Genomic DNA, 57,671 nt, shown 5'->3' on the forward strand with positions numbered 1-57,671 from the left:
AAAAGCGTCCTGAGTTACCCCCAGCCTCTTGTACGGCGGAACTTTGGAATGCCGCTCTGGATGATTTTCAGTGATAAGTGTCTCATAGAGATCGAATATAACAGCACGATTCATTAGATTTTTGGCCTCCTATATCAATTCCCTAAATTTCCAATTTTCTGCTCTATTCAGGCAATTTTTCCATCTGGAAGTATATGGAATCCTCATCAACGATTGTGAATCCCAACCGCTGATAGAGGGATATACCACGGGTATTGACCTTTAGGACTTGAAGCACCACAGATCTCTGCTCAAGGTTGGCATTATCAATAATACGGGTCATGCACGCGGAACCGAGGCCTCTCCCCTGATATTCAGGAAGAATAAAGATCTGATTGACCTCGAGCGTGCCGGAAGTAGAAGATGTTATGAAGAAACCGACATCGGTTCCGCGAAACTGGATAATGTGAAAATCGTGCGAAGCGAATTCTCTATTGTGTCGTTCCCGTTGATAACCATCGTCCCAACCCCATACCTGTTCTACATATTCTCGGTATGCTGCCTCCTTTACAGCAAAAACGAATTCGCCGTCGCTTGCGCGTGCCTTGCGAATACTCAACCCCTCCACAGTAAACCTCCACCTTCCCTACATCTCTTTCTTCGCAACAACGGCAAAACTCACGTTGTAAGCCATTTCGTGCGTCCAACTTCCGGGTGTAGCGTCAATATCTGGCTGTGTCCAAGAACGTTCCTCAACTCGCTCAATCTGAAAACCGTTGTCCAAGAGTCCGTTGAATATATCGCTCAAGTAGTGCCGGAAATCGAAGGCACCGTCTGGGTACCTCGAAACACGCTCAGCATACGGCTCAGTGACGCGATAATATTCACCGTCCCATTCCCAAAAATGATTGGCGGGATTACCAAAATCCACGCGATACCGTCCGCCGGGTCGGATGATCCTTGAGACACCTCTATAGATTTCATGAACGGATGGCACCCAACTCATAGCAGGCCCTTGATAGATGAGATCATACGCAGCACCTTCGATTTCGGACAGATCGCGAATATTGGCACAAATTGTCTCGACTGAATAGCCGTAATGTGCTGCAGCAGTAATATCTCCGTCAAGCTGACCCTGTGTAAAATCAATCACAGTTACACGGGCACCAAGCAGACCGAATACCGCTGACTGCTGTCCTCCACCTGCCGCGAGACACAACACATCTTTGTTGACAACATCTCTGAGTAGATACGCAGGGTAAATTTGGTAGAGATGATACGGCACCGGATCAAGGCGATCCTCAGCATATTTCAGAATATCGTCTCTATCCAGGTCGAGCCACGGCACGGTAAAGCCGTTCTTTCTTAATACTTCGGCTTCCCAATGTGCTCGATTGGCAATAGTGATTTCATCATTCATTTCGATTTATACCATCACACTTTCTATCCACGCCTCGTCAATTTCGAGACCGAAACCGGGGGCATCCGACGGCACAACATAACCGTCTTTGATGACCGAGGTGCCGGGTAACTTGACCATCTCTTCGAGAGGTACACCGGGAGCAGAGACACCTTCAGAGCGTTCCCCCCACGTGATAGCAGGCATCGCAAATGCAAGATGTTGACCGTAGGGATAATTCATGCCGCCGTGTGTAATTACGTTAATCCCATTCGCCTCTGCGATGTGACAAATTTTTGCCGCCGATGTAATACCGCCACACCATAAAACATCAGGCTGGAAGATGTCAACCAATCGTCGTCCTGCAGCCGCCGCAAAGACAGTTGGTAGATACCAATGTTCTCCCGTCGCCAGCGTTTGCCAAGGGATGCGTTGACGCACCGTTTCATAGCCAACAAAATCGTCGGCGGGAATGTAATCTTCCATCCACTTCAACCCGTAAGGCTTCATGGTTTCACAGACGCGCACGGTATGCTCTAAGTCAAATCCGGTCCAGGCATCTAACATTAAATCAACCTTATCGCCAATCGCTTCCCGTGTCGTTGCCACCAATTCTTCAAGCTTGCCTAAGCCCTCTTTTCCTTGCTCTGGCCCCCACGGTGTGAAGAGTTTTGTGGCTTTGAATCCGAGTTCCATGTACCATTCCTGATCGAAACCGGAGGCGTAGCAGAAAATCTTTTCTTTTTGGGGACCACCGAGCAGTTCGTAAACCGGTCGCCCCAAAATTTTACCTTTGAGGTCCCACAAAGCACAATCAACGGCACTGATGGCATAACTCGTCAAGCCGGTCGCGCCAAAGGCGGCTGACAATCGCACCATCATATCCCACAATTTCTCGGTTGCCATGCAATTTTCGCCAACAAGAAACGGGGCAAAGTGATCTGAGATGATTCGGGTTACGGGACCCCCGTAAAGCGAGATACCGAAGCCCCAAGTCCCATCTTCTGCCGTTATAATGCATGCTGGACGTTTCCATTCCGAATAGGAAACATGCCCCTCTTTTCTGTTGAATGACGGATAACGCGTAATGGGCCGATTCAATTGATATGTTCTGGATCGACTCGGTGTGCGCGGCGTTGTTGTCGGTTTTGGGTTTAGTTCGATTTCTACAACGCGAATCTCTTTTATCTTCATAGAAGTCCCTTTTTGTAACCGATGTGATGTTTATGGTGAATTACTAAAATAAATAGACCTTTTAATGCGCAATAGACACTAAATTCCTGGGCTATCGTCCCAATATAGCGAGTTCATCACGAAAACGTTTATCACTGGCAGCGAGCAAACCGTCAATAACTTCCTCCGTGCTTCCACACTCCGCAACAAGGGTTTCCATCTGCTCTACTGCGAAAGTTTGCACATGGCTGAAACAATTTTTAGTAGACTTGTCAAGATGATTCCCAATGTTTAAACTCAACACTAATAAGAGTGCTCTCTCCAATTTTTCAATGCGCTCGTCACGTGCTTTTAGTTCTTCTAATATATCCATTTGGTCTTCTTGCTCCAGTCCTTTTATCCCCCTGTCATACGGTGGGAGGGTGGCAGAAGACAATGTAGGGTTTCATGGTGGTACCACCCAAAACTGGGTTTATAGAGTATATCACGAGCGGGGAAAAGATACAATATTTTCTCATAGATTTTGATGCGGAGGGGAACCACCAAAACCTGCTAAGTATGCCTACTGCTATGTCAACTTTATTTTCAGTGTAGGTTCGCGGCGTGTGATTAACTGTAGTGCCCCCTGTCAGGTTGCGCATCCTTATGCCCAGGAAACCAACCGCATAATGCTACAAGGTCCGTTTACCACAATTTGAACTTAACAGAACACGGGGCTAATCAGGTCAATAGGATTGATTCATCAAGTTCTTTATCCATTGGTAGGCGCGCCAAATTTGAAAAATGAGAAGTCCAAATTCGATCTTCTCTGTAATCGCATCATCATCTGTCTGATAGTACTTCAGAACCACATCAATAACTCTTTTGGCAACAATACCATCAGGCGGTAAATCCGAGTACATCTCTATAGCGAATTCAGATAGATCTATCGCTGGATCATGCAGCACGGTATCAGCCCAATCAATAATCGCGAGTTGTTCAAGATTTTCCTGTAGAAAAAACAGGTGGTTTATTTGCAGATCTGTGTGAACGACAGCCCATCTCTGGTTTAAACGCTCCTGTAGGTTTTCCAGCTTTTCACTCCATCGGCTTGTATAGATTTCCGTGGTATTTTCCGCAATAAACGCGAGTTGTTGTCTTGTGTCACGAATTGCCACTGCAAAAGGATCGGCAGCGCGTGGGATGTGGTCTAAAACCTCATCTGGAAATTTGTGCCTGTGCAGAAAAGTGAGAGAGGTACCGAGAGATTTGCCAAAGGCTTCTAACTCCTTGGGGGTAAATCCCTCAAGTGCTTCTATCGGTAGTGAAGTACCATCAATCCTTGAGAACATTGCGTAGAATCCCTTGTCGTGTACCATGATTGGTTTTGCTACAGTGAAAGGCATCGATAATGCGTGCAGGTATTCTGTGAGTTTAACTTCTTTTAGAAGCCTGGCTCGGTAGGCGTTGCGCGCAACCTTGAGGATAGCATCGTCGCGGTAGTAGAAGGTAAAGTTATCACCACCGCGGTGGCGTTTGGATACAGGTTTTAACTCTTCAATAGATATATCTGTAGCGAATTTTTTAAGAAAATCACACACATTTTCTGCTGTAATCTCAGTTGTTTGATTCATTACGGCGGCACTCCCGGTAAGTGACAGATTTCCTCAAAAAATTCAGGAATTGTCAACAAGCCAGCAGTCCATAGAAACGCCCTATCCCGTTCTGTGAGTTCGTTTAGACATATCCACGCAATGTCCACAAGAATCTGATTCCCTTTTAGTTCAGGATCGTTTCCCAAGGACACTTCCTGCGCACCTATTTCCATCAAGTAGGTATAATACAAGTCATCAGGAGCAAAGGTAACGACAGATGTCGGACGGATTATAGTGCCTTCAACACGACACTCCTCCCAAAGTTCTCTCAGCGCAGCTTGTTCCGGTGTTTCACCCGCTTCAATACGACCACCGGGAAGACACCACCACTCTTCTCCTTCGTGCCGGTGCTTGACCATTAGAATTCTTTTCTGCCTATGAACAAGGCACTGCGCACGTGACATTCACAACCCCTTAATCAGATCAAAATTTCAGAACTTGACTATACATGACTGCATTGCTATCTGCCCAGAAATCTTTCAGAAGAGTTTCTAAACGAAATCCTCGTGATTCATAAAATCTTCGACCTTCTTCGTTCTTTTCCTCACAGAAAAGATATACCTTCCATAAAGGATGGTTAATTTTCACAAAATATTGACGCATATCTTCAAGTGCAGCCTCTAATAACCGAGTCCCCCAACCTTTTCGTTTATTCTCTTCCTCAAAGATACCGAATTCAGTAATCTCAATATTATATCCTGATGCGACACGCCAAACGAGTTCACCAAGGGTTGTCCCATCTTCTTCCAGCAAACGGACAGCACGATAGCCTTGAAGGTAACCGCTGTAATGGTCAGGCATATGGTTTTGCGCTTGAACAATATCAATGTACAAAGTCTAACCTCTTTTGGTACCTACTGTAACCGTAGGTCATTACTGGTCACAGGTCTTTCAATTTTAAATCTCAAAGCGGTTGCATAAAAGTGCAGCATTAGGGTCTATCATCGTTTCAATTAAGTACTGCTTGTCTATATTGATGTCCGATGACATATAACTTCCTTTCAGTAAAAGCCAATGTTGCGTATAGCGTTTTCGTACTTCTGGAACCATAAAGAGATTGGGCGAATGTGCCGCAGCAAGAACCGTTGTGTTATCGGACGTAAGGGATAACGGCTTAACGATCTACTACTTCGGACTGTCGTCTAAAACCTTGAAAATCAGCACAATCGATGGCTCGATAGAAGTCATCCGCCTCACCCATTGACAACAAGTCAAGTCTTGTCGTTGGCACAAGACCCTGACAGACATCAACAAGTAACTTACCCAATCCAAGTCGCCGGAATTCGCGACCGACCAGAAGTTCGCACAAGTAAGTCGTGATCCGTGTGTCCGTGATTGCTCGTAGAAAACCTCCCAGTTTCCCGTCAGTATCGACAGCAACAAGCGTGGGCCACGAATTCTCCCAAGCAGCCAGCGTCTCCTTGGGTCTCAATTCAGGGGTTGTCCATCCTTCAGTACTCGAAAGGGCACACATAGCGTCAAAATAGTTCGGTGACCACGCTCGAATCGAAAAGGGCACAGGAATATCAAAACGAGCCAAGACCGAGTCGAGATCGGGCATGCCATCCAATGCGTTGCGTACCAAGTGACAGCAGACTTCATAACGGTTCCCCGACGGATCGTTGAAGAAAACAGCGAAATACCCTTCACTGTACTCTGGGCATTCCATGGGTCCTTGGATGCTTTCCGCTCCCGCCTTCGCTAAGACCTTAGTGATTTTTTCAACACAGTTCCTCGAAGATAGATGGAAAGCAACACGATTTAGATTTGGTTGATGAAGACGCTCCTCCGTTAAGCCAACATACTGAGACGGTGGTCTTCCTGATGATAGTTGGAAAAGTTCCCAAGTAGGACCGTCTGTTTCGACGAGACGGCGTGGACCAGAGAACGACAGCGCACGTAGAAAAGACGTGTAGAATGGAAGTGCTGCTCCCATATCGTTTACACGAACGTCGATATGATTGAATGGATTCAGCATCTCGACTCCTTTGGTATTTTTGAGACACCACTCTGCTCTATGCAGAAGCTGCGCTGTAGGTATTCACTGGTGTTCAAGTTTGCGATAGGCTTTCAGTAATGCCTCTTGAATGTTTAAAAACTCAAGGTATCCGGGTGGTAGTGGATATTTTGAAACGTCAAACGGTTCTAACGGATTTTCAATCTTTTGCCTTGTAAAGGTATAGAGTGCTTTCTGCACTGCTGTTGCCTCAGGCACTTGATCAAAAGAGATGCCACAATTGTTTCGCCATAACTGAGGTTCAACGACATCAACCATCGTCTGAATTGATGAGCCTTGATTTCCAAACTTTGAATTCAGAAAACAAGTCAACCTCTCGGCTTGTGCGCGTGGCTGATGCACAATATCTTCGTAACCGAGAAAGAGTTTGTGCTGTGCATCTTCTGTGTGTCGCAAGATGAGCATCATTATATGCTGCCAACGGAGCAAATTCATCGCGACAAAGGAGATACGGACTGGTACATTCGCTGGCATAATAAATTTCTGCCACGATACTGCTGTGTCGAGAGGATTGCGAACCGTGATTATGTAGATCGCATCGGTCCATATCCGTTTCCAAAACGGCAAAAAATGGCTGAGTGCTGGATCTTTCCAGAACCAGGGACCTCCCGTGTCCATTTCAGCCATCAGTTTAGTGGCTTTCTTTCTATATGCAGGGTCAGCGGCTTTTTGCTCCATTCGCTGTTGGAAATCGTGGTCCCACCAAGTCGCTCCAGTATCAAAATCTCCTAATTCAGCAAGTAAATCCCATAAGGGCAGAAATTCCCAATACCCTCTTGGGGCATGTACATCTGCTTTATGTAACTGTTCGGAAGGTCCCGCATACGCGCCCCATCTATGCACCATCTCAGCAACGACAGATGTCCCGCTACGCTCAGCACCGAGCACGATAATCGGATGATTTTCGGGGTCCATCATTCAAATGCCCTCAAGTGTTCGTCAATGATACCTCATACCAACGTGAGTTGACGATTTTTCTTGCATGAAACCGTTTTTTACTATATGATGAGGATTTGTGAAGGTGATGTTATCTTTTCGGATTGTGCGTGTTTTAAAGTATAGCATCTTTGAGTGTTTTTCTCTATCAAAAACAGCGTTCTAATTCCTGCCGCTGAAAGAGCAGGATGTAACATCATAAGGAGGCAAGAAGTGAAATACAGACTGAGCGTTATTATAGTTTTAACTATCGCCATTAGCCTCTGGACTATAGGCGCGTTTGCGGCGGATCTCACGGAAGGACTTGTTGGCTATTGGCCCCTGGATGGCAATGGAAACGACGAATCCGGCAATGGAAACGATGCCAACTTGGAAAAAGGCGCGAAATGGTCTGACGACGGTTGGGTGAACGGTGCCGTTGATTTTGATGGTGGCGGCGGACACGTCGTTGTCGATGATACGTTTGAATTGACAACAACCGCAATCACGGTGATCGCCCGAATCAACGGCTGGAAAACGATAGATTGGTCGGGAATTGTCGTCGGTCGAAGTGATCCAGCATCGTGGTGGATGGGTGTTGCTGCGAACAATACTCTAACCTACGTATGGAACAATAATTCCGCACAGACCTGGAACTGGCAAGGCGCGCCAGAAATCCCAGAAAATAAATGGGCGTTGGTCGCAATAGCAATTGAACCTACTAAAGCAACGAGTTACATTTATCACAGAGACAGTGACAAACTTGATGCTGAGGTAAACGACATCGATCATATTGAACAGACGGTCGTCAATTTAAAGTTCGGATGGGATGAATGCTGCGGTGCCAGATATTTTAAAGGACTGATCGACGAAGTGATGATCTATGATCGGACGTTGAACGCAGATGACCTCAAAAGGCTGGCAACTGTTGGGCTGCCTGTCGAGAGTAAAGGGAAACTCGCAATCACTTGGGCAGCACTCAAGAGAGATTAAGCGAAATATTGGAAATCAGACTGTCCTGTGTGGCTCAACTGATTTTTGATAAGAGACCTCTCATCATCCAGAGACGATTGGAATTAATCGAGAATCACCGTGAAGCGAAGTGGAACGGTGACCAGATTTGATAATTTAAAAATTGGAAAAAGTACCTTTTAGGCAATATGCCGCCCTCCTTTCACAGTATCTTAAACCACAGTGGATACGGGTGACCCTTCTCGCCATCTTCATGTTCACTGGAATAGGTTTGACGCTACTCAACCCACAGATACTTCGTTATTTTATCGACACAGCAAAAGTGGGCGGCGAAACGCGAAACCTGATTATTGCTGGTGCCGCGTTTTTTGGCATCGGGTTCCTTGGTCAAATGTTGATGTTAGTCAACACCTATTTAGGGCAAGACATTGGGTGGCGCGCAACGAACTGGATGCGCGGCGACCTCGCACACCACTGCCTACAACTCGACATGTTCTTCCACCATGAACATACCCCGGGTGAGATGGTCGAGCGCGTTGACGGCGATACGGCAGCACTGTCAAGCTTTTTTTCTCAGTTCATCGTTCAGGTGTTAGGTAGCTTGTTGCTGCTCGGAGGCATCCTGATTGTGATTACGCTCGAAGACTGGCGCATCGGTATTGCGTTGGCCGGTTTCGTGGCGGTTTCTATCTATGTTTATAATCTCACCCGGAACATTGCTGTTCCCGTCTATACGGCTGAACGAGAGGGTTATTCCAGACTCTTCGGGTTTCTCGAAGAACGGTTAACAGGTATCGAAGACCTTCGCACAAACGGCGGTATCGGCTATACCATGGATCGGTTCTACGATGTGAATCGGGATGTATACGGCCGAGCCGTAAAAGCACACGTGATGGGAGAAGTACTCCAAACAATCAGCGGTGTGCTTTTTGCACTGGGGGTTGCGCTGACGATGGGGATGGCCATCTATCTGTTTCAGATAGGGGTGTTCACAATCGGGACGGTTTATCTCGTCATTCATTACACGGCAATGCTCCGAGGTCCGTTGATCACGATCAGTCGGCAGATTAACGATCTCCAACGGGCAACAGCAGGATTCAAACGGATTGAAGAACTCTATCGCATCACCCCAAGTATCGCGGATGGAAGAGAGGCACTTTCAGCATCAGACGCACTCGGTATTGAATTCGACCATGTCACATTTGGTTACACCGAGGACGAATCGGTGCTGAAAGATGTTTCATTTCAATTGCAGCCGGGGAAATCGCTCGGATTATTGGGAAGAACAGGCAGCGGTAAGACAACGATCACACGCCTCCTATTTCGGTTTTATGCAATTAACCAAGGCCAAATTCGCGTCGGCGGCAAGCAAATTGAGCAGATTCGGTTAGACGATTTACGGAACCGGATCGGCATGGTTACACAGGATGTCCAACTCTTCAATGCAACAGTCCGCGAGAATTTAACGCTCTTTGATGCCGAAATCACCGATAATCGGATCCTGTCGGTTATTGAAGAACTCGGTTTATCCGAATGGCATCAATCGCTGCCGAACGGGCTTGACACGCTGCTTGACGGTGCTGGTCTGTCTGCAGGAGAGGCTCAGCTGCTGGCATTTGCGAGGGTTTTCCTCAAAGATCCGAAGATTGTTATCCTTGATGAACCGTCTTCAAGACTTGATCCAGCGACGGAGCAATGTATTGACAACGCAGTGCAGCGATTACTCAAAGGACGTACCAGTATCATTATTGCGCATCGACTTGGCACGGTTCAACAGGTAGATGAAATTATGGTTCTCGCCGACGGTGAAATTCGGGAACACGGCGAGCGAAATCGGCTTGTTCAAGACCCTGATTCCGTCTTCTCACAATTGCTAAGAACCGGGTTAGAGGAGATGACGCAATGACAACAGGCCGAGCGTCTATCCGCCTTATTCGTTACCGTCCACTCCTTTTTCTCGGCACTATCTTTTTTCGAGGATTAGACGACCTAATGCCGTTCTTCGACGGACTGATTAGGAAGGCATTTTTTGATACACTTGATCCGGTCATTAGCGGCAGTATTCTTTTCCCAGGGTTAGACAACCTAATGCCGTTCCTTGACAGACTGATTGGGAAGGTGCTTTTTGGGACGCTTGATCCTGCCACTGGTGGATCGGGTATAGGACTCAACCCGTGGATATTCGTCGCGCTTTTCGTTGTTGCCCACCTGAGTGATCGAGGTGTACTCATATCGTCTGCCTTCGTATGGGCGCGTTGGCGTTACGCTGTTTCAACGCTGCTCCGAAAAAATCTGATGACAGCCATCATGAACATGTCGGCACCGCAGCGTGTGTCAACTGCCTCCGGTGAAGCAACGAATCGGTTACGTGACGACGTTCAAGCGATTCTGAGTTATCTGGAGCAGTACATCCATCTGTGGGGGAATCTCATTTTCGCGATCTTGGCAATCATTTGGATGGCTCGGATTAATGCGACAGTGACAGTGATCACGGTTATCCCGGCTATCCTGATTATCACAATTGTCAACGTCTCAAGGCGATTTATTCAGAGGTATCGCACAGCGCAACGTATCACTACAGAACAGTCAACAAATTTCGTTAACGAACTGTTCCAATCCATCTTAGCGGTGAAGGTTGCACGGACGGAGTCGAACGTGATTGCGCATTTTCAGAAACTCAACGATGCGCGCCGCAAGGCGACTGTGATGGATAACGTGTTTAATCAAGTCTTGCAATCCATAAGTTCCAATATCAATACACTTGCCACCGGTGTGATCCTGATTCTGATTGCTGAACAGATGAAAGCAGGCGTATTCACAGTCGGCGACCTCGCGCTGTTCACTACATATATCGGTGAAGTTGCGAGAAGTGGATCACTTGTCGGCAGTATAATGGCACAGCACACACGCGCAGCGGTCTCATTCTCCCGCATGGAACAGACGGTTGAAGAGATGCCGAGAGAAAACTTAGTAGAACACACACCGGTATATCTCCGAAAGGAACAACCGCCACTCGTCACCCCACAACGGACGGAGGATGACCAGTTAGACGAACTCACTGTTACTGGACTTACTTACCGCTATGACGACAACACATCTGGAATCGCCGATGTTGATTTAAAAATCCCAGCGGGATCGTTCACCGTTGTTACCGGACAGATCGGTTCAGGCAAAACGACGCTGGTTCAAGCACTCTTGGGTGTCCTACCGAAACAGGCGGGAGAAATTCGCTGGAATGGTGAAACCGTTGAGGATCCGAAATCGTTTTTTATTCCCCCCCGTTGTGCATATACGCCGCAAACACCGAAACTCTTCAGCGAAAAACTGAGTGCTAACATCCTTATGGGTTTGCCGTGGAATTGGGACGACCTTAATCGGGCAATTCGACTCGGTGTCATGGAGACAGATCTACCAACGCTCGAAGACGGTCTTGAAACGGTTGTTGGACCGCGGGGCGTCAAGTTATCAGGTGGACAGATGCAGCGCACCGCAGCGGCACGCATGTTTGTCCGAGACTCGGAATTACTCGTATTTGATGATCTCTCGTCTGGACTTGATGTTGAGACGGAACAGACTTTGTGGGAACGCCTCTTTGAAACGAGACGCGCGACCTGCCTCGTTGTTTCGCATCGACGACCTGCCTTGCGTCGTGCAGATCAAATTATTGTGCTGAAAGACGGTCACGTTGAAGCAGTCGGAACGCTGGATGAACTGCTCGCTTCCTCCGAGGAGATGCGGAAGTTGTGGGCAAGCGACTGAAGTTGAGTCGAGCATAAAACTTTCACAGGTTTTGCTTTAAGTAGTGTCCAAGTAATTTCAAAATCTACTATAAAATAAAAAAGAGGCTCTTATGAAAATCAAGGTGTTTTTGGGTCTGATGTTCTTGATTTCTTCAATGTGTTTGTATGTGTCCGACACGACTGCTGAATATGAACCCTATACGCAACTCGGCTTACCCGAAAGTGCTAAAACGCGCCTCAATAAGGGACAGGTACGTGAAATTGCGTATTCCCCGGATAGCACGCTTCTTGCGGTAGCGAGCAGCATCGGTATTTGGATCTATGATGCACAAACCGGTGAAGAACGCAATTTGCTCACGGGGCATCTGGGGCCGGTCAATAGTGTGGCATTTAGCCCGGATGGAAAAACACTCGCAAGTGGAAGTAGGGACAAGACTCTCCGTTTATGGGATGTCAGCACTGGCAATCCCATACGCACACTCACAGAGCATCTGGGGCCGGTCAATAGTGTGGTGTTTAGCCCGGATGGGAAAACACTCGCAAGTGGGAGTAAGGATAAAACCGTCCGTTTATGGGAGGTCAGCACTGGCAAGCCCATGCGGACACTCATAGGCAATACGACGAGTCCTGTCTATATCTATAGCGTAGCGTTTAGTCCTGATGGACAGACGCTCGCAAGTGGGAGTGATGACAAGACTATCCGTCTATGGGATGTCAGCACTGGCAATCTCATACGCACACTCACAGGGCATACGGATGTGGTTTGGCGCATGGCGTTTAGCTCAGATGGAAAAACACTCGCAAGCGGGAGTAGGGACAAGACTATCCGTTTATGGGATGTCAACACTGGCAATCCCATACGCACACTACTCATAGGGTATACGGATACGGATGCGGTTTTGAGCATGGCGTTTAGTCCAGATGGAAAAACACTCGCAAGCGGGAGTAGGGACAGGACTATCCGTTATGGAAAAACACTCGCAAGCGGAAATTTTGACCATACTATCCGTTTATGGGATGTCAACACTAACCATCCCATACGCATACTCAGAGGGCATACGGATGTGGTTTTGAGCATGGCGTTTAGCCCAGATGGAAAAACACTCGCAAGCGGGAGTGGGGACAAGACTATCCGTTTATGGGATGTGGATACTGGCAATCTCATACGCACACTCACAGGGCATGGGGGTGTGGTCTGGAGCGTATCCTTCAGTCCAGATGGAAAAACACTCGCAAGCGGGAGTTATAAGGAAATCCGTTTACGGGATGTCAGCACTGGCACCGCCCTACGCACACTCACAACGGATGCGGTCAAAAGTGTGGCGTTTAGCCCGGATGGACAGACGCTCGCAAGCGGAGGTTTTGGCAAGAATGGTATCCGTTTATGGGAGGTCAGCACTGGCAATCTTCTGCACAGCCTTCCCTCCACAGGGATCCAGAGTGTGTCGTTCAGTCCAGATGGGCAAACACTCGCAAGTGGGACTTATCAGGAAATCCGTTTATGGGAGGTCAGCACTGGCAAGCCCATACGTACACTCATAGGGCATGGGGATGTGGTCTGGAGCGTGGCGTTTAGCCCAGATGAAAAAACAATCGCAAGCGGGAGCGGGGATAAGACCATCCGTTTATGGGACGCGAACACAGGTAATCTCATACGCACACTCACAGGACATACTCATCCCATACGCACACTCACAGGGTATACGCGGGCTGTCAGGAGCGTGGCGTTTAGCCCAGATGGAAAAACAATCGCAAGCGGGAGTGGAGACACGGCTATCCGTTTATGGGATGTGAACACAGGTAATCTCGTCCGCACACTCACAGGGCATACGAATGCAGTCTATAGCGTGGCGTTTAGCCCAGATGGACAGACGCTCGCAAGTGGGAGCGGGGACAATACCATCCGTTTATGGGAGGTCAGCACTGGCAAGCCCATACGCACATTCACAGGGCATACAGATGCAGTCTGGAGCGTGGTGTTTAGCCCGGATAGTGGTACCCTCTCGAGTGGGAGTAGCGACGGCACGATATTCTTGTGGACACTCGCACGGGCAGACTAACCCCTACACCTTACGCTGACTGCAGGCGAATTCACCGCCATGCGGAAGACGCTCGGACGAAAGTAAAGGATTCGGAAGGATGGTATGAAAGTTCAGAATCCTTGAAAGCACAATTGGAAGAAGACAAACGGCAAGGCTGAAAATATGTTTCACTTTTGATCCGTCTAAACACATATCTCTGGAAGCACCTGCCGATTAATTGAGGAAAACAACGTGAATTTAAATACTGTTCATATACTTGATACTGGCACAGAACTGTTTGTTGACGACGCGCTGATCGCTTCCAAACACGGCGTGACGCGCACACTGCATCAGTGCGTAAAGCATGATGTTTCTGTTCTTAAACCTGACCCCGACAATCTGTGGGAACACGGTGGACCGGATCAGTCCAGACGTGTACACCTCTACGGGACTACACTATACGATGCTGCGTACGGAAAATACCGTATGTGGTACATGTGTCGTATGGGACCGCATTGGCGGTTTGAAGCGAATGAGATTCCGGGACTTTACGTGCCACGTCCTGACCGAAACCCGTCAACATATAGGGGACAGACCCACGATGCTTACGGGCGGAAATTTGTTGAAAATGATCGCGGTGACCTTACCTGCTATGCGGAGAGCGATGATGGATTGACATGGACGAAACCGAATCTTGGTCTGTTTGAATTTAACGGAAACCCAAATAACAACATTGTGTGGGACCTCCACGGTGCGTGCGTCTTCCGTGATGATGATGAATCGGATCCACAGAGACGGTATAAGATGATCGGTTTTTGCAGACGGTACCGTAACATCTTCTTGCTCATGTCACCCGATGGGATCCGATGGGACGATTCAGATTACCTTGAACCAATTGCGGATCGGGATAACGAAGGTGCGTTCAACGTCATCTACGATAAAAAAACAGACCTGTTCCGTGCGTATGCCTTGATACGTGGGAACGATAAAGACGCAAGGCGTATGATCGCATACACTGAAAGTCCACGTCTTGAGGGACCTTGGAAACCGCTCGAACCGATGTTCGGTGCAGCGGATGCGGACGACGCAGTGGGTGTGCAGCGATACGGTGCCGATCGCGCTGAAATCCACAATATGTCGGGCTTCCTTTATCATAACATTTACATCGGCATCCCCGGCGTGTTATATGTGACAGGACCCGGTGCGGCAGAACATGAAATCCCTGTTGATGGACCGATTGACGCGCAACTTGTTTGCAGCCGAGACGGGTTCAATTGGGACTATCCAGACGGGATTCGGACCCCGATTATCCCGCGCGGTGAAAGCGGTACATTCGACACCGGTATGATTATGGGAACCGCCATCGAACCGATCATTACCGACGATGAAATTCACTGGTACTATACAGGGACAGAACACACCCACGGGGCGCAGATGAAGGATCGGCACAAGGAGATCGGACTTGCGAAGTGGCGATTAGACGGCTTCGTCTCGCTTGATGCAGATGCAGATGATGGTATCGTTGAAACCGTCCCGTTACAGATTCCGGACGGCGGATTTGAAATTAATGCCGATGCGAGCGGAGGCCAGGTCAAAGTTGAAGTGCTAACGGCTGAAGGACAGGTTCAACCCGGATTTTCGGTTGATGACTGCGTTCCGTTGACAAGTGATAATATCCGACACGCGGTGCGATGGAAATCAACTACGGTGGCAAATGCTACACAGCCGCTACGACTCCGTTTTGTGCTGAACCGTGCCAAACTATATGCTTTCCGAGTAGGGATAAACTCCTGATACCGAATTAAATAGCTTGAACTTCCTCGCCAAAGGAGAACTAAATGGATACCTTATCGACACACGACGGCTCCCCGGAAAATCGTGTGGACAACTTGTTGAAGCTGGAAATACTTGAAGCGTTTGACCGGACTGCGTTTGAGCGCGATGGATATTGGGTGTGGGAAGGGATACTCACGGATGCTGCCCGTAAGCAGTGGACAACCAGCTTACAGAAGTTACAACAGATGAACGATGCGATCCTCATGGATACGGAGTGGCGTGCTATCGACTTTGAGGCGCGGGGGTTTCCGCAGCCTTTGCCAGAACAAATTGCACCGACGTTTTTGGCGGCGTGCTGCGGGGGTTCAGAGCAAATGCCCAGTTTCCTCAGAACCGCTGAGTTGCGTCAATATATGCATACCCAGGGACTGTTCGGACCGGGCAACGCGTTGGTCACACATGGGTTCAAGTCACAAGGTGTCATGCCGGAATACTTTCCTGCCGGATACGACGACTTTATAATGGACGTGACATCCGCTCATCCGCAGATGATGGCACTCTTCAGGAAACTTTTCGGAGACCGATTTATACTCGATCACTGCTTCATGCTCAACCGGGCACCGGGTTCAAAAGGACGCCGGTGGCATGCACACCAGTATCGGGAGGGACAATACGAAGTTGAGGACCCGATTGGGACTGGACACGCCCTTACCACTGATTTCCTACAACGGCAGTGTATTCGGACGTTGTGCTATCCAGAAGGGGCAATTATCAAGGATGGCGGCGAACTTGCGATTATCCCCGGTGCACATCTCTATCGGATTCCGTACAAATGGAGCACGGAACGACCCGATGATGACGCTGCCATGAAAGCGGGCTGGCTGAAAGGCAAAGTCCACGCCTTCACAGGGAAGCCGTTGGAAATCGTACATCTCTCACTACCGCCTGGAAGCATGGTTTCGTTTGTCCATCATATGCCGCATTATGTTGGCTATCGGAAGCCAAGGATGCCGACCCGGTGGGGACTGCTTATGGCGTATCGAACGCCTGACCCAGAAGCAGAGCCAGCCAAATGGACAAATGGGATTCCGACCCATTGGGTGGAACAGGCCGCGGACCAAGGAAAACTACCCACTGCGGCACAGCGTGTATTTGAGGCAGATAATCCCCTCGATATGCACTCACAGAGTCGTAACGAATAAGATTACCTTATTGGGAGGTCCCACCTCACGGTAGAAACCGGAAGATTTCGGGTCCGGTGTTTCCGTAGGCAAGACGTTCCACTTTACCCGTCTTTACTCCAAAAGCCCATTTTCCTTGTACCATTGGGCGTTTGGATACAAAGCCATAATGGATACCTCTAATTTTATTCTCCAGAGTTACTGTCCGACATCTGGATCCAGTTCCTTAGCCTTCTCAAAATCTGCTTTTGCGGCTTCCTTCTGCCCAAGTGCCTCTTTCGCACGCCCGCGATCGTAGTAAGTTTCTGCAGACTCTGGGTTTATCTCAATGGCTTTATCAAAATCTGTGATTGCGCCTTCCACGTCACCGAGAGCCAACTTTGCGAGGCCCCGACCGCTATAAGCCTCGGCATCCCCTGGAGCGAGCTTGATGACGTGTGTCCAGTCCTCAATTGCCTCTGCCAAGAGATCTTGTGCCTTTTCCGCATTCCCCCGAGCGGCCTGAAATTCGCCAAGGCTGAACCGCTGCTTCGCACGAGTGATGTAATCAGGGAGATTTTCCGGGTTGAGCACTTTCGCTTTTTCAAAGTCAGTTTTTGCGGCTTTATAGAACGTTTGTGCCTTCTCCGTATTGCCACGGGCAGATTCCAAATCACCAAGGTCATCATATAAAACCCCGCGATTGTTGTAGACACTGGCATACTTTGGATCTATCTGGATAACCTTATCGTAGTCGGCTATCGCCGTTTCATAAAACGCTTCTGCCTTCTCCGTATTGCCACGGGCAAATTCCAAACCACCAAGATTGTAGTGTGCCACACCGCGATTATTATAGGCATTGGCATGCTCCGGGGCGAGTTGGATAGCCTCATCATAGTCAGCTATCGCCGTCTCATAAAACGCTTCTGCTTTCTCCGTATTGCCACGGGCAGATTCCAAATCACCGAGGCCGTCATATAAAACCCCGCGATTGTTGTAGACACCAGTAGACTCTGGATCTATCTGGATAACCTTATCATAGTCAACTATCGCCGCTTTATAGAACGCTTCTGCCTTCTCCGTATTGCCACGGGCAGATTCCAAATCACCAAGACTATAGTGTGACACACCGCGATTGTTGTAAACATCAATAGACTCTGGATCTATCTGGATAGCTTTATCATAGTCGGCTATCGCCGCCTCATAGAACGCTTCTGCCTTCTCCGTATTGCCACGGGCAGATTCCAAATCACCAAGGTCGTCATATAAAACCCCGCGACTGTTGTAGACACCAGTAGACTTTGGGGCCAGTTGGATAACCTTATCGTAGTCGGCTATCGCCGCTTTATAGAACGTTTGTGCCTTCTCCGTATTGCCACGGGCAGATTCCAAATCACCAAGGTCATCATATAAAACCCCGCGATTGTTGTAGGCATCAGTATGTTCTGGATCAATCTTGATAGCTTTATCATAATCAACTATCGCCGCTTCGTTATTGCCAAGTTTGGACTTCGCTAATCCGAGATCGAAATAAATATTGAAAATTCCATCATTTATTTTTACGGCTTTATCATAATCGGCTATCGCTGCTTCATAGTTGCCAAGGGCAAATTGAGCGTCTCCGCGTTTGTAGTAAGGATAAAAAAATTGAGCGTTTATTTTTATGCCTTTATCAAAATTGGCTATCGCTTCATGGTAGTCATTCGCATTATATTTCATCTGTCCCTGAACGAATAATGCATACGCACGGATAAGTTCTCGCTGCTGCCATTTCGCTAAAGGTTCTGTTGCCTCCGACTGCCCAAGTAATGCCTTGAGTATACTTGAGGGGATAGCGTAACCGTAATGCTCATTTCCAGCAGCATTAATCCCTACGACTTGTCCACCACTACTACTTAGCACAGGGCTCCCACTACCGCCACTACCAATATAAGGGGTCATCCGGAGCCATTCATCACCATTGGAAGTACTACATATCGTTCCTTTGATGACTCTGTATCTTTTGTCAGGGTATCCCACCGCAACAACAGGTTCACCGCTTTGAATAGTTTCACTGTCACCGAGAGATAGCGGGATGCCTTCACCCGCAATCTTTAGGATGACGAGATCATTTTCCGCATCAAAAGCAGTGACTCCCTCAACAGCCAAGATTTTCGTTTTACCTCTAAGTTTGACGAAAACAGGACCGGGTTGGGCTACAACATGGACATTGGTTGCCACCTTGTCTTCCTTCACAAAGAAGCCGCTACCACTATAAAAGCCACCAGCCCAACTCATCACACGGACTGTAGAATCCTTGGCTTTTTCGGATGTTAAATCCGCTGCTGACTCGTTAACATCCTCCGGATTGCTTAGTTGGATGTATTCATCGTAATCAGTGATGCCGTCGTGATACCACCCCTGCGCTTTCCCAGCATCACCGCGTGCGGACTCAATATCGCCAAGTTTACATTTTACTGTTGCCTGATTCTCATAAGCCTCAGTATATTTTGGATTAATCTCAATAGCTTGTCTATAGTCCGAAATCGCCGATTCATATAACGCTTCTGTTCTCTCCGTATTTCCGCGGGAGGATTCTAATTTACCAAAGGCAGACTTCGCCAGTCCTCGATTGTTGTAAGTATTAGCACCCTCTGGATCAATCGTGATAGCGTGTATATAGTCTTCAATCGCCGATTCATACAAATACTGTGCTTCTTTGGCATTCTCGCGGGCAGCTTCGGATTCGCCAAGCCTGAACTTCATCAATCCCCGATCATTGTAGGCGGAGTCATCCTCTGGATTTACCTTGATGACTTGCGTAAAATCTTCAATCGCCGATTCATATAACGCTTCTGTTTTCTCAGGATTGCCGTGGTCCGATTCTAATTTACCAAGGGCCAACCTCACGCCACCACGATTACGATAGAAACCAACATCCTCTGGATTTACGTTGATGGCTTGCGTAAAATCTTCAATCGCTGTTTTATACAAACGCTCCGCTTCTTTAGTATTCCCACGTGCGTTCTCGGATTCGCCAAACTTGAATTTTGCGGTTCCACGATTGTTGTAGATAGTCGCATCCTCTGCCTCAATCTGGATCGCCCTATTGAAATCAAGTATTGCCCCTTCAAAGTCGTCAAGAGATGCCTTGGCGGCACCGCGAAAATTATAGGTATGGGCATACTCTGGATCCACCTGGATCGCTTTATCGCAATCGGCTATCGCCGCTTCATATAAACGCTGTGCTTTCTCAGCATTCCCGCGTGCAGATTCAGACTCTCCCAATCTACATTTTATACCACCTCGATTGCTATAAGCATCGGCATACTGAGCGTCAAGTTCAATGGCTTTATCAAGATCAACAATTGCATCAGTATAGTCACCAAGGTGTGCCTTCACGCTCCCACGGAGGAAGTAAGCATCAGGGGCATCCGGATCTATTTTAATAACTCGCGTACAGGAAGCAATCGCGCTGTCATAGTTCCCAAGATGATCTTGAGTTCTTCCGCGCTCGTAGTAGGCACGGACATACGCGGGGTTAAACGCAATCGCTTTATCAAAGTCAACGAGCGCGCCCGCATAATCTTTGGCACCGAATTTTTCTTTCCCTAAACCGTAGTACGCCGCAGCGCGAATCTGTTCTCGTTGCTGCCATTCCGTCAAAGGTTCCATTGGTATAGGCTCAGCAAGTAACGCCGCAAGCACGCTTGAAGAAATTGTGTAATCACCATACGGCACAATAACCCCGATGACTTGACCCTTATTGTTAAACACTGGACTGCCATTAGTTTTTTTAGCAGTTGTTGTATTTAACCTGAGCCACCTATCATTTTTTAGGATGCTTTGTATACGACTTTCCGAAACCTTGAATGCTCCATTAGGATAACCGGAGATAGAAACAGACTCACCAATTTGAACCCTATCCGCCAAAGGCAGTGGCTTGCCTTTATTTCCAAGTTTTAGAATAACAAGGCTGTTTTTCGCATCAAATCCAACAACACCTTCTATCGTCCAATCTTTCTCTTTGTCGGGAGATTTTACGGAAACAGAACCAATGTGAGCGACGACGTGAGTGCTCGTCGCAACCATGTCCGGTGCAATGAAGAATCCTGTTCCAGATGCGTTTTCACTCTCAATCAATACAATAGAATCTCTGATTTTTTCGGACGTTAAGTCCGCAGTCGGTGCGACGGGTTTCTCGGAAACCACCTGCTGCGGTGCCTGTGCACAAGAGATGAAAAAACTTAAGACCAAAAAAAGAAATAAAAATTTGGTGTTTCGTTTCATGAATGGATACCTCTAATCTTATTGCCCGGAGTTACTGTCCGACATCTGGATCTAGCTCCTTAGCCTTTTGAAAATCGGCTTGTGCTGCCTCTTTCTGTCCAAGTGTCTGCTTTGCCCGTCCGCGACTGTAAAAGGCTTCGGCGGACTCTGGGTTTATTTCAACGACTCTATCAAAGTCGGTGATTGCGCCTTCCGCGTCACCGAGAGCCAGTTTTGCGAGGCCCCGACCCCAATAGGCTTCGGCATCCCCCGGAGCGGACTTAATGACGTGTGTCCAGTCCTCAACTGCTGTTGCCAAGAGTTCTTGTGCCTTCTCCGCATTCCCCCGAGCGGCTTGGAATTCGCCAAGACTGAACCGCTGCTTCGCACGAGCGATATAATCAGGGAGATTCCGCGGATTGCGTGCTTTTTTTGCGGCTTCTTTTTCCTTAAGAGCTTTTACCGCACGCTTACGCGCGTCGGAGGCCTCAGCAGCACATTCTGGGTTAAGTTGGATTGCCTTATCAAAATCGGTTATTGCCGCTTCGTGTTCACCCAAGGCAGCCTTTGCTTCCCCGCGTTTGTAGTAGGTATAGAGAGTCTCAGGATTTAACTGAACGGCTTTATCAAAAGCAGCTATCGCCTCCTGATAGTGCCCCGCATCGTATTTAACTTTTCCCTGAACGTGGTAGGCATAAGCACGGATAGGGTCTCGCTTTCGCCACTCTGCCAAAGGCTCCGTTGGTTGCGCCTCAGCGAGTAACACCTTCAGCACATTTGAGGGGATAGCGTAACCGTAACGCTCACCGCGCCAAGCATGAATTCCTATGACATGTCCACTCCTATTTAGCGCAGGCCCCCCGCTGCTACCGCCAGCAGTATCCACTTTCATGCGGAGCCATTTATCGGTATTCCGAATACTCTGTATCGTTCCTTGCGTGACTTTGTATTTTATGTTAGGGTATCCCATAGCAGTGACTCGTTCACCGATTTGAACCGTATCGCTATCCGCTAAGGGCAGCGGCGTGCCTTCACCTGCGATTTTTACGACGACGAGATCGTTTTTCACATCATACGCCGTGACACCCTCAATTACACAGATTGTCTTTTTGTCACTGAGTTTGGCAAAAACAGATACGGACCGGGCAACATTGTGGATATTCGTTGCAATCTTGTCTTCGTCCACAAAGAAACCGCTACCACCGAAGAAGCTGTTTAAGGTGCCAGCCCAACCCATTACGAGCACTATAGACTCTCCAGTTTTTGTGACTTTCGAGTCCGCTGTCTGACCATTAGCCTCCTCTAGATTGTTCTTCAGTTGGAGGTATTTATCAAAGTTAGTGATGCCTTGGTGATACAACCGCTGGGCTTTCTCTACATCACCCCGCGCGGATTCGATGTCTCCGAGGTGACTTTGAACTTTTCCGCGCTCGTAGTAGGCACGGACATACGTAGGGTTGAGTTCAATCGCTTTATCAAAGTCAAGGATCGCACCGGCATAATCTTTGACAGCGAATTTCCGTTCACCGAAAGTGTAGTGTGCCTCGGCACGGACAGGTCTCCGCTGCTGCCACGCTTCTAAAGGCTCCACAGGCATAGACTGGGCAAGCAGCCCCTTGATCGTATTTGAAGGAATCGCATAACCGTAGGAGTCGTTGCCGTATCGGACGGTAACACCGATAACGCGTTTCTCCGAGTTTAGCACCGGACCACCACTGCTTTCTTGAGCAGTGGTGGCTCTCATTGGAAGCCACTCATTGCTATTCCGAATCTTATATAGTATATTTGCTTTTGTGACTTTGTATGTGCCGTTGGGATACCCGACGATAGAGACAGTTTCACCGCCTTGAACCGCATCACTATCCGCTAAGGGCAGCGGCGTGCCTTCACTGATAACTTTTAGGAAGACGAGACTATTTTTGGCATCAAATCCAACAACACCTTCTATCGCCCAATTTTGCTCTTTGCCCGGAGATTTTACAGAAACAGGACCAGGGTGGGCGACGACATGAATGTTCGTCGCAATCTTATCTGGTGCAACGAAGAAACCCGTACCGGATGCGTTTTCACTCTCAATCAATACAATAGAATCTCTGATTTTTTCGGACGTTAAGTCCACAGTCGGCGCGGCGGGTTTCTCGGAAACCAGCTGCTGCGGTGCCTGTGCACAAGAGATGAAAAAACTTAATATTAAAAAAACGAATAAAAATTTGCCGTTTTGTCTCATCAATTGTTACCTCCAACATTAGTGTTCACAGTTACTCTCCAACATTCGGATCTAACGCCTTAGCCTTTTGAAAATCTATCTGCGCTGCGTCGTGTTGTCCAAGTGCCTTTTTCGCTTGTCCACGTCGATAATAGGCTTCAGCATCTCCAGAGTTTAGTTCAATGTATCTATCGTAATCAGCGATCGCCCCTTTATGGTCACCAAGTTCAGACTTCGCAACCCCACGTGCATAATAAGCATAAACAAACTCAGAGTTCAACTGTATCGCTTTATCCAAATCAATCATCCCGTTGTTATAGTCCTTAGCAGTGAATTTCGTTTTTCCTAACATGAAGTAAGCATAGGCACGGATAAGTTCCCGCTTGTGCCACTGTTCTATAGGTTCCACTTGTGTAGATTGCGAGAGCAATGCTTTGAGTGCGTTTGAAGGGATAGCCTCATCTCTGGCAACATGAATCCCGATAACCTGTCCTTTACTGTTTAGTAAAGGGCCTCCGCTATTCCCTACAACAGTATCGGCTGTGGTCCGAATCCGTTTATCGCTATTCCGAGTGTTTAGGACAGTTCCAGTCAAAACTTTGTACGTTCCTCCCCTCGGAAAACCCACAACAGAAATAGTCTCACCACGTCTAACTGCATCACTATCGCCAAGCGGTAGTGGCGTGCCTTCACCGGTTATTTTTAGGACGACGAGATCGTTTCTCACATCATACGCTGTCACACCTTCTACCGCCCAAACTGTCTCTTTGTTAACAAGTTTTGCGAAAATAGGTCCGGGGTGTGCGACAACATGGATGTTCGTGGCAATCTTGTCACGCGCAACGAAGAAACCGCTACCACTTTGGACCTTAGTACCGAGCAAACCGACTATACGTACGACAGAACCCTTTAATTTTTCAGACGTTACGCTTACTATTGGTGCTTCGTTTTTTTTTGGAAACAAGTTACTGGGGGTCCGCGCACCAGAGAAAAGAAAACTTAACGTCAGTAAAACCAGTAAAGATATGCTGTTCCGTTTCATGAATGGATACCTCTAATTTTATTCCCCGGAGTTACTGTCCGACATCTGGATTGAGTGCTTTCGCCTTCTCAAAATCTGCTTGTGCGGCTTTCTTTTCCCCGAGAACTTCTTTTGCGCGTCCGCGGTCGTAGTAGATTTCGGTATATTCGGGGTTAATTCGGATGGCTGCATCAAAGTCTTGTATCGCCTCTTCAGCGTTACCAAGCGCAGCTTTGGCAACACCGCGATTCCCATAGGCGTATGCACTCTCTGGGTCCAATTGTATTGCTTCGGTAAAGTCTTGAACAGCGGCTGCATACAATTCTTGCGCACCCGCCAAGTCTTGATGATCTGCTTTCGTCTTACCGAGGCGGAACTGTGCATAGCCACGATTGATATATGGCTCGGCATACGCTGGGTTTAACCGTATTGCTTGGGTGCAGTCCACAATCGCCGCAGCATATAATTCCTGTGCCCCTGCGATGTCGCCCTGACTGTCTTTAGATTCACCAAGGATCGCCTTTGCTATTCCGAGATTGTTATACGGATCGGCAAGTTCTGGATTGAGTTTGATAACTTGCGTCCAATCTTGGATCGCCCCGCGATAGTACCGTTGTCCCTCCGCTATATTTCCTTGATTTGCCGTGGATTGACCGAGTCGGAACTTTCCACCTGCACGATTGTGGTATGCATAGACATCTTCAGGGGTAAGTTTGATGGCTTGCGTGCTGTCTTCAATTCCGGCTTCATACAACCGCCAAGCTGCCTCAAGATTTCCTTGGACGAATTCAAGGTCTCCAAGCGTGAATTTCGCAAGCCCGCGATTGTAGTAGGCATCCGCCTTCTGAGGGTACAGTTTGATAGCTTTATTGAAATCCATTATGGCTTCATTATAGTGATTAGCGTTGTATTTACGTTGCCCTCGAACAGCGTATATATAGGCACGAATAGGCTCTCGTTTACGCCACTGTGTCAAAGACTCCACAGGTTCCGATCGGTCAAGCAATGTTTGTAGCGTATTTGATGGGATAACATAACTGTAAGGATCTTCTACGGCAGAAACAACTCCTATAATTTGGCCTTCACTGTTTCGTACAGGACTGCCGCTGCTGCCGCCAGAAAGTGGAATTTCCATCTGTAGCCATTTATCGCTGTTGCGTACACGATGGACGACGCCCTTTGTGACCTTGTACTTTCCACCGGGGTAGCCTGTGACAATAACTGTATCCCCAACCATAACAGCATCGCTGTCGCCAAGGAGAGAAGGCATGCCTCCACCCGCAATTTTTAAGAGAACGAGATCATTTTTGACATCAAACGCCGTGACACCTTCTACAGTCCAGATTCTCTTTTTCTCAGCGGATTTTACGAAAACGGGTCCGGGGTGTGCGACGACGTGGATGTTCGTTGCGATTTTGTCGGGTGCCACAAAAAAGCCAGTAGCAGCCCCTGATCTCCCCTCCACACGGACCACCGTAAAATCAACGCTTTTCTCAAAAATTTCAATGCTTTGTTGGGGAGCCCTCGCACATGAGAACAGAACCGCCAAAGTTAGCAAACTGAGTAAAGATATTCTGCTCGTTTTCATACAATGGATACCTTAAAGGGTAAAGGAAAGGATGCTGCTATAGATATATCTCACTATGGATATAGTATTAGAAGCACATTAGAAGGCGGACAGTTTGGTGATCTACTTCTGTTTGAATTTTATCACAAGATCAAGGGCCCTCCTCGGTTTTTAGGCACAATAAACCCTTTGAGGCGACTCATACGGAGTGTCTGACGGGTCCCGTCTACGGAGACACATTCAATTTGGTAATAGTAGACGACATTCGGATTTGCGGTCTTATCGGTGTAGGTATAGGATCGCCTTTCGCTGGTTGTACCTGCGCCGGGGATGATAGCGGAATTGATGACATTGAACTCACCATCTCTGGTTGTGCTTCGTTTGATATTGAAACCTGCGTTGTTCATCTCGGATTCGGTTATCCATCTGATAACGACTTCACCGCTGGATTTTTTACGCTCAGGACGGAATTTGGAGAGTTCCACGGGTAAATTGGAGAGTTCTACGGGTAAAGAGGGTAAAGACGCACGTGCGCGATACCCGGGCGTGCCGTGATCACTGCGGTATCCGTAGTAGGTAGGATGCTGGACTACATACTGGGCACCTTTTTTCGCGGTAAGTGCCCATCCGTTTGCTGCCGTGCCATCGAACGGATGCCCCGTCGCGTTGTTACCGTCATACGCTCGGATAATAGAACTCCGCTGGTTTCCCGCAATCAACGGAAACTTCCATTCGGGTATTTCATCAAGGTTACCGGCGATGTCGCTTGGTCTCCTGCTTCGTGTTCTCTCGGCTGCTGCCATGAGGGTGATTCTGAAAGCGGTTTGGCTCAAGAGGCGATAACCGGGGGTGCCGCCGATAAGGTCTTTTAGGATGACAATACGGTCTGATCGGAGGTCGCCCTTTGCAGCCCCGACACCAGAGTTGGGACCCTGCTCAGTCACAAGCAGCAGCACTTGGTTTCTATCAAGTATCTTCGCATCTAAAGTGAAGGTGAGCGTGGTGGAGAGGACGGATTTATCTTCTGGGTGGTTCTTAATTGTAACCTCCCATCCTTCAAGGCTAACTTTCTTTCCACTTCTGTTGTGGAGTTCGATCCATTGCGGAAGTTTGTCGGCGTTGGTGGCGTACATGATCTCACTGATGGCGATATCGTACCTTGAAGCTACTGGAACGGTATCATCTTCAGCACCGACAACCCCTTGGATGCCAAACGCTAATATGAATGTCGCAAATATACTAAGAACGACCAAGCCTTTCATGAAAATATCCCTCTTATTTTTAAGTCTCGGTTTCAACACGCGTCTTGCCAACTATTATAACCCACATCCGTTGTCTCGTCAAGTTTTTGGAAATTGTAAAACTGAAATACAGCTATTCATTTTTATCTTTAGTTGTGAACCTCTTCGCTTTTTTTAAAGAAATATGAATTTTTCAGAAATCTGAAGGTTAAATGTTTTAGTGTCAATAGAAATCATAAAAATTTGACACCTATCTCTAAAATATGTTATAATACTTAACATATATGAATTCTAAATAGGACTCTCGGATGTTTTATTTATCGTCTATCACACTGATACATAAAAATTGCCTCTGCACGTTCATCGGTCTTGGTGTCGTGCTAATTGGTATTTCCATGTGTCGCGCAGTGGTGGGCGAGTAAGTGAAGCATAAAACACTTTCCGAATTACACAATATAACGCCCATCACTGAACGCCACAAAATGAGATTTCGGTGAGGGTCTTTCTTTTTTAAAGGACAACAAAATATCACGTTTGCAGGCAAGAAAAATCTAAAAGAGGAGAAAAGATGCGCCACAGAATCGTTCTTCTGATATTCACGGCGATCGCTGCAGCGAACCTAAATGTCGAAGCCAGCAAAGAAATTAGACCGTCGTTCACCCAAGAAGCAATCGAAATTGATGGACACCTCAGCGAAGAAGTCTGGTCTCAGACCCAAGTGATTGACGACTTTACCCAACAATCACCCAACGAAGGGCAACCGACTACCGAACGCACAGAAGTTCGCATGTTGTATGACACTGAAAAACTTTACATCGGGTTTGAATGTTATGATTCCGAACCGGAAAAAATTGTTGCGAATGAAATGCGCCGCGATGGGAGACTCTGGCAAAATGATAACGTTTACATCATGCTCGACACTTACGGTGATAAGCGACAGTGCTTCTTCTTTCGGACGAATGCACTCGGCGCACTATCAGACACCGCCGTCACAGACGGTGGCGAAAACCTCAACGGGAGCTGGGACTGTATCTGGGAAGCTGCTGGACAACAGCACGAGAAAGGCTGGACAGTCGAAATCGCGATTCCGTTTAATCAACTGCGGTTTAAGAAAAAAGATTCGATGATATGGGGTGTGAATTTTGGGCGCAATATCCAACGGACAAACGAGACAACACAGTGGATTCAAGTGCCTCGAAGCCAGAGTTGGCCCGGGACATACCATCCTATATATCAAGGCAAGCTAACGGGACTGCAGGGTATTGCGGCACCATCGTATTTTGATGTCAAACCGTATCTCCTCGGCGGTTTGGGACGAAATCTCGAAGACGGCGATTGGCAGCGTACCACTGAACGCGATCTCGGATTGGACATGAAATATGGTATAACATCGAACCTGACGTTGGACTTAACATTAAATACCGACTTCGCACAGGTAGAAGCGGATCAGGAAGAGGTCAACCTCACACGGTTTAGTCTTTATTTTCCAGAGCGACGCGATTTCTTTCTTGAAGGTAGCGGACTGTTCGCATTCGGTGCAGGCATCGGGGACTTCGGTCCACCGCCGTTGTCGGTTTTCTACAGCCGTAGCATCGGAATCGAAGATGAAAGAGAGGTCCGGCTGCTCGGTGGCGGTAAACTGACGGGAAAAGTCGGGGCTTACAGTGTAGGCGCGCTTAACATGACGACCGCTGCTTCCGGGGAAATTCCTATGACGAACTTTTCTGTGCTAAGGATGCAACGAGACATTCTCAGTGATTCAACCGTCGGCTTCATTTTCACCAATCGGCAGAGCGACTTCAGCGAGGATTATCATCGCAACGGCGGGATAGACCTGTTTTTCAGACCACACGACCAGTGGCGGATGCGAGCGATGACCGTTGGGAGTTGGTCGCCAGATCCAGAAGAACGCGATATGGCATGGTACCTCTCAAATAACTGGCGAAACAAGTATTTTCGCGTTAACGCTTCGTATCTCGACATCGGTCCCCAATTTACAAGTAAAATGGGGTTCATGCATCGAAGGAATATTAGGTCCCTAATGTTGGATACCGATTATGAAATCCAAATCAGTCGGTACGGTGTGCGGGAGGTCGGAACAGGTTTCGCCGGTAGTTATCTATTGGACCATGATAACAACCTCATCGGTTGGGACGCAAGAATTGGCGGAAATATGCTTTTGGACTCCGACGACGGATTTAGCCTTAATGTCCAACGGTCTTTTGACCGCGTTGATGAATCTTTCAGTGTCGGTGATGCCGAGATACCTGCCGGTGACTATGAGATGAACCAGGTTTCACTACGTGGTTTCACTGAGAGTAGTCGCCCGTTTGCCGTATTTGGTCGTGCGGAGTATGGGGACTACTTTCACGGTAACCGTGTGAGTTTTAACATCGATAGTCAGTGGCGGATGACTTATCAACTCGCGATAGAAACTCGATACCAACGCAACTGGATTAACTTGCCCGAAATCGACCTATTTACAACAAACGTTGTCGGGACACGTATCAGTTATGCCTTAAACACCCGTTTCTTTACCAAATTGTATGCGCAGTGGAACGATAGCGCAGAACGGGTCAGCGCGAATTTTTTGCTCAATTACATCTATCGTCCGGGGAGCGATTTTTACCTTGTATACGATCAAGCATGGGATACATCCGACGGCTTCCACACACACGACTGGACAGTCTTGAGCAAGTTTACCTACCTATTTAGTCTATAGTGTAGTGAAACCTAACACACCTTATGTCGTATTATGAAGTTGGGTTCATTCCCTTTTAGATTTATATGGCGGCATATTGGGTTTGAGGTGCGTTAAGGACCTCTTTATTAGATTTTCAACCTTGATCAATCCGCCGAATATCGTACGCGCATTCGGTTTTGATACCTCGTATTCAATTATAACTGTGGGTATCAAAACGAAGCACACAGAGACTTTCAGTCTTCAACAATCAGCAAAAAGGGCACTCCCGTAGAAAGATGCCCGGAGGAGTCGGAGAGAACCCGTCCACAGATCCTACTCGACACCCGGACAAAGCGAACCTACCTTGGTTGAGGAGGCCATTGAAGCGTCGCGACCAGGAGGTTGCTCCTACGAGAAAGCATTTGCTGTTGGAAAATCGGAATCATGGAAGCACCGAACGGCTCTGGCGAAGTATACTTCTAAAGCTTAAAGGAAATTTATAAATATGATACAAACAGGAAACTTTGCATGCCATAATATTCACTTGGAGACCGAACATCTGAAACTGCGACCCTTTAGGGATGCCGATTTTGATACTGCTGTCCCTTTCTATAGAGATCCGGAATTTCTAAACGCGGTTGAGGAATCCCCGCCTGAGGGACCCATCACAAAGGAATATCTCAAAAAAGCCGGTAAATTCATGAGAGATAGCGGATTTCTGTTCGCAATCGTCGAAAAATCGAGTGGACGCGCCATTGGCGAGGTATGTTTGCAGTGGATGAATTTGGAACGGGCAAAAATTGAGGGCGAAAAAGTGATGCGTTTACCCATCGGGATTTGGGACAAAACACTGTGGGGTAAAGGCTACGGCAAAGAGGTCGTGCGACGTTTGATGGCGCATGCCTTTGAAAAACTGGAAATAGATCGGTTCTGTCCAGTGGACGTTCCTGTGGACAATGTCCGTTCACAAGCATTGTGGCGATCTCTTGGACTAACTGTTTCGCGAGAAGCAGATGGCGGAAAGATGTTAGACTTTGAAATCACACGAGCAGAATATCAGAGAATCCATGGAAGCCTCACTTGAATAGCATTCTGAATCAAAGGAACCTTGTATGTTCAGTAGACAACTCGCTAAACGCGCAGCGGAAAACAACCCAATTCGTGTCGGTATTATCGGTGCCGGAAAGTTCGGTGCCGGACTGGTTGCGCAGCTTTCACAGATGCGCGGCATGGTCGCGAGCGCGATTGCCGACATCAATCTGAAACATGCTATAGGCGCGTATACAGCCAGTAATATCCCCACCGACGCGATTTCGCATGTTCGGAATGCCAACGCGATGAACGATGCCATCCGCAGCGGTAAACGCGCAGTTACCGAAGACGGGCTGCACATTATTCAGTCTGATCTGATTGATGTGGTTGTGGAAGCAACTGGCATTCCAGAAGTTGGCGCGCAAATGGCGTACCACACACTGATGCACAAGAAACATCTCGTGATGGTCAACGTTGAAACGGATGTCACCGTAGGCCCGTTTCTGAGACGCTTGGCAGACAACGCGGGTGTCGTCTATACACTCGTTGATGGTGATCAACCCGGTGTAACAATGAATATGGTCGAGTGGGCAAAAACCCTCGGTTTTGAGATCGTTGCTGCGGGGAGAGGTACGGTGTTTTATGATGATGATCGCGCGGGGATACCGGACACTGTTCCGCAACGATTCGGGTTCAGTCGAGAGTTGATTGAACGACGCACGATTAACTTTAAGATGTTCAACTCGTTCCGAGATGGGTCGAAGGCACAGATTGAGATGACCTCCTTGGCAAACATGGCAGGTCTGCCACCAGATGTTCGCGGCATGCACGAACCTTCAGTCAACATTTCGGACATCGCTGAGGTCTTCAGTCTAAAAAAAGAAGGCGGCATTTTGAGCCGCCACGGTGTCGTTGAACTTGCAAATAGTATTGCCACGGATGGCAAGGCGATGCTGGACAACCCACTACGGATGGGTGTATTCGTTGTTATTCGGACGGAGCATCCTTTCACGCAAGAAGACCTTGCCGGTTATAACCTGCATTCGGGGGGTGATGGCAAGAACTATCTCCTCTACCGCCCGTACCACCTCGTGGCTGTTGAAGCACCGATTTCGATTGCGAAAGCCGTTCTCTACGGACACCCGACAGGCACACCGCTACCGACACCCGTTGCCGATATTATCACAGTTGCCAAACGTGACCTGAAAGCGGGAGAGATACTCGATGGCAGCGGGGGGTATACAGTCAATGGATTGATTGAGAAAGCGGACATTGCACACGAAGAGAACTTACTCCCCCTCGGTTTGTCGGACGGCATCCAATTAAAATCCGATGTTCCCCAAGGGGAAGCGATCTCTTACGATATGGTAGCATTAAACGAGGACTCCTTCGTTCTCAAACTCCGCCGTCTCCAAGACGCAACCGTCTGAGAATCGACTAATCCCACGGATGCAGCACGACTTTACCACATTCCCCGGTCGCCTGAAGTTCCCACGCCTCCTGCACATCACGCATCGGGAAGGTGTGTGTGATGAATGTGTTTATCTGTTCGGGTGAATTTTGGATCATTTGCATCAATTTTGGATAGACACCGAGGTTGTAATGCCAATTTCCACGTAGGACTAAGCCTTTCCGAATCATATCCCGACTCGCCCCAAGCGGAAATTCGCCACCTTCGCCGACGAATGTGACCTGTCCTTTTCTTCGGGCTGCATCAACCATTAAACGATGGGCTGCAGACGCGCCGGAGCAGTCCACTGCCTTGTCAATTCCGACCCCGTCTGTAAAATCTCGAATCTGATCGAGAATATCTTCATCACTTGGATCCAAGACGATATCTGCGCCCAACTTTTTCGCGAGCTCGGCACGATATGGATGGCTTTCTACGCCGACGACGCGCGCCCCGCGATAGTGTGCATTGATAATACCACCTAACCCAACAGGACCTAAGCCGGTAACCATGACCGTATCCAATGAATTGACTTGCATCTGTTCCATCGCGCCAAATGTCGGTCCCAATCCACAGCACGCCATCCCGGCGTGTTCATAACTCACACCCTCTGGAATCGGTGATAACAGATCTTCCATCTTGTGCATATACTGTGCATAAGTCGCCGAAGCCGGGTCTGTCCCGATGAGTTCTCGAATGTTCCGTCCGCTCGTACAGTGAATGTGTTCACCTATAGCACACATCGCACACTTGCCACAAGCGTTCTGTGGTTGCACCACCACGCGATCCCCTACTTTGACGCGACCGGGTTGTGCAACTTCCACGACTTCGCCAGCGGCTTCGTGGCCGAAATGCTCGCCGGTGCCACCATGTACGAACCCTTTATACTCTGTACACATCGGAACAGCATGGATTTTGACGACGACGACATCTCCTCCGGCACGCGGATCCGGTTTGTCGACTACGCCACCTTTTTGATCACCAAACATTGCTGCTACTTTCATATACACTTACGCCCAAAACTCTACGACACTTCATAAAGCCGGTTTTTATGTAGAGAGAAAGGGCATTCCTCCTCCTCCTAAGATGTGTTAATACCATAACACAAGCAATCAAATCCGTCAAGGCAAAATTACTGTAATTCACTCTGTCTTTCTGACAACTCCCGCGCAATATGGTATTATTTTAACCCAAGTTGCTATCTAAAAGGTTATCGTCTTATCCCCGTCTTAAAAGATCGGCTAAAGGCGTATACCCATTGCCTTGAGGTAATTCAGTAATAACAGCGTTTCCGTCACGCTTAAAGAGTTTGTACGCCTTCGCATTAGGCGCAGAGGTGAGGATACGATAGTGATCGTCTACAATCTCAATCGCTGCGTTATTATCACAGGCGATGCCGATGCCACCCCGTTTTGCGATCATTTGCGAAAAGGAAGTTTCTCGCTTCTCGAAGTGATAATGTGGACAATAGACTGCATTGATGAATCCAAGTCCACTGACGCGGATATAGTCCCACTTCGGGTTGCTGGAGAAAGACCGAGAATCGCTATGCCCGTATCTAAACCAGCAGATCGCACCCGCGCTGAGCCCCGATAGCACAATACCGCGGGACGCAGCTTCTGCCAATACGGTATCTAACCTCAAGCGTCGCCATAATTTCATCATCTTGTAGGTGTTTCCACCCCCAACATAGACAAGGTCAGAATCCAACACCAGCGCGGACATCTCCTCAAACGCTGGTGGATCTTGAATGAGCTTGAGAACGCGCGTTTTACATCCAAAATGTTCACCGTAAACCTTCTCAAAAGTATCAATATATCCGGGTGCGTCGCTGCTGGCAGTTGGAATAAAGAGTGCCTTCGGTTGTGTTTTGCCGGTTAATTCAATGATGCGTTTGTCAATAGCAGCGGTTTCCATTTCTCTAATTTCTCCACCGCCAACTGCAACAATCTTCGGTATTGTTTTCATAAACTGTTCCTTTAACGGTTTCTCACTATTTTGTCCTTGGAATGTTAACCCTAACAATTCCAACAAAAACTATCAAGTACATTTAGAAATTTAACTACATTTTCGCTTAATAATTGTGGTAAAATGAAAGGAATGCCTATATAGTGTCCGTAACTTCGTTAAGGAGGAAAGATGGCACCTGAAGAAACAGGTTTAACACCCGCACAAAAAACGTTCTACGAGGCAAACGGATATCTTGTCCTTAAAAGTGTTTTTGCGCCCGAAGAGTGCGAACACTTCGTTGAACATATAGAAGACCTTCACGCCGGACGTAAGCATCTGGATGGATTTTTTCAACAGGATAAATACGGCGCAAGGACCTTTAATCAGCATCTTTACGACCCGCGCGTATTGGCTTTACTTATCAATGCCCGCTTACATAAGCCGCTTGCGGACTGTTTTGGCGGCGAACCGGAGGGGATTCAAACGATGCACTTTTATGAAGGATCCGAGCATCCCCTGCACCAAGACCAGTATTACCTACCGGATTGTATGTCGGCCTGGATTGCGATGGTTCGTGTCGATGAGAACAACGGACCGCTGGTCGTCCAGCCCGGTTCGCATAAAGGTAGATTGATTACGAAAAGCGACATACCTATGACACTCCAACCCGGAGAGACTTATGAATTACAACAGCATAACCGCTATTTTCCGGCAGTTGAACAGGTCTTTCGCGAGAACGGTAAAGACGCGGTTCAGGTGTTGGTAAACCCAGGAGATGTGGTTCTGTTCAGCGGAAAATTGATTCATGGGGGTGCGCAAGTTTTGAAACCGGGGACGCGCAGACATGCGTTGGCGTGCCACTACATTCCATACGACTCCGAAAACTGGGAACGCGATTGGCCACGGTTCTCATTCGACGGCAGTCGGCGGATTCATTATCGGTAAAGTCGGAGTCGCAATTTGAAAAAAGAAATTGAGAATTGACATTTCACAACCTCTATGCTATCCTTAAACGAATAACGCTTTAGCAATTTGATAATCCTTTTAGGAGGTAGAACTATGCAGCAAAAAATCATATCTGCTCCGACACCCTTCTATCCTTCTTCGGACGGTAAATCTATGGCAGAAACGGATTGGCATCGCAAACTACTGATGGCACTTATACAAACAATTGAGCACCACTTTCGGGAACATGATGATGTTTATGTTTCCGGCGATCTGTTAATCTACTACAAAATGGGAGATAATACAAAATCGGTTGCCCCGGATGTTTTTGTTGTTCAAGGGGTTGCGAAAAAGCAGCGAGGAACGTACCTGACATGGGAGGAATCTCATACCCCTGATTTTGTGTTAGAACTTGCGAGTCCGAGCACGTTTCGGCATGATCTAACTGGGAAGAAAGATTTGTACGAGTCTGTTCTGAAAGTGAAGGAGTATTACATCTATGACCCACTCCATCAAATACAACCGCATTTCATAGGTTTTCGACTGGTTGATGGTACGTATGAGGAAATAGCATTCGTGAACGAGCGTCTGCCGTCGTCGGTGCTAAACTTAGAACTCGGTGAGCACGATGGAACTTTAGGCGTGTATGATCCCACGACAGAGCAATGGTTAGCACCTCCTGAAGAACGCGCTGAACAGGCGGAGGAACGCGCTGAACAGGCGGAGGAACGTGCTGAACAAGAGGCTCTTGCACGACAACGCGCCGAGGATGAATTGGCAAAGGCGTTGGCAACGCTTGAACGCCTCCAAGCCGAAAAAGACGACTAAATCAAATAAGGAGAAGAGATAATGCGATACCTATTGATTTTCGGGATCGGTTTTATTTTAATAAGCGGTTATTGCCTGCCGATATTCGCTCAGGAAACAGCAAAACCTGCAACACAGGAAGCACCCATAAAAAAGAAGAAAGAGTTTGAAGATTTTTCAAAAGTTACTGAAGATAGTAAAAACTATCAAGGCTTTTTCAGGTTGTATGAGAAAAAAGAGAACCTTTATTGCGAAATTCAACCCTCACAATTGGATAAACCTTTCCTATGCATGATTAGTCTTTCACGCGGACTCGGACGAGGATACCTCATCTCCGGGATGACGATGGATGAATGGTTGCTCGTTTGGCGGCGCGTTGGCGACCGTGTGCATCTCGTGCGAAAAAATGTGCGTTTCCGTGCCGATAAAGGGACACCGACTGCGCAAGCGGTGGACTACAGCTACAGCGATTCTGTGCTATTTTCTCTTAAAATCGAAAGTATACATCCCCAACGGCGGAGTCTATTGGTGAATATTTCGCCTGTCTTTATGTCTGATCTACCGCCCATGGCAGGTCGGATCGGCGGCGGTGCCCGATTTGATAAAACGCGTAGCACTTGGGGCACCATCAAGGGGTTCCCAAAGAACGTTGAGCTGCGGGTTCAAGCAGTTTACGCGGCAAGTGGCTCTATGACAACCGTCCCAGACAGTCGTGGTATCCAGTTGACCCTGCACTACAGCCTTTCCGAACTTCCATCGAACAACTATCGCTCACGGCTCGCTGACGATCGTATGGGGCATTTCATGACAACAGTCAAAGATTATTCGCTCCAAACCAGTGACGCACCCTATATCCGTTACGTCAACCGGTGGCACTTGGAGAAAGCAGACAAAAAAGCGAAACTCTCGCCCCCCATGGATCCGATCATTTTCTACATTGAAAAGACAGTCCCACATCGTTTCCGTCCTTATATTCGGCAAGGAATTCTGGAGTGGAATAAAGCATTTGAAAAAGCAGGCTTTGTCGACGCGATTGAGGCGCGGATCCAACAAGATTATGAGGATTGGGACCCGGAAGATGCGCGCTATAACACGATCCGATGGGTCGTTGACGCAGGTTTCGCCATCGGTCCGTCCCGCGTGAACCCACTGACAGGTCAGATATTGGACGCTGATATTCTTATCAGTGACGGTTTCATTAGATCGTGGCAGCGAGAATATACGACGTATTTTGAGGAACTCGACCACGAACATGACCATCCGATAGATCATTCCTCACGATTCCGGTGTGAGATGGCATCCGGCTTAGCACGCCAGATGGGATTCATGGCGAGCGTCCTACAGGCGCGTGGTGTGGTCGGCGAAGACGGTGAACTACCGGAAGAATTTATCGGTCAGGCACTTAAATCATTAACCATGCACGAAGTCGGGCATACGTTGGGATTACGCCACAACTTTAAAGCGAGTACGATCCATTCGCTTGACGACCTAAATAAGAAAAGCGATGAAGCACTTCTCGGCTCCGTGATGGAATACGACGCTGTAAACATCGCACCTGCAGGGAAAAAACAGGGTGATTACTATACAACGACGATTGGCCCCTGGGACTACTGGGTCGTCGAGTATGCGTATAAACCGATCGATGCTGGCAATCCTGAAGGCGAATTAAAGGAGTTAGGCAAAATCGCTTCCCGTGTCGCAACACCAGGACTGACGTACGGAACAGATGGTGATGCGTCCGCATATCAAAGCAGAGATTTGGACCCCTTGGTCAATCGGTGGGATCTCGGTTCGGACCCACTCGATTTTGCGAAACAACGTCGCGAGATTGTCGTTGAGCTTTGGGACAAGATCGCTGATAAGGTTACAAAAGAGGGGATGGGGTATCAGCGTGTCAGGCGTGCATTCGGATCGCTGCTCGGTGAATACGGTTATTCGATGTACCTTGCAAGCCGTTATATCGGTGGACAGTACCACCACCGCGATCATCGTGGCGATGCGAACGGACGGCTCCCGTTCGTGCCTGTCCCCGCAGCGAAACAGCGTGAAGCACTGCAATTTATCAAAGAGCACGCACTCTCGGACAGAGCCTTCGATTTTCCCCCGGACCTGCTCAACAGTCTTGCCATCACCCGTTGGAGCGACTGGGGATCGAGTAGCGGGAGTTCTACGCGTTTGGATTACCCGGTGCACAGCGTTATCCTGGGTAACCAGACCCGCATCTTGGGACGCTTGCTCCATCCGAACGTCCTCGCGCGCGTTCAGGACACAGAATTGAAGTTTCCGAAGGGTGAGGACGCGTTCACACTGCCAGAACTCTTTTCAGGCATCACTGATGCGGTCTGGACGGAATTGGATCGGAATGTCGGAGAAAAGCAGTGGTCAAATACGGATGCGTTCATCTCCAGTTTCCGTCGCGCGTTGCAACGTGAGCACCTGAAGCGGTTCATCAAATTGGTATTGGACGCTGATAGTGGAACGCCTGAAGACGCGAGGTCGCTTGCACGCCACCATCTCGGACAAATCAACAGTGAGATACAGGGTGTGCTCCAGAACGCGCAAGGGCGACTTGATGACTACAGTTTGGCACACCTCGAAGAGTCGCAAGTCCGAGTTGCGAAGGCATTGGATGCCAGTTTCCAAGTCCAAAAACGCTAAATGATCGTCCGTTCCTATTCGGGACTTACACAAAACTTCCTATATTTGCTGGCGGGTGTTTTGCTTGGGTGTTCCCCCATAGTAACCCCGCCAATTTTCTGTTGTGTGAGTAAACAAAAAATTAGGGGTAACAGATGGAAATTCTTCAATACACCGCCGATATGCAAGCACCTTTAACCCAATTTTATAACCGCCTGACCGCCAACGTTCCACACTGTTACCCCGCAAAGGAAGAAGAATTTGCTGTCGCATTACGCGGGGTTACCACCGGTAAAGCTGATAAAAAAGAAGGTGGAGTCGATTCCGAAACTGCCTTTGTCGCAATGGTGAACGGAGCAGTGCAAGCGTTTATCCACGTCGGTATCGGTCAGGTCTGGAATCACGAGGAAAGGAAAGAGAACGCGGGTATTATTCGGTTTTTGGGTTACGAACGCGGTGCGCGGCATACCGGGCAAGCCGTGCTTGAAAAGGCAGAAACCTATCTGAAAGCGTTTAACGTTCCCAAAATCTTCGCCTTTTCACAAGACCATCGGTACCGCTTCTATCATTTTGAACACGCCTATCTATCGGATGCGCTCGATCAGGTTCAAGCACTGCTCGGATATAATGGGTACCATCGTTCTGAAGGCGAAGTCTTTTTGGATTGGGAAAACTACACCGTTACACCAGTCCCTTCAAGTTTACCTGTAACGCTTTCTGTAGATTGGAAACAGGGGCGCGGACAACTTCCGAACTGCACCGTAAAAGCATTTCAAGATGATAAAGAGGTCGGCGAGTGTTGGTCTGTCTCCGGTGGTGAGTTTTCAAGCCATCCTGATGCACAAAATTGGCTTCACACGACTTGGCTCGGCATCGAGGATAAGTTTCAGGGACAAGGTTTGGGACGCTACCTACTCCAGTATGAGCTTCAAGAGATGCACAAAGTCGGATACCGGCATGCAGCGATTAGTACTGCCTGGGATAACCCCCGCGCCTTCCTCTTTTACAGCAACTGCGGTTATCGGACGGTAGATTGGACGTATGAATTCGTTAAAGATCTCTCTGAAGCCCCAACACAGAAGTGGTAGTCTGTGATTGAGATAATCAGTAGGACTTTAACAGCAACATCTTATTTATAGAAACAGATTGCGCTATTCACTTCGCAGTAATGCCTCTTGATCAGTGATTCGCCATCCATAACCTTTTTTGTATTCAACACGTTTTTCCGCCCCCAGATGGAGTAGAACACCATAGATAAGCGTGTTGGCATGTGCATTCGGTTCCTCTATTTTTGGGATGCCACTTCTTTTTCGGATAGCATTGGGCTGACGATAGGAATTTTCCTCGTTTTTTGCCTCAAGTAAAATATCCAATACAGATTCCTTAAGGTGAAATAAACCTGTTCTTGCCTCTTGTTTGTATGTATTCACTGTTCTGTGTCTCCGTTCATAGACCGCGAGAAGCAGGTTGTATCTGGTGGTTCTCACACAACCTACAAAGCGATAGTTCCTACTTCAAAATCACCATCTTCCGCAACAACGAGCGTTTATCCGTTATCAATTGATAGAAATAAACACCTGTCGCCACGCGTTCACCTAAATCGTTGCGACCATCCCAATACGCTGCACGGCTGCGGGCAGTGTAGTGTCCTGCTGGTTGATACCCGAAGGCTAAATGTCGAATTGCGATTCCTCGCGTATCATAAATGACAATCTGCACGTCGCTCGAATTTGCCAATTGATATGGTATCCATGTCTCCGGGTTGAAAGGATTCGGATAGTTGGGCAATAGTATCGTTTCTTGCGGGGTCAACACCGCCAAGAGCTTTTCTAAGAAGCGAATACCTCTTTGTGATGCTACATCCGTCAGGTTTAGGCGTTGTGCTTGTGTGAGCCAACTTTGGACATCAGCGGCGGTAAGCATAGCAAGTATTTGTGGATGGACAGAAGGCGCATCTGCCGTGTTTCCAAACGCAGCAGCCACTTTAACTAAGTCTACTATATCGACTATCCCATCACCGTTGACATCCGCCTCGTTCTCTCCCATCTGTCCAAAATTTGAGCTGACGAGTGCCAAATCTAAGATATTTACGACACCATCGCTGTTGACATCCTCAGCGCGGTATACTGATTCAGTCCCTGTACTGCCCTCCACTATGGCATCTTCCGCTATGTCCCCTACCGCTATACGGTTTTCAACACAAGGGAACAAACGCTCCCCCTCTGGATTAACAAAAATGGCTTGGGTTAGGAGAAATCCCGATGCTTTGGCATCAACAACCTGAAATGTTATAGTTGCAAGTGTGCCATCACCGTTCTTGCCCTCCACATCCGCTGATGCCAGTGTTACATAATTTTTCTCGACAACTGGTGCTGTAAAGAACGCTTCATCAGATAGGTACTCACCTTTATCACTTGAAAAATAAATGAAAACATCAGGGTCAAATACTACAGTTGCCTGATATCCCGCCACATTTTCTCCACCTACAACGTTGATGGAAATAGTGAGTTGTTCCCCAATAGTTAGTGGTTGAGTCAAGTCCGGAGATATACGCACAATGGCAGGCGTGGTGGTGACAGTTGCGGTGAGGTCCCACAAGATGACCGGACCCAGACCTCCACTTGCGAGAGTGCTACCATCCGGACTAAACGCTACGCTTACGAGTGCTCCCTGATGTCCTATGAGGACAGTTTTAAGCTGACCCGATGCTACATCCCATAAACGCACTGTTTGGTCATGCCACATCCCTGCACTTGCGAGGGTGCTACCATCCGGACTAAACGCGATACTCTCGATGCCCACCAAATGCCCAGTGAGGATAGCATTAAGCCGATTCGATGCCATGTCCCATAAATGTACCGTATTAGTGCCCGCGCTTGCGAGGGTGCTACCATCCGGACTAAACACTACACTTCTGGTCCAACTCTGATTCCCTAATATGAGTGAGGCTTTGCGCTGCCTTGATGCTACATCCCACAAGTGCACCGTACTAATGCCCGCGCTTGCGAGAGTGCTGCCATCTGGACTAAACGCTACACTAAAGACATCATCCGTGTGCCCTACGAGGATAGCTTTGGGTTTACCCGATGCTACATCCCATAAACGTACAGTTTGGTCACCCCATCCTGTACTCGCGAGAGTGCTGCCATCCAGACTAAACGCTACACTTTCTACTCGATCCGTATGTCCAGTGAGGACAAATTTCTGTTGCTCAGACTCCACGTCCCATAAACGCACCGTTTTATCCAGACTTCCACTTGCGAGGGTGCTACCATCTGGACTGAACGCTACACCCGTGGCATTGTGCGAATGTCCTGTGAGGACGGATTTGAGCTGTCCTGATGCCACGTCCCATAGACGTACATTTCCATCCCAACCTCCACTTGCGAGAGTGCTACTATCTGGACTGAATGTTATTCTATAGATAGATTGTCTCGGCTCTAAGATGGCTTTTTGTTGTGGTGGAAAATCTGCGGCAAAGGTGTTGATCGAAAATAGAGTTAGAAGTATGAGTATGAATAAACTTATAATTGTTTTTGTCATCAAGTGCTCCTTTTTTGAAATTCAAGGAAAATAGAAAGGACATTTCGCTATAATTAGTCTGCTGAAAAAAGGATTTTACAAGCACGGCTTTTTTCTATTGGAAACAGTTTATTTTATCAATTCAGACAATTAGCACAATTAGAGATTACGCGATTTACTATAATCCGCTACATGTCGGACACTGCTGGAGAGTTTTCAAACCTAGCTGGTGAAATGGTTTGCGTAAGACCTGAGCTCCATAACCGCAGCATTTGATTGCCAGTTTTCTGGAGATGATACGGCACAGTTTCAATTGTGCTATCAATCCCATCTTTTTTAAGTTCGCGAATAACGGGTAATACGAACGGGGAAAAGCTACTGTTCACATCGACGAGTGGGAAAATCCGCACCTCAGTCCCGATACGAAGGGGTTCTCGGACAGCATCAAGATGGAACGCTAAATCCCTATTGGCAGAGTAGAAAAAGAGGAGATGGGCGGAAAGCACGAGGTCAAAGTGTCGGTCAGGAAAGGGTAAATTTGGGAGTGCTGCGACGACATACCGCCCTTGTTGCCTGCCTGTCTCGAAATCTTGGCAGAACGCTTCCATCGTCTGTCTCCTGAATGCCACTAATTCACCGACAGACGAAAATCTTGTCCAGACGAATTTATCTCGGTTTCCGAAAGCTTGCGTGATGATATCTTTGTGGGTTTCCTGAATCCGTTGACGCAATTCCGCCTCCGAATACCGGTAAATCGGATCCACGGAGATTATCGGCGTGCCGCGCTGGTGCATTCCGGTATTGAACGACGCGGGGCCGCCGCCGACATCAACAATGTCGTGCACCAAGTCGTCCTCAGAGAGGTTAAACATATCAAGGTATTCATCAAACGACCTACCCCACGGAACGATGTCTTTGTAATGGAACTCCATGTTAATTATACCTACCGGAACGCCTTATGCTTTTTGATTAACCATGCTGGAGAGGATACCGAGAATTTTGTCACACCTTTCAATCGCGTACACGGACATATCAATATAAAGTTTTTGTCCCTCCAATTTGAGGAACAACCATTCTGTGCCGGTAGTGGTAGCCCCATAAATACAAGAGATACTATTGCCTTTCTGCCGATTAAAGCATTGTGCTGCGAGCATCTCAGCGACGCATTGCCCGATGCCAAGCGTTGGGTCAGCATTCTTTGCTTCAACGAGAACGATAACAGGTGCCTCTAAATAAAATTGTTCCGGGGATAGACTTATCAAAAAATCGCAAGTGCCTGTCAATCCCTTTTCTGCATCAACACTGAAGTCTATTCCAGAAAAAAGACTGATATTACGATCAAATTGCTCGCGGAGCTCAACGAGAACATTAGTGACAATAAGTTCCGAGCGTGCCTTCTCTGTCCTTATAGCAACTGCTAACTGCACTTTTTTCGCCAATTCCGCAACGAGTGCCTCGCTCGGTGGTACAGGTGCTATGTCAGCAAAGATGTTCGCGGATTCAATTGTCTCTAATTGAAACTCCTCCCGGACCGTTTCTAAGGTGAAATTGCTATAAGCCATGGGAGAGTCTCCCTCTTTAATCAGCAGCCCCGACACTAATTTCTTGTAGCACTGCCACTGCCCGCTGTGCCAATTCGGTTGTGGCATCACGCTTGATTGCCCGGTTCAAGTGTAGAATGGCGCGTTCATCTCCATCTTTTGCCAATTCCAATGCTTCCTCAAACCCTTTGTTCCCGTAACTGAAATCTCTTGGCAGAACCGTCAGGTCGTGATCCTTCCAATAATACTTCAGATCATCGGACTCCCAATTGCGGTAGACATCTTCCCATTGGAGCGAGTTGAAGATGTTCAGGTGCGGTTCAAGCATGTGCTCAGCGATTGGGTCATCGACAGCCTGATAGCGGTTGTCGAGCGACACGCGGAGCCGATCTTCGGTCAAATTCGGTAATGCTTTGTGGATAGTCAAAGCGGGGAAGATGAGCGTATCGCCAACTTCATAGTTTGTGGAATGCCATTCGCCGGATAACTCGTCCTCATTAACGCAGAGACTGCCAGCACCGAGCGAAAAGTGGTGCTCCATGACTTTATTGACTTTATGAGAACCCGGTAGCACTGCCAAGCCTCCTAACTCAATCGGACAATCTCCGACGGGTGCCCAACAGGTATAGGTCTGAAAATTCCCTTGGAAGTGGACGAAGTCTTGGTGTATCGGTGTTGTATGTGCGGTGTACTTAGGAAACCAGAGGCGCGCAATCTTCTGTGGATGCGGCAGCACCTCTCTACCGACAATTTTCTCTACCATATCAACGACTTCGGACCAGTGTCCGGAACGGTGGAACGCCTGTAACTTATAGACCGCGTGGTATACATCCGTGTATTCGGGGTCGCCCTCGGTACACTGGGTGGAAATATCGGCGATGCCGTCCATCGGGTCGGTGCCCGCGACGAGCCAACCGCCTTCCTGCATCGTCGTTAGCATCTCTCGCCGCAATGTCCAGAGTTTGTCAGGGTCTTGCAGCTTCTTGAAGAAGAGATACCCCTCTTCTGAGATCCGGTGACGCAATTCTTCCGGATCATTCATTGCATCGTTGGATACGCGAAGTTCTTTTGGTGATTCCATCTGACTTCTCCTTGGATCTATTCGTGCTGGTGTCCGTTCTGCGACGGAGGCGGTTCATTGAAAGGGATACCTTTCGCCTCGGCTGCGAGTCGGCGTTTATTCCAGGCGGCGATAGCTTCATATATCTCTGCACGCCCCTGCTCAACACCTTGTTCAATACCTTGTTCAATACCTTGTTCAATACCTTGTTCAATACCTTGTTCTTTGGCTTTTTCAAGGCTTTGTGCATGTTCAGCACGCCATTCGTTAAAACGTCTTAACATGATATCCGCTCCTTCTTTGAAGATAATAAACGCAATTGCGGTCCGATTAAACACCGGGGAGGTTGCGTCTAACTTTCTTAACATCTGTAGGATGCCGTTCCATCCGGCGACAAGTTCGTAGAGACATATCCCGATGATGTAGAGAAGTCCTAACACCGTATAAGTAATGATTGCACTTTCTGCGTCTCGGACGGTAAATAAGGATCCCCGTTTTTTTTCCATAGACCGGTTCTTTGTTTTCCTTTCTTGTTAGGTGGCAGCTTTGGATATTTATAGTATAACACACACGAAATGAGAAATTCAATTTTTAAAACGGCTATGGGCGATTAGCAGTCTGTTAAACTTATGCTTTCCAATTTATTTTCCCCTATTTTTCTCAAGCCAATTAACGGCATAATCCACAACAGCACGTTGCGGCATGAGTTGGCAATCCGCGATGCCGACCTTGCCACACTGAACTATTTTTTCTTCATCAGAACGCAAAAAATCTTCACCGAGGCGATCGAAATCTGAATCGTCTACATCAATATCTTCAAAGGTAGTCCATGTCGTTGAACCCGCCTGTGAGATCGGTGCCCCTTCTTGGACGACGCGTTTGCTCGGAAAATCCGCTCGGTATTCTGCGAGATGTATAGATGTATTACTCGAATGATCGACACCGAGAAGCAGCACATAACCTTGTAAATCGTAGATTCTGGCGAGCGGTGAGTGTTCACCAAAGCCATAAGCTAAAGCGTGATTATTTATGATGGACGATGCTTGAGGCCCACGTGCACAAAACGAACTCTGTGGATGCGCGCTGCGGAGAACTCCGTTTTGTTTTCGGAAGGTTTCAGCAATTTTACCCATTGAACGGGTAGGCGTTAAATTGGGATCGTAGGCAGGCATCGTATCACGTATGATTTGCCACCACGATTCGGGGACAGGCGGATTTTTCCACTGGCTCGGATCACTGAGGTCGGTTGAATGGGCGGGCATCACAAGCGTGCCAGTTTCTTCCAAGACCTCCTGAAGTGCGATAATGACAGCGACAGCACCGCCACAGACCCATCCGAGCGCGCTCAAGGATGAATGGACGAGTAAGACCATTCCCTTTTCAATACCGAGTGCCTCAAGATCCGCCTGCAGCGATTCGACTGTAGCGAGTGCTTCTGTCTTTTGAACCACTTGATCTTCAGGCATTATCAACTATCTCCATCTTTTGATTTTCTCAGTTTCATTGCTGCATCACTGATCTCCTCCACGCTCTTTTCAACCCACAGTTTCCTTTGCCATTTGGTGTAATCAAACCGAGAACGCATAACCAATGCAATGAACTTTTCAGCCTGCACGTCGCCCAAAGCTTCCGTAAGAGCCTTTAAGCCTTCTACTTTGAGTTGTTCATCTGTTATCATGGAATACACTCCTAATAAAATCGAGAGGATCTATAACCTTAACCTCTTCAAAACTAACTGTCTTCCTGAGAATTACATCATCTGTGGTGACAAAGTAATCACATTTCGCTGCAACAGAACAAGCTAAATGGAGAGCATCTTTATTTCGCAAACCGATTTCTCTCAAAACGTTCGCCTTTGTAAGAATTTCAAGGTTGGCATCCACATCAATGAAAGCGTGTGCTTTCCAATTTTGAATGGTATTTCTGCGTTCCTCAAATGGATTTGATAGATTCTCGTAATCAAGCATGTATGACCATACCAATTCCAAAGTCCCATCTCGAATTCTTTCCTGAATATACAATTTGGCTTCTGTTTCAAGTCTAATTCTAATCTGAGTCTGATCATCAAAAGGGCGGTTGAAAGTACAGTTATCAAGATACACTCGCATACAATTCCCCACAGTAAGCCCTAAAGAGGTTACAATTCATTTTTCACGTTAAATTTACATACCCTATTATTGTTCTATTTCGTTCCTACCGCAAGGATATGGGCACTCACGCCGAGTATCGACGGTTCTGTTTCAATCTTCCGAATTAAATCTAAGATTGCAGCGCGTTGGTCAAGGTTTACCCAATAATTTTCAACCGCCTGAAAAAGCCATGTCGGTCCCTGCACAGCAAGTGTTGTTTGATGCTGAAAACCTGCTTCGACCACTTCAGCGCGGAGATCCTCGGGACGGTGAAGATATGCGTCCGTGAAGTAATCAAGGTTCTCAGTCGGGTTACGATGGTAACCCGTTTCGAGGTCATTATGAACAATGTCTCTGGAAATCGAGTTGCCCAATCGGTCCTTGCGGAAACAATCAAGTAAAGAGGCGAAACGCGAGATGCCGGCAGCAACCATAACCCCACCGTTTCGTAAGACGCGATAGGCTTCTCCCAATGCAAGCAGCCGTTCATCTTTATCAATCAGATGATAGAGCGGTCCTAATAGCAGAACTGCATCCACCGACATCGACGAAAAACGGAGTGTCCGCGCATCACCAAGCGATATGCTCGCAATCGGGTGTTCTGGCTGTTGATTCGATGCTTCCTTCGCCTGCTCAACGTGTAAATCTACAGGGTCTACGAGGTGAACTTCATAGCCCGACTTTGCCAACCAACAGGCATAGGGACCCGAACCACCACCGATGTCCAAAACCACTGCGGGTGGCATCGGTAAATAGCGCGTGATAATCTCTTGTGTCCGCGCAAATTCTATCTGTCCTCTAACATCCTTTTTAAGTCTTTCCGATTCTTTCGTCTGTCTATAGAACGAAAGAATCTCATCTGAAAATTGATACAATTTTTTATTCCTTGTTTTGGGTGTAGTAGAATTCTCGGAATACCAAGGTGTTAATCAAGTGGCGAAGCGATACCTATTTTCTTCAGTCCACTTTTGCCGCTTTATCCTACATAGTCTCACTATATCAAGCACCTCAATATTTAGCCACATGAACAGCCCCTTCCGTGGGATGATGCCATGTAAGTTGGACTTCAGAAAATCCTGCTTCTTGAAGGATACGGACTTGTGTCTCCGGTGATAGTGTAATATCGTAATTCCACTCAGCACTATCACCACTCGGAAGCTTCGCAATCCACCTATTGTACCAATAGAGTGTACTTTTCTCCCCTTTAACTGTGTTGGTCTGATCGCCTTCTATGTAAACGCCAGTCGTTCGCAAAGCCTTTCTTACCTCTTTGTAGATAGCGACTTTTTTCTCTGGAAGGAAGTGATGCATGGTCAACGTAGAAATAGCGTAGTCATACGCGTGACACCCAAACGTAAGTTCCAATAAAGAGCCTTGCTGTAATTTCAATTGTTCGGTTTTATTAGCGAATTTCGCGTGGAGCTGCTTAAGCATGTTCGGTGCTCTATCAACTGCTGTAACCTTGGCATTAGGTGCCCTTTTAAAAACAAATTCAAGTTGAATCCCCGTCCCGCAACCGAGATCCAGAATGTCAATTGGTGCCTCTGTCTGTGGTATCTGAAGGGCAACAGCCTGATAGAACGGGTCATCGGGTTCCGCGCCAAACTTTTGATCCCAGATATCAGCGGTTGAATTGAAGAATCCAGGAAGCTCTTCAATACCATCGGTTGTCCATTCAGGTACATCATCACCCACCGGTCCAGGAGCGATTTGTAGTTGCGCCGCTCGTCTCAGAAATTCATCGTTTATGACTTGCATTTGGTGTTCGTCTTTTGGCACGTTAGCACCTCATCCAATGTTCTATTCATTTTTAATTTTAGTGTAGGTTCGTAGTAGTGCGATTTATCGCACGTGTGCAGAGTAACAACGGGCAATGAATTGCCCACTACAAACCAAAGCATCCCCTAATTTTGAAAGCGGATAAAACACTCGCCATTTCAAAACTGATTATCGAATCTGTTTTATCCATGCCCACGTTATTGCCAACTTATCTTCCGGGTCAACGGAAAGCGGTTCGAGGTCGAGGTCTTTGGTGACATCAATATAATTCGGTTTTCCAAACCCACCTTTGCCATCATTCCCGTTTTTGGTATTATCGTTGGCATCACTCCCATCAAAAGTGTAGTGTGCGTTCAAGCCCTTTTCATCGCCGTTGAGTACCTTCATCATGAATTCATTAATCTCATCTTCGGTCCGAGCGACTTCCCAGATACGGATTTCATCAATAGCACCTGTACAGAACCAATTTTGACTATCACCGACACCGATATAGAGCGAAGCATCGGTTGCTGCTAATTCCTTTGCATCAAAGGGCGCGGCACCCTTCTCCTCCCCATCAATATAGACCCGCATCTCTTTACCGTCCCAGACCCCAGCGACATGCTGCCATTCGTTCGGCTCCAATCCAGGGACATCAAGGATTTTGGTGCCGGGCCAGAGGACAAATCGTAATCCGTTTCCATTTTGGACAATCTCTGGAAAGATGTAATCCCTTTGACCGCCCCAGTCCTTTGCGAGGCATTCACCAACAGGCTTACTCATGTTCATCCACGCCTCTATCGTTATCGCTTTTTTGGGATTCAAACTGTCACTGTTTGGGACTTCAATCGCCGTTTCGCCATCCAATTCGAGTGCCATATTTTTCGCGCAAAGTGCGTTAGGCATTACCAGACCGATAGCGAGGGCTATAAAAAGCAGAACTTTCATGGTCTTCCTCCTGAATCGTCATTTTTCGGTTAGCAATTAGAACTCGTTTGCTACAAATCAGTTAAAACTAAGATGCCAAATCGTCAAGCATCTGGCGGATGTTATGTTCACCACTATCAATAAATAGTGGTGCCAAGGGACCTCTACCGTGTAAGGTTTGAAGTAGGGTATCAATCTGTATCATACGCTGCTGTGGTGTGCGGCACCTGAGCCACCTTTTAACGAACTCACGCGCAGGCCTGGGGTTGCCGGTTCTCAGTGAACGGGCGCTTTTACGCCACGCCTGCCATCTGAAAGTATATCCACAACCTGAACATTCGAGTTTTTCGTCCTTCTTTTTTAAGCTCCTACGGTAATCCCGCCACCGGCGTTTGTAGCCGCAGGCTGTACATTCGATATTGCCGTGCTGATGGAGAGCAACCGCTTGACACTTCGGACAGTGCAACGTAGGACTGGGTTTCCGAGCTCTGACAGTTTGATTTCTTGGTGGACGGTCTGGTTTACGGACGAGGTCAAGACAGTGCGGGCACGGTAAGAGGACACGGGTTCTCACCGATTGATTGTAGGCTTCCTGCGACCAAGTTTTACCACAGGCACATCGCAATACAATTTCTTTGTGTAGAACGGCGCGACAATCGAAACATCGCGGGACGTCTCGAAGTGCTTGTCGGCAGTCGCGCCAGAGCAGTCGTTCTCCGCAGTGCGTGCAGCGAAACCAGTTCTCGTGAGTTCCACCTTCGCCGGTACTAAAGAGCGGGTCAATCCGGCGTTCTACTTTTGCTTTGCACTGCGGACAAGGCACATGTCCTTCGCGGTAGACATCGGCGACTGTAGCGATGTCCATACAGCGCGCATAAAGTTCCCAACCGACATCGTGTAGTAACAAATCGTCGTAGATGCCGAGTCGGGTATATCGGTAAAGTCTTCGGATTTTGATGGGTTTTACGCGAGGTGCCCAATTCATAGTGGTTCCTTCATCTTCTAAGATTTTCTTTTTCATGAATGTAATACTATTTAGATGAATGCAACTCCATAAATTCGTTGACACCGAGTTGTGCCTGTCTGATAATGCTACGCAAGGTGCCTCTATCCAGTTCCTTGTGATTCGGGACAACAACTTGGGCGAATGGCTTATCACGACGCAAAATCAGATGACTGCCCTGCTGTCGTCTGAGGTAAAATCCTACTTTGGCAAGGGTTTTCACACATTCTTTCCCTGAAATCCTCGGTAACCCACTCATACGGCTAACAACAACGCCTCAAAATGTTCTTCAGGTACCGGCAGTCCATCTTCTTTAAGGGCAACAATATATCCGTCAATTGCTTCTCTGATATTGCTGACAGCTTCTTGCTTTGTTTCAGCTTGACTGATACAACCGGGTAAACTGGGGCATTCAGCAACCCAATAACCATCTTCACCCGGATAAATAACCACTTGTCTCACTTTTTACCTCCAATATAAAGACCTTGCCCAAGAACCAAGGTTACGAAAAATTAATCTTTCTATCCGTCCTACAGGTCATGCCGGAATTTGAACGACTTCTCCGGTTTCAACGCTACGACTAATCGCTTCCAAGACGCGCATGTTCTGGTAGGCATCTTCAAGGCTTGAGTGTGGTTGTGTCCCTGCTTGGAGCGACTGTGCCCAATGCTGCATCTCTTCAAGATAGCCGGGTCTACCGACACCATGATACGCGGTGTTGAGGGTCCATTCCTCAGTCGGTGTATCGGCATAACCGCCACCGAAGCCGAGCCATGTCGGATTACGATAACGGCGCAATTTGCGCGTCTCTAACACCTGAATCGCCTGATTGCCGGTGCCTTTGACAAAAACCATCGCTTCTAAAACCGGACCGGTGCCGAGCGTCATCGTGCCCATACCGCCGTTCTCGTAACGCAGATTCACGGACATTGAAACTGTACTGGATGCTGCGTCAACCGTGCCTATCGCGAAGACCTCGCTAACCTGTCCCATAAAGAAACGCATGCAATCGGTCGGATGAATCACTTGATCAAGCATGAAGGACCATGCAAAGGGTGATCCTGCCGCCTGAAGCCTCGGACCCGGTGCGAGGTATCGGGTATGATATTGGCAGACTGCACCGAACTCATCTTCGTCCATTAACCGCTTGGCAATCTGGTGTGCAGGCGCATGTCGCCACATTGTGCCGACCATACCTGTTTTGCCAGTCTCAACTGACGCATCAACGAGCATTTTCGCGCCTTCAGCGGTGGTCGCGGGCGGCTTTTCTGTATAGATGTGATAGCCTTGTTGGAGACACGCAATACCGATGTCGCGATGCAGTTTATCCTCAGGTCTGCCGACAACAGCGACAGCGTAGAGATCTTCATTTCTGAACATCTCGTTGTAATCGGTATAGTGGCGGAGCGCGCCGAATCTTCGAGCGTTTGATGCCGCCTTCTCTTCAACGAGATCACACGTAGCAACAAATTCAAACTCAGGCACCATCGGTATGCACTGTTGCAATTGCGACGACATACCACCACAACCGATAAAAGCGATTCGGATTTTGTCCATAGCCTATTTATTCTCCAATCATATTTTTTGTGATTTAAATTACTGCTTTGTCCATCTAAACCTTGCGGCTCAAAGGTCGCGATCAGGAGATCGCTCCTACAAGAAGATGTTTTGAAAATAGATAAAAGCCTACCTTCCTCATTCTAAACCTAACAGGTCTGCCAATTCATTAAAATCACCAGCGATAAGGTCAGAAGGGTGTGCTGCTACCTCTCGGAGGTTGTCAGGCCCGTATTCCAAAGGGCGCGGTACGAGTGCTGTTTGAAAACCGACAGCTTGCGCCGCTCGGAGATCACCGGGATGTGCTGCGACCATCATAACTTCACTCGGAGACAGACCGAGCAGGTCGGCAGCGGTCTGGTAAACCTCTGGATCCGGTTTGTAATGTCCCGTTAATTCAGCAGATAAAATACAATCCCACGGCAGTCCTGCGAATTTCGCCATGTTCGTCAATAACGCGACGTTACCGTTAGACAGTGTTGCGACGATATAGCGTTTGCGTAACCGTTCCAACCCGTCAATAGCATCGGACCACGGCTTGAGACGATGCCAGACCCGATTCAGATGATCTTTATCGGCTTCACTCAAGTCAATGATTTTGAATTCGGCAAGCAGACTGTCCAAGATAAGCCGATGCAGTGCGTCAATGTTCTGCCAAGGTAATTCGCCGCGCCGAACTTTATCCATTGCGGGCCCGTATCCGGCACGCCACTTCAAGGCGAATTGCGCCCAATCAATATCAATGCCGTGGGTATCGCCAAATTTTTCACCTTCGGCAACGATTGAACCGTACCAATCTACAACCGTCCCGAAGACATCAAAAGTGAGGGCTTTGACTTCGGAATGCGCGTTTTGCATTATTTTATTCCCTTCTGATTCGCCTTCATCTGAAACTTGCTACAACATGAACTGTTTTCTCCTAACCTAAGTCATATCATACACCAACTTGCCCCTATTGTCTATTGAATTGTTGAACCTACTTTCTTAAATCAAGATACTTTTGGACCCATTCATCAGAAAGCGCATCCGCTTGCTTCTTCAACTTAGACAAAAGTCTATAGAAACGGGTAACGCAAACCTTAAGGTGCACTTTGATGTAATTTGCCTTCACACAATTTTATCCGCATCTTTTGTTGCGAAAATCCAGTAAAAAAGCACTCTGACGCGGGTTGTACGCCAGAGTGCAGAACGATTGATTGTTATCCGAAGTCGAAGGACTTCAACATTATAAGTTTGCTCTATACGGAGCTAAAAATTTCCGGAGTTGCTGAATTGCTGCGTTTTTACGTGAAGCAACAGTACCAATTGGACATTCGAGGATCGTCGCGACCTCCTGATACGACAATCCTTGAACTTCTGTCAAGCGGAACACCACTTGATGTTCCTTCGACAACTTAGCGATTGCAGTCTGAATTGCCTCGTAAGTCTCTTTAGCGATCAGCAGGGCATCCGGAGAACAACGGGTATCTGCCATAGCAACAGCAATTGGGGGAGAGTATTCATCATCGTCTCCATAATGTGTATCCAATGATTCAACCTGAGGGGTCCTCTGCTCTTTCGCCAACTGTTTTAAACAGACATTCTTGGCGATATGATAGAGAAATGTTCTGAATTTGGCAATGGGCCGGTACGATGGAACGCAACGCCATAACCGTAAGAATGTTTCCTGACAGAGGTCTTCCGCAAGTGTTCGGTTCTTGACAAACCGATAGATAAAGTTTAAAGTGTTTGTATAATGTCGCTCGGTTAAAATTCGGAATGCGTCTCTGTTTCCATCCTTCACAGAGAGCATCAACTGCTCGTCAGTGTGTATCATGCTTGTCTCCTCAAACGAGGAGCGTCTCAAGCGAAGGCGCGTAACCCTCCTTCCATTCCCGCATAGTGGAGGATGCCTGCTTGTTCGCTCCTTGGTCTGTGCCTTCTCCATAATCGAGTCGTAGTCCAACAACGGTGCACGTCGGCATTATTAGATGCCCGTGCCTTTCTCGAGGTGCGCTCTCCTAAAGCGCAATCCCTATTACTACCTCTATTACCGCTATTCCATACACTCTTGCCAACCGTCCACGTACGAGACGGTGCCGTTGTTAAACACAAAACACTTTGATACATTCTATAACCCTCCTAATAGGTTAGTCATCAGACAGGGGTGATATTTGCACCCCTTTTTTGATCTATAAAAAAAGATTGTCAATAGTTTAACCCATAGACTTCAAAACAATTCATTTAAAATTAAAAAAAATTACATTTTTATTTTTCGTCCCAATTTTCCGAGGCGTGCGAAACATTTTTTTACGTCCGAACCGGTTGAAATGGTTCCAGTGACAGTGAAGGTCGCCCGGTTGTTAGCAGTTCAGCGATGAGTTGCCCCGTGATCGGTGCGAGGAGAATACCATTTTTGAAATGTCCAGATGCCAAGACAACATTGTCATATCCGGGTAGATAGCCGAGCAGGGGACCGTTTTTGGCATAAGGACGTAAACCTGCCCACGTTTGCACAAAAGTGCTGTGTGCGAGTTGAGGAGCGATGGCAATGCCCGCGTCAATCATCTGCTTTGCTCCATCTACCGTCGCGGTTTTGTCATAGCCGACGTATTCGACAGTTGCCCCGAGTAGAATTTTGCCATCCGCCCTCGGCACGATATAGATACCCAGTCCATCAACAATATGTCGAAAAGGTGGCGGCATTGCTTCAATGAGAACAATTTGTCCCTTCGCGGGTCCAATCTGTATTGGCACATCAAGCTGAGCCGTTAGTGCCCCCGCCCAGCACCCAGCGGCAATCACGAAGGTATTCGCGTATACAGTTTCACCGTTTACAACGACCCCAATGAGGCGTTTCCCCTCATACTCACTGTCTCGGATAAAGTTCGTAACAGGGTTGCCGAGTAGGAACTGCGCACCGAGTTGCGCAGCAGCTTTTGCGAGTGCAATCACCATTTTGGGGTTGCGCACCTGGGCATCCTCAGGAAACAGAACTGCCCCAGCGATAGATTTTGAGAGTGCTGGCTCTAACTGCCACGCCCCTGCAGGGGTCAAGATTTCCGCTGAAAAGCCGCGTTTTACGCGCCGATCTGCAAGACCTATTAACCCTGCAGCCTCAACCTCGTTAAAAAATACCGACAGCGTGCCAGACTGAATAAACTCAATATCAATCTGGGTTTCCGCACGAAGTTCTTCCGCCAACGTCGGATAGAGTGCGAGACTCGCTCGGCAGAGCGTCGGATACGGTTCATGCGTTGTGGCATGTGAGGTTAAAATCCCTGCACCTGCCCACGAGGCTTCTGTACCGACAGCGGTTGCTTTGTCAATCAATAGCGGTTTTATGTCTCGCTTGGCAAGATTGTAAGCAATGGCACATCCGATAATACCCCCACCGATAATGATGACATCTGCATGATTTCGGTTCAAGTTTTCCTCCGCCTTATCAGAAATCGCAACGACTACAAGTTACAGATAGTTTAGCATAGAATCGGTCGTTTGTCAATCTGGCTTGAGGCATTCAGCCATCAGTAAGTGTAGCGAAAAAATCTTACACGGAAAATCGAAACTATACGAGAACTGAAGGGTTCTGGTTTATACACATTTTTGGATGCACTTTACTGAGGTGCAAAGATAAAAACATATCCAAAAACCGGTATTCAGGAGATCATTTTGTGGATTGTCGCTTGAATTCTCAACGGGTTTCGTGTATAATTTTTAGAGAAATAGTGCAAAGTGAACTATTTTTAACTCATAAGAAAGGTTTAAGTAAATGATCCTTGGAAAAGTTACTGGGACAATCGTCGCGACGCAGAAAGATGAAAAACTCATCGGAAGCAAACTGATGGTTGTCCAAGATGTGGATCTGAATGGAGAAGTAGACCGAAAATATACAGTCGCTGTGGATGCGGTTGGCGCGGGTATCGGCGAGATTGTCCTCGTCGCAACGGGGAGTTCTGCTCGACAGACCCAAGTTACATCAAACAAACCGATCGATGCCGTGATTATGGCGATTGTTGATACCGTAGAAGTCGCCGGAAAAGTTCGGTATCATAAGTAGGAACGGGATCGGGGTTACACACGCGCATCTATAAGGAAAAAAATAATGGAACGTGAACACGTCCGCGCTGAAGTGCTTCGCCAACGCGATGAACTCGCACCGGAAGTCCGTGCCGCGTTCAGCCGACAGATTGTCGATTCGGTTATGTCTTGGATACAAAATGAGGGTTTCGATGCCGTGATGCTCTATCTCAACATGCGGAGCGAGGTCGAAACGGACAGTCTCCTTGAAAGGTTGCTCCACTCAGGAACACATGTCTGCGCACCTGTTGTAGATACGGACGAAAACCGACTCATACCGCGGCGAATTCAGAAAGGAAAAACAGCGTTGGTACGGCATCGCTACGGTATGTTAGAACCGAACACAGCATGCCCACTTGTTCCCATAACCGAGCTTCAACTCATTATCGTTCCCGGTATCGCTTTTGATTGTAAAGGGTATCGCCTCGGATACGGTAAAGGTTTCTACGACCGATTTCTTGCAGCGTGTTCACACACTATCCCGATTGGACTGGCATACCAGATACAAGTCGTAGAAGATACGTTCCCGCAAGTATGGGATGTACCAGTTAAACACATTTTTACAGAGACCAATAGGATAGACAGTCATGAATAAAGCGTTGGACGCGGCACGGGGACCACGTCCAAGAAAAGAGTAGCTCACTTGGCATCAACAAAGGGTCTCAACTTTTCCAGCGTCTTTACCCCGATCCCCTTGACGTTCTGAATAGCATCTACACTGTCAAAATCGCCGTGTTGCGTCCGGTAATCCACAATCCGTTGTGCTGTCGCCTCGCCAATGTTGGGGAGGGTTTGAAGTTCCTCAGTTGAAGCAGTATTGATGTTAAGAAGTGCCGGTTTGTTTAGGGTCGACTTTGCCCGATTTTGTGGATGTTCGTCGTTCGGAACAGCGATCAGGTCCGGTTTTCCAAGGAACACCACTGGTGCGAATCGCCGCAACCCCCAGAAACCTGCCCCCGCTAAAATCAGTATCACGAGGAAAGTAACTGCCCGCCAATAATGGCGTTCCACTGCATTTTCCACGTTATTCATCTCTATTTTCCTCAAGAGACAGCACCTGGTTTGCAGGCACGGATTTAATCAGTTGCTTTACGCCACTTTGCCACTGAATCTCAATGCTGTCCACCTGTTTGTAATCTCCAATACCGAAATGGAGCGTGAGATCACGTTGTGAGAGATAGCCGTCGCCACTCCTCACTTCACGCGTCTGTGTGAGTTCCCCTATTTTTATTTTAACGCGCGCACCAATCGCATCTATAGAACCCTGCGTTGCAACCAATCGGATTTGCAAATAGTTTTTTCGGTTACCACCATCGTTGCGCAAGAGACGAGGGGTAGCGTTTGAATTCGTCACCACGATATCAAGGTCGCCATCCGAATCGTAATCAGCAAAGGTAGCACCGCGGCTTACGTCCTCTAACTTCATGCCGGGCCCGAGGGTTTCTGAGACTTCGGTAAAGGTGCCGTTATAGTTGTTGCGGAAAAGCAAATTGCGCTGTTCGTAAGTGCCTTGCTGTCCGAGTTCGGCGAGATTCTCGTGAA

53 protein-coding genes (1 of these 53 running past the window's edge) are annotated in these 57,671 nt (G+C 47.8%); 15 read left to right on the top strand and 38 right to left on the bottom strand.

Going from position 1 to position 57,671, the window contains the following annotated elements:
* Positions 1-163: 163 nt before the first annotated feature.
* The 9 genes from OXH00_00930 to OXH00_00970 form a co-directional block, all read right to left on the bottom strand.
* Entirely contained in the window at positions 164-607 is a 444-nt protein-coding gene (locus tag OXH00_00930; GenBank protein ID MCY3739561.1) for an N-acetyltransferase, read from the bottom strand.
* A gap of 18 nt (positions 608-625) precedes the next feature.
* Complete coding sequence (locus OXH00_00935) at positions 626-1,399, bottom strand: class I SAM-dependent methyltransferase (GenBank protein MCY3739562.1); 774 nt, start codon at positions 1,397-1,399, stop codon at positions 626-628.
* Positions 1,400-1,405: 6 nt separating this feature from the next.
* A complete protein-coding gene (locus tag OXH00_00940) occupies positions 1,406-2,572 on the bottom strand; it encodes a hypothetical protein (protein ID MCY3739563.1) in 1,167 nt (388 codons plus the stop codon).
* A gap of 91 nt (positions 2,573-2,663) precedes the next feature.
* Complete coding sequence (locus tag OXH00_00945; protein ID MCY3739564.1) at positions 2,664-2,924, bottom strand: hypothetical protein; 261 nt, start codon at positions 2,922-2,924, stop codon at positions 2,664-2,666.
* 352 nt (positions 2,925-3,276) lie between these two features.
* Positions 3,277-4,164, bottom strand: a complete 888-nt coding sequence (locus tag OXH00_00950; protein ID MCY3739565.1) for an aminoglycoside phosphotransferase family protein — start codon at positions 4,162-4,164, stop codon at positions 3,277-3,279.
* Positions 4,164-4,589, bottom strand: coding sequence for an NUDIX hydrolase (locus OXH00_00955; protein MCY3739566.1), 426 nt, complete (start codon positions 4,587-4,589; stop codon positions 4,164-4,166). Before OXH00_00955 ends, OXH00_00950 begins: the two co-directional genes overlap by 1 nt.
* A 19-nt stretch (positions 4,590-4,608) precedes the next feature.
* Positions 4,609-5,019, bottom strand: a complete 411-nt coding sequence (locus tag OXH00_00960; GenBank protein ID MCY3739567.1) for a GNAT family N-acetyltransferase — start codon at positions 5,017-5,019, stop codon at positions 4,609-4,611.
* Positions 5,020-5,299: 280 nt separating this feature from the next.
* The gene (locus OXH00_00965) at positions 5,300-6,163 is read right to left on the bottom strand and encodes a GNAT family N-acetyltransferase (GenBank protein MCY3739568.1); all 864 of its coding nucleotides are present in this window, start codon (positions 6,161-6,163) and stop codon (positions 5,300-5,302) included.
* 63 nt (positions 6,164-6,226) lie between these two features.
* Complete coding sequence (locus tag OXH00_00970; GenBank protein MCY3739569.1) at positions 6,227-7,120, bottom strand: sulfotransferase; 894 nt, start codon at positions 7,118-7,120, stop codon at positions 6,227-6,229.
* A 231-nt stretch (positions 7,121-7,351) separates the two neighbouring features.
* Between OXH00_00970 and OXH00_00975 the strand changes: the two genes are divergently transcribed.
* The 6 genes from OXH00_00975 (at position 7,352) to OXH00_01000 (ending at position 16,828) form a co-directional block, all read left to right on the top strand.
* Positions 7,352-8,110 (top strand): LamG domain-containing protein, encoded by a 759-nt coding sequence (locus OXH00_00975; GenBank protein ID MCY3739570.1) that lies wholly within the window; start codon positions 7,352-7,354, stop codon positions 8,108-8,110.
* A 142-nt stretch (positions 8,111-8,252) separates the two neighbouring features.
* Complete coding sequence (locus tag OXH00_00980; GenBank protein MCY3739571.1) at positions 8,253-9,995, top strand: ABC transporter ATP-binding protein; 1,743 nt, start codon at positions 8,253-8,255, stop codon at positions 9,993-9,995.
* Complete coding sequence (locus OXH00_00985) at positions 9,992-11,848, top strand: ABC transporter ATP-binding protein (GenBank protein ID MCY3739572.1); 1,857 nt, start codon at positions 9,992-9,994, stop codon at positions 11,846-11,848. Before OXH00_00980 ends, OXH00_00985 begins: the two co-directional genes overlap by 4 nt.
* Before the next feature lie 91 nt (positions 11,849-11,939).
* Positions 11,940-13,889: a hypothetical protein gene (locus OXH00_00990; GenBank protein MCY3739573.1), complete on the top strand. Its 1,950-nt coding sequence runs from the start codon at positions 11,940-11,942 to the stop codon at positions 13,887-13,889.
* 213 nt (positions 13,890-14,102) lie between these two features.
* A complete protein-coding gene (locus OXH00_00995; GenBank protein ID MCY3739574.1) occupies positions 14,103-15,644 on the top strand; it encodes a hypothetical protein in 1,542 nt (513 codons plus the stop codon).
* 44 nt (positions 15,645-15,688) lie between these two features.
* Entirely contained in the window at positions 15,689-16,828 is a 1,140-nt protein-coding gene (locus OXH00_01000; GenBank protein MCY3739575.1) for a hypothetical protein, read from the top strand.
* Between the two features lie 177 nt (positions 16,829-17,005).
* Here OXH00_01000 and OXH00_01005 read toward each other — a convergent pair whose 3' ends face one another.
* The 5 genes from OXH00_01005 to OXH00_01025 form a co-directional block, all read right to left on the bottom strand.
* Positions 17,006-21,055 (bottom strand): tetratricopeptide repeat protein, encoded by a 4,050-nt coding sequence (locus OXH00_01005; GenBank protein MCY3739576.1) that lies wholly within the window; start codon positions 21,053-21,055, stop codon positions 17,006-17,008.
* A gap of 31 nt (positions 21,056-21,086) precedes the next feature.
* Entirely contained in the window at positions 21,087-23,261 is a 2,175-nt protein-coding gene (locus tag OXH00_01010; protein MCY3739577.1) for a trypsin-like peptidase domain-containing protein, read from the bottom strand.
* A 31-nt stretch (positions 23,262-23,292) separates the two neighbouring features.
* Positions 23,293-24,204: a trypsin-like peptidase domain-containing protein gene (locus tag OXH00_01015; GenBank protein MCY3739578.1), complete on the bottom strand. Its 912-nt coding sequence runs from the start codon at positions 24,202-24,204 to the stop codon at positions 23,293-23,295.
* A 109-nt stretch (positions 24,205-24,313) separates the two neighbouring features.
* Positions 24,314-25,726 carry a tetratricopeptide repeat protein gene (locus OXH00_01020; protein MCY3739579.1) on the bottom strand — a complete coding sequence of 471 codons (1,413 nt, stop codon included), beginning with the start codon at positions 25,724-25,726 and terminating at the stop codon, positions 24,314-24,316.
* Positions 25,727-25,971: 245 nt separating this feature from the next.
* Positions 25,972-27,090, bottom strand: coding sequence for a lamin tail domain-containing protein (locus OXH00_01025; GenBank protein ID MCY3739580.1), 1,119 nt, complete (start codon positions 27,088-27,090; stop codon positions 25,972-25,974).
* A gap of 547 nt (positions 27,091-27,637) precedes the next feature.
* On the opposite strand from OXH00_01025, the gene OXH00_01030 reads away from it, so the two are divergent.
* From OXH00_01030 to OXH00_01040, 3 genes are all read left to right on the top strand, one after another.
* Positions 27,638-29,791, top strand: coding sequence for a DUF5916 domain-containing protein (locus OXH00_01030; protein ID MCY3739581.1), 2,154 nt, complete (start codon positions 27,638-27,640; stop codon positions 29,789-29,791).
* A gap of 466 nt (positions 29,792-30,257) precedes the next feature.
* Positions 30,258-30,836 carry a GNAT family N-acetyltransferase gene (locus OXH00_01035; protein MCY3739582.1) on the top strand — a complete coding sequence of 193 codons (579 nt, stop codon included), beginning with the start codon at positions 30,258-30,260 and terminating at the stop codon, positions 30,834-30,836.
* Between the two features lie 28 nt (positions 30,837-30,864).
* Positions 30,865-32,214 (top strand): NAD(P)-dependent oxidoreductase, encoded by a 1,350-nt coding sequence (locus OXH00_01040; GenBank protein ID MCY3739583.1) that lies wholly within the window; start codon positions 30,865-30,867, stop codon positions 32,212-32,214.
* Positions 32,215-32,221: 7 nt separating this feature from the next.
* Here OXH00_01040 and OXH00_01045 read toward each other — a convergent pair whose 3' ends face one another.
* On the bottom strand, positions 32,222-33,223 hold the full coding sequence (locus tag OXH00_01045; protein ID MCY3739584.1) for a zinc-binding dehydrogenase: 1,002 nt from the start codon (positions 33,221-33,223) through the stop codon (positions 32,222-32,224).
* Between the two features lie 229 nt (positions 33,224-33,452).
* A complete protein-coding gene (locus OXH00_01050; GenBank protein ID MCY3739585.1) occupies positions 33,453-34,202 on the bottom strand; it encodes a Type 1 glutamine amidotransferase-like domain-containing protein in 750 nt (249 codons plus the stop codon).
* Between the two features lie 171 nt (positions 34,203-34,373).
* On the opposite strand from OXH00_01050, the gene OXH00_01055 reads away from it, so the two are divergent.
* The 4 genes from OXH00_01055 (at position 34,374) to OXH00_01070 (ending at position 39,661) form a co-directional block, all read left to right on the top strand.
* Positions 34,374-35,129: a phytanoyl-CoA dioxygenase family protein gene (locus OXH00_01055; GenBank protein MCY3739586.1), complete on the top strand. Its 756-nt coding sequence runs from the start codon at positions 34,374-34,376 to the stop codon at positions 35,127-35,129.
* Positions 35,130-35,243: 114 nt separating this feature from the next.
* Positions 35,244-35,957 (top strand): Uma2 family endonuclease, encoded by a 714-nt coding sequence (locus OXH00_01060; protein MCY3739587.1) that lies wholly within the window; start codon positions 35,244-35,246, stop codon positions 35,955-35,957.
* A gap of 21 nt (positions 35,958-35,978) precedes the next feature.
* Complete coding sequence (locus tag OXH00_01065; GenBank protein ID MCY3739588.1) at positions 35,979-38,594, top strand: zinc-dependent metalloprotease; 2,616 nt, start codon at positions 35,979-35,981, stop codon at positions 38,592-38,594.
* Positions 38,595-38,728: 134 nt separating this feature from the next.
* A complete protein-coding gene (locus OXH00_01070) occupies positions 38,729-39,661 on the top strand; it encodes a GNAT family N-acetyltransferase (GenBank protein ID MCY3739589.1) in 933 nt (310 codons plus the stop codon).
* Positions 39,662-39,724: 63 nt separating this feature from the next.
* On the opposite strand, the gene OXH00_01075 is transcribed toward OXH00_01070, so the two are convergent.
* The 20 genes from OXH00_01075 to thiO all read right to left on the bottom strand — a co-directional run bounded on the left by OXH00_01075 (position 39,725) and on the right by thiO (position 55,478).
* A complete protein-coding gene (locus OXH00_01075; protein MCY3739590.1) occupies positions 39,725-40,003 on the bottom strand; it encodes a hypothetical protein in 279 nt (92 codons plus the stop codon).
* A 79-nt stretch (positions 40,004-40,082) separates the two neighbouring features.
* On the bottom strand, positions 40,083-42,116 hold the full coding sequence (locus OXH00_01080; protein ID MCY3739591.1) for a cohesin domain-containing protein: 2,034 nt from the start codon (positions 42,114-42,116) through the stop codon (positions 40,083-40,085).
* 167 nt (positions 42,117-42,283) lie between these two features.
* Positions 42,284-43,027, bottom strand: coding sequence for an SAM-dependent methyltransferase (locus tag OXH00_01085; GenBank protein MCY3739592.1), 744 nt, complete (start codon positions 43,025-43,027; stop codon positions 42,284-42,286).
* A 24-nt stretch (positions 43,028-43,051) separates the two neighbouring features.
* Positions 43,052-43,657: a hypothetical protein gene (locus OXH00_01090; GenBank protein ID MCY3739593.1), complete on the bottom strand. Its 606-nt coding sequence runs from the start codon at positions 43,655-43,657 to the stop codon at positions 43,052-43,054.
* Between the two features lie 16 nt (positions 43,658-43,673).
* Entirely contained in the window at positions 43,674-44,717 is a 1,044-nt protein-coding gene (locus tag OXH00_01095; GenBank protein ID MCY3739594.1) for a phytanoyl-CoA dioxygenase family protein, read from the bottom strand.
* A gap of 17 nt (positions 44,718-44,734) precedes the next feature.
* Positions 44,735-45,202, bottom strand: a complete 468-nt coding sequence (locus OXH00_01100; protein MCY3739595.1) for a hypothetical protein — start codon at positions 45,200-45,202, stop codon at positions 44,735-44,737.
* 135 nt (positions 45,203-45,337) lie between these two features.
* Positions 45,338-46,162, bottom strand: a complete 825-nt coding sequence (locus OXH00_01105) for an AAC(3) family N-acetyltransferase (GenBank protein ID MCY3739596.1) — start codon at positions 46,160-46,162, stop codon at positions 45,338-45,340.
* A 2-nt stretch (positions 46,163-46,164) separates the two neighbouring features.
* Positions 46,165-46,374, bottom strand: coding sequence for a hypothetical protein (locus tag OXH00_01110; GenBank protein MCY3739597.1), 210 nt, complete (start codon positions 46,372-46,374; stop codon positions 46,165-46,167).
* On the bottom strand, positions 46,361-46,804 hold the full coding sequence (locus tag OXH00_01115; GenBank protein MCY3739598.1) for a PIN domain protein: 444 nt from the start codon (positions 46,802-46,804) through the stop codon (positions 46,361-46,363). The genes OXH00_01110 and OXH00_01115 overlap by 14 nt, the downstream gene beginning before the upstream one ends.
* Before the next feature lie 74 nt (positions 46,805-46,878).
* Positions 46,879-47,700 (bottom strand): class I SAM-dependent methyltransferase, encoded by an 822-nt coding sequence (locus tag OXH00_01120; protein ID MCY3739599.1) that lies wholly within the window; start codon positions 47,698-47,700, stop codon positions 46,879-46,881.
* Between the two features lie 133 nt (positions 47,701-47,833).
* Complete coding sequence (locus OXH00_01125; GenBank protein MCY3739600.1) at positions 47,834-48,604, bottom strand: class I SAM-dependent methyltransferase; 771 nt, start codon at positions 48,602-48,604, stop codon at positions 47,834-47,836.
* A gap of 168 nt (positions 48,605-48,772) precedes the next feature.
* The gene (locus OXH00_01130; protein MCY3739601.1) at positions 48,773-49,531 is read right to left on the bottom strand and encodes a LamG domain-containing protein; all 759 of its coding nucleotides are present in this window, start codon (positions 49,529-49,531) and stop codon (positions 48,773-48,775) included.
* Between the two features lie 67 nt (positions 49,532-49,598).
* A complete protein-coding gene (locus tag OXH00_01135) occupies positions 49,599-50,531 on the bottom strand; it encodes a hypothetical protein (protein MCY3739602.1) in 933 nt (310 codons plus the stop codon).
* Between the two features lie 10 nt (positions 50,532-50,541).
* Positions 50,542-50,772, bottom strand: a complete 231-nt coding sequence (locus OXH00_01140; protein ID MCY3739603.1) for a type II toxin-antitoxin system HicA family toxin — start codon at positions 50,770-50,772, stop codon at positions 50,542-50,544.
* Entirely contained in the window at positions 50,769-50,975 is a 207-nt protein-coding gene (locus OXH00_01145; GenBank protein MCY3739604.1) for a type II toxin-antitoxin system HicB family antitoxin, read from the bottom strand. Before OXH00_01145 ends, OXH00_01140 begins: the two co-directional genes overlap by 4 nt.
* A 75-nt stretch (positions 50,976-51,050) precedes the next feature.
* A complete protein-coding gene (locus OXH00_01150; GenBank protein MCY3739605.1) occupies positions 51,051-52,070 on the bottom strand; it encodes a Gfo/Idh/MocA family oxidoreductase in 1,020 nt (339 codons plus the stop codon).
* A gap of 138 nt (positions 52,071-52,208) precedes the next feature.
* Positions 52,209-52,928, bottom strand: a complete 720-nt coding sequence (locus tag OXH00_01155; GenBank protein MCY3739606.1) for a haloacid dehalogenase type II — start codon at positions 52,926-52,928, stop codon at positions 52,209-52,211.
* A gap of 367 nt (positions 52,929-53,295) precedes the next feature.
* Positions 53,296-53,886 (bottom strand): sigma-70 family RNA polymerase sigma factor, encoded by a 591-nt coding sequence (locus OXH00_01160; protein MCY3739607.1) that lies wholly within the window; start codon positions 53,884-53,886, stop codon positions 53,296-53,298.
* A gap of 10 nt (positions 53,887-53,896) precedes the next feature.
* A complete protein-coding gene (locus OXH00_01165) occupies positions 53,897-54,034 on the bottom strand; it encodes a hypothetical protein (GenBank protein ID MCY3739608.1) in 138 nt (45 codons plus the stop codon).
* A gap of 325 nt (positions 54,035-54,359) precedes the next feature.
* Positions 54,360-55,478: a glycine oxidase ThiO gene (gene thiO / locus OXH00_01170; protein MCY3739609.1), complete on the bottom strand. Its 1,119-nt coding sequence runs from the start codon at positions 55,476-55,478 to the stop codon at positions 54,360-54,362.
* Between the two features lie 343 nt (positions 55,479-55,821).
* On the opposite strand from thiO, the gene OXH00_01175 reads away from it, so the two are divergent.
* Together OXH00_01175 and OXH00_01180 are read left to right on the top strand one after the other, a co-directional pair.
* Positions 55,822-56,109, top strand: coding sequence for a EutN/CcmL family microcompartment protein (locus OXH00_01175; GenBank protein MCY3739610.1), 288 nt, complete (start codon positions 55,822-55,824; stop codon positions 56,107-56,109).
* Positions 56,110-56,154: 45 nt separating this feature from the next.
* A complete protein-coding gene (locus OXH00_01180; GenBank protein MCY3739611.1) occupies positions 56,155-56,724 on the top strand; it encodes a 5-formyltetrahydrofolate cyclo-ligase in 570 nt (189 codons plus the stop codon).
* 44 nt (positions 56,725-56,768) lie between these two features.
* Here the strand turns inward: OXH00_01180 and OXH00_01185 are convergent, their stop codons facing one another.
* Both OXH00_01185 and OXH00_01190 read right to left on the bottom strand, forming a co-directional pair.
* Positions 56,769-57,161, bottom strand: coding sequence for a ComEA family DNA-binding protein (locus tag OXH00_01185; protein MCY3739612.1), 393 nt, complete (start codon positions 57,159-57,161; stop codon positions 56,769-56,771).
* Positions 57,154-57,671, bottom strand: the end of a protein-coding gene (locus OXH00_01190; GenBank protein ID MCY3739613.1) for a CRTAC1 family protein. The gene runs 1,162 nt beyond the window's last position; only the last 518 of its 1,680 coding nucleotides appear in the window; its start codon lies beyond the right edge, outside the window; the stop codon is at positions 57,154-57,156. The genes OXH00_01185 and OXH00_01190 overlap by 8 nt, the downstream gene beginning before the upstream one ends.

The sequence above is a fragment of the Candidatus Poribacteria bacterium genome, from assembly GCA_026706025.1.
Classification (GTDB): Bacteria; Poribacteria; WGA-4E; order WGA-4E; family WGA-3G; genus WGA-3G.

What these genes read in the sequence shown, in the direction of transcription:
- OXH00_00935 (MCY3739562.1), bottom strand. Translation starts at nt 1,399, where the DNA reads ATGAATGATGAAATCACTATTGCCAATCGAGCACATTGGGAAGCCGAA.
- OXH00_00940 (MCY3739563.1), bottom strand. Translation starts at nt 2,572, where the DNA reads ATGAAGATAAAAGAGATTCGCGTTGTAGAAATCGAACTAAACCCAAAA.
- OXH00_00945 (MCY3739564.1), bottom strand. Translation starts at nt 2,924, where the DNA reads ATGGATATATTAGAAGAACTAAAAGCACGTGACGAGCGCATTGAAAAA.
- OXH00_00950 (MCY3739565.1), bottom strand. Translation starts at nt 4,164, where the DNA reads ATGAATCAAACAACTGAGATTACAGCAGAAAATGTGTGTGATTTTCTT.
- OXH00_00955 (MCY3739566.1), bottom strand. Translation starts at nt 4,589, where the DNA reads ATGTCACGTGCGCAGTGCCTTGTTCATAGGCAGAAAAGAATTCTAATG.
- OXH00_00965 (MCY3739568.1), bottom strand. Translation starts at nt 6,163, where the DNA reads ATGCTGAATCCATTCAATCATATCGACGTTCGTGTAAACGATATGGGA.
- OXH00_00970 (MCY3739569.1), bottom strand. Translation starts at nt 7,120, where the DNA reads ATGATGGACCCCGAAAATCATCCGATTATCGTGCTCGGTGCTGAGCGT.
- OXH00_00985 (MCY3739572.1), top strand. Translation starts at nt 9,992, where the DNA reads ATGACAACAGGCCGAGCGTCTATCCGCCTTATTCGTTACCGTCCACTC.
- OXH00_00990 (MCY3739573.1), top strand. Translation starts at nt 11,940, where the DNA reads ATGAAAATCAAGGTGTTTTTGGGTCTGATGTTCTTGATTTCTTCAATG.
- OXH00_01000 (MCY3739575.1), top strand. Translation starts at nt 15,689, where the DNA reads ATGGATACCTTATCGACACACGACGGCTCCCCGGAAAATCGTGTGGAC.
- OXH00_01005 (MCY3739576.1), bottom strand. Translation starts at nt 21,055, where the DNA reads ATGAAACGAAACACCAAATTTTTATTTCTTTTTTTGGTCTTAAGTTTT.
- OXH00_01010 (MCY3739577.1), bottom strand. Translation starts at nt 23,261, where the DNA reads ATGAGACAAAACGGCAAATTTTTATTCGTTTTTTTAATATTAAGTTTT.
- OXH00_01025 (MCY3739580.1), bottom strand. Translation starts at nt 27,090, where the DNA reads ATGAAAGGCTTGGTCGTTCTTAGTATATTTGCGACATTCATATTAGCG.
- OXH00_01030 (MCY3739581.1), top strand. Translation starts at nt 27,638, where the DNA reads ATGCGCCACAGAATCGTTCTTCTGATATTCACGGCGATCGCTGCAGCG.
- OXH00_01035 (MCY3739582.1), top strand. Translation starts at nt 30,258, where the DNA reads ATGATACAAACAGGAAACTTTGCATGCCATAATATTCACTTGGAGACC.
- OXH00_01040 (MCY3739583.1), top strand. Translation starts at nt 30,865, where the DNA reads ATGTTCAGTAGACAACTCGCTAAACGCGCAGCGGAAAACAACCCAATT.
- OXH00_01045 (MCY3739584.1), bottom strand. Translation starts at nt 33,223, where the DNA reads ATGTTTGGTGATCAAAAAGGTGGCGTAGTCGACAAACCGGATCCGCGT.
- OXH00_01050 (MCY3739585.1), bottom strand. Translation starts at nt 34,202, where the DNA reads ATGAAAACAATACCGAAGATTGTTGCAGTTGGCGGTGGAGAAATTAGA.
- OXH00_01055 (MCY3739586.1), top strand. Translation starts at nt 34,374, where the DNA reads ATGGCACCTGAAGAAACAGGTTTAACACCCGCACAAAAAACGTTCTAC.
- OXH00_01060 (MCY3739587.1), top strand. Translation starts at nt 35,244, where the DNA reads ATGCAGCAAAAAATCATATCTGCTCCGACACCCTTCTATCCTTCTTCG.
- OXH00_01065 (MCY3739588.1), top strand. Translation starts at nt 35,979, where the DNA reads ATGCGATACCTATTGATTTTCGGGATCGGTTTTATTTTAATAAGCGGT.
- OXH00_01070 (MCY3739589.1), top strand. Translation starts at nt 38,729, where the DNA reads ATGGAAATTCTTCAATACACCGCCGATATGCAAGCACCTTTAACCCAA.
- OXH00_01080 (MCY3739591.1), bottom strand. Translation starts at nt 42,116, where the DNA reads ATGACAAAAACAATTATAAGTTTATTCATACTCATACTTCTAACTCTA.
- OXH00_01085 (MCY3739592.1), bottom strand. Translation starts at nt 43,027, where the DNA reads ATGGAGTTCCATTACAAAGACATCGTTCCGTGGGGTAGGTCGTTTGAT.
- OXH00_01090 (MCY3739593.1), bottom strand. Translation starts at nt 43,657, where the DNA reads ATGGCTTATAGCAATTTCACCTTAGAAACGGTCCGGGAGGAGTTTCAA.
- OXH00_01095 (MCY3739594.1), bottom strand. Translation starts at nt 44,717, where the DNA reads ATGGAATCACCAAAAGAACTTCGCGTATCCAACGATGCAATGAATGAT.
- OXH00_01100 (MCY3739595.1), bottom strand. Translation starts at nt 45,202, where the DNA reads ATGGAAAAAAAACGGGGATCCTTATTTACCGTCCGAGACGCAGAAAGT.
- OXH00_01105 (MCY3739596.1), bottom strand. Translation starts at nt 46,162, where the DNA reads ATGCCTGAAGATCAAGTGGTTCAAAAGACAGAAGCACTCGCTACAGTC.
- OXH00_01110 (MCY3739597.1), bottom strand. Translation starts at nt 46,374, where the DNA reads ATGATAACAGATGAACAACTCAAAGTAGAAGGCTTAAAGGCTCTTACG.
- OXH00_01115 (MCY3739598.1), bottom strand. Translation starts at nt 46,804, where the DNA reads ATGCGAGTGTATCTTGATAACTGTACTTTCAACCGCCCTTTTGATGAT.
- OXH00_01130 (MCY3739601.1), bottom strand. Translation starts at nt 49,531, where the DNA reads ATGAAAGTTCTGCTTTTTATAGCCCTCGCTATCGGTCTGGTAATGCCT.
- OXH00_01135 (MCY3739602.1), bottom strand. Translation starts at nt 50,531, where the DNA reads ATGAAAAAGAAAATCTTAGAAGATGAAGGAACCACTATGAATTGGGCA.
- OXH00_01140 (MCY3739603.1), bottom strand. Translation starts at nt 50,772, where the DNA reads ATGAGTGGGTTACCGAGGATTTCAGGGAAAGAATGTGTGAAAACCCTT.
- OXH00_01150 (MCY3739605.1), bottom strand. Translation starts at nt 52,070, where the DNA reads ATGGACAAAATCCGAATCGCTTTTATCGGTTGTGGTGGTATGTCGTCG.
- OXH00_01155 (MCY3739606.1), bottom strand. Translation starts at nt 52,928, where the DNA reads ATGCAAAACGCGCATTCCGAAGTCAAAGCCCTCACTTTTGATGTCTTC.
- OXH00_01160 (MCY3739607.1), bottom strand. Translation starts at nt 53,886, where the DNA reads ATGATACACACTGACGAGCAGTTGATGCTCTCTGTGAAGGATGGAAAC.
- OXH00_01165 (MCY3739608.1), bottom strand. Translation starts at nt 54,034, where the DNA reads ATGCCGACGTGCACCGTTGTTGGACTACGACTCGATTATGGAGAAGGC.
- OXH00_01175 (MCY3739610.1), top strand. Translation starts at nt 55,822, where the DNA reads ATGATCCTTGGAAAAGTTACTGGGACAATCGTCGCGACGCAGAAAGAT.
- OXH00_01180 (MCY3739611.1), top strand. Translation starts at nt 56,155, where the DNA reads ATGGAACGTGAACACGTCCGCGCTGAAGTGCTTCGCCAACGCGATGAA.
- OXH00_01185 (MCY3739612.1), bottom strand. Translation starts at nt 57,161, where the DNA reads ATGAATAACGTGGAAAATGCAGTGGAACGCCATTATTGGCGGGCAGTT.